Origin of the sequence: Exiguobacterium sp. S22-S28 (assembly GCF_043359615.1) — a bacterium.
Lineage (GTDB): Bacteria > Bacillota > Bacilli > Exiguobacteriales > Exiguobacteriaceae > Exiguobacterium_A.
The window spans coordinates 230,687-274,790 of sequence record NZ_JBHFFC010000014.1 but is presented as its reverse complement, the minus strand read 5'-3'; the positions used below and the strand labels follow the sequence as shown (position 1 = coordinate 274,790).

The following is a 44,104-nucleotide window of genomic DNA, read 5'->3' as shown; positions in this document are numbered from 1 at the left end:
GTGCTACTGGAAGCAAGTTGCTTTTTGTCTGGTATTAAGACGTTTGTTCGATTTTTTTGATCAGTCGGGATTGGCGGCGTTGCCAGATGACAGAACCAATCAAAGTCACAGCCAGGAACAAAAGTCCGAGCATGAACGGATAAAGAATGTTGACATCATATAACAGTCCGGCCAGTGTCGGACCGAGGACGTTTCCGATGCTCATGTAGGCGTTGTTCATCCCCATCGCAAATCCTTGTTCGTTTCCGGCGAGTTTTGAAATCATCGTGTTCAAAACAGGACGCAGGATCGACGTCGCAAGGAAGATGACGAGTGTGACGGCGAAGAAGCCGCCGTAACTTGCTGTCAGGAGTGACAATAAGAAGCCAAGCGTCGCGATCAACAGGAAGATGTTCAAGACCTTGCCTTCGCCGAGACTGCGGGACAGTTTATCGACGACGAAAATCTGAGCAATGACACTGATGATTCCGGTCGACGTCACCATGATGGCGATGTCTTTTGGAGAGGCGCCAAATTGATTGTCGACGAACAGACCAAGAACGGACTCATAGGCCATTAAACCAAAACTCATGACCAGTGTGATGACGAGCGGGACGAAGTACGGTTTATGGAACGACGCTCCGAGCTTGCTCCACATCGACCCTTCGTCGGATGCCATCGCCGTCGCGTCATGGACGTCACTTTCTTGAAGAAGGATGACACTGAATAAGACGGCCAGAAGCGAAACGAGTGCCGAAACAAGTAACGGCAACTTCAGATCAAACTCGGCGAGGAAGCCGCCGATCCCGGGACCGATGACGATTCCAAGTGACATGGCAGCCGAGACATAACTGTTTCCTTTTGCCCGTTGATCCATCGTCGTGATATCCGCGACGTAAGCAAAAATCGCCGGAATCAACAGTGCTGCACCAACACCGCCAATCGCCCGTGAAATGTAGAGGATGGTGACGGAATTTGAAAAATAAAAGACGAACATCGATAAGGTCAGTCCGATCAAACCGTAAATGATCATCTTGCGGCGACCATACTGATCCGCCCATTTTCCGGCAACCGGTGACATGACGAGCTGTGCTCCGGCAAAGATGGCGATCATCAAACCGGCAGCAGTACCGCCTTGACCGATCGAGGCTAGGTAAGCGGGCAGAATCGGAATGATGATCCCGAAGCTCCCGACGGCGATGAACATGTTAATCATCAGGACCGTTAATTTTTTACGTTGATCCGCTTGCAAGGGGACCCCTTCTTTCTGCACGCTGGTGTAAGCGTTTATTTGACATACCTTTACTATCTTAGTTTCAAGAGAAAGACCGTGTCAATTTTATCGATCGTTTCATTAAAAAAATATTCTTCCTGTACAAGATAACAAAAAAGAGTCTGCTTTTCGCCATTCCGTTTGGGGAGGGAATAGGAAAGCAGACTCTTATACGTCTATGGGGCTTGATTGGCGCGAGCAGGGGTAGCTCGCAAAATGCGCACCGGATTAGAAGTGCGTTAACTTGTCACGTGCAGCCGTTCGTTTTTTCAGCGGGGGAATCAGTGCAGGCCATCCGAACTGAATGACTCCTGCGACACGTTCATTGTCGGAAGCACCAATCATAGCGGCGTAACCATCCGTAAACCAATGTTTTCCGCTTTTCCAACAACATCCTAAGCCGAGTTCTGTCGCAAGGAGTTGCATGTTTTGAATCATGGCGGCGGTCGCGAGCAAATCTTCCATCTGCTGGTCGTCTGTGCCGTTCACTTCATACAAGACAGTCAGATAGACCGGAACATCAGCAAATTTTTGACGCATCATCTGTCGTTGTTCATCTGTTTTTTGATCCAGTTGTCCCCGTTCAGTCAGCAAAGTCATCAATTGGTCGACATACCGGACTTGGCTTTCTTCGTTTGCAAGGACAAATCGCCAAGGTTCACGCAGTTTATGTGTCGGAGCGTAAATGGCGGCTTCAAGAATTTCTTCGATCATCTCGTTTGGAATAGGCTGATCCGTATAGGCACGGACCGACCGGCGATCTAAAATCAGTTGTCGTGCGTTCATCGTGATCATCTCCTGACGTAAGTACTCTTAGAATATAATTGATAACGATTATCATTGTCAATGGGTAATTAAAAAACGCCGATTGGATTCAGCGTTTTTCAGGGGTGGACGATAACTTTTTCTTCAGTTGGTGAATCCGGAGCAAGGCAAACAAATAATGGGCAAAATAAAGTGTAAATCCGAAGAACAAAGCCATAACTGCACTGATTTGCACACCGGGAACGACCGTCAAATTGACATATAAGAGCAGAGCCATCGAACAAGAATAGAGCGCCGCCTCAAGTAACTGGGGCATCATTCGATTTTTTTTCAAGAAAAAGGAACGAACAACGGGTAAGATGACCAGACTGACGAGGCGGTCGAGCAATCCGATTACAAGAATACTGATAATGATGGACAAGGGACCTTCAAAATACAACAAGGTAGGGAATAGAACATACGAAACGAGCAGCAGTGGTCCAATCAGCAGGAAAATAGACACCGAAGCCCGGAAAAAGATAAACAGACTGTTGATACTGGTTAAAAAGGCTTGAGCGACTTTTTGTGACCAAGATGAGGGGCGTCCAATTTGCCAAGCAAAACAACAGGCAAAGATGAAGGCGTAAAACTGTAGAAAGGCAACCATAAAGCATCTCCTTTTGAATATGAAACTCAATGACCCTAGTGTAGCGATTTTATGAAAGAAGTGCAAAGCCGAATGACTAAAACCCCGTCGACGATGTGTCGTCAACGGGGTTTTAGGAAAGTCTTAATCCAGATTCGGTTCTTTTTTCCCGTGCAGGAAAAGTGACAAGAGCAAGGCGAGTGCAGATAAGACGGTCGCGACCCAAAAGGCATCTGTAATCCCTGTGATGGTCGCTTGTTTCGTCAATTGAGTCATCCAGCTGACAGAAGCAGCTTGTGGACTGCCTAATTGCTGACCGAGTTCATTCAAATGTTGTGAAAGCGTCGGATCGAGTGTCGTGAACTGATTCGCGTCATCGGCGAGATGAGCCGTCGTTTGACGTGTCATGACAGTGACGAGAATGGCTGTTCCGATCGAACCCGCAACTTGACGCAAGGTATTTTGTGTCGCATTTCCGTGTGGAATCATCTTCATCGGCAATGCGTTCATGCCGGCTGTCATAATCGGCATCATGATGAACGCCATACCAAATGACCGGAGCATATAAATACCCATGATGGAGTTATACGACGTATCCATATCCAGTTGAGTCAATTCCCACGTTCCGTATGTCATTAACGTTAATCCAAAAATGGCGAGTGGTCGAATACCGAATCGGTCAAACAATCGACCGGCAATCGGTCCTGTAATGCCCATGATGAGTGATCCGGGCAACAACAAGAGACCGGAATCAATCGGAGAGAACCCGCGAATGCTTTGCAGATAAATCGGGAGCAGGAGCATTCCGCCGAACAGAGCCATCGTAACAATGACGTTGATAAACAGAGTAAATGAAAATTCAGGAACTTTCAGAACACGAATGTTCAGCATCGGATCGTCCATTGACAGTTCGCGAAGTGCAAATGCCGCAATGCCTAAAATTCCGATCAAAATGGTACTAACGACAAGCGGACTGTCCCAGCCGTCGTTGCCGGCTTCACTGAATCCGTACAGCAGACTTCCGAAACCGATCGTACTGAAGACGACGCCGAGCGCATCGAATTTAGGCTTCGACAACGGTTGGACCAGTTTGAACCAGGCAAGACCAAGTAAAAGTGTTAATAATCCGAAGAAAGCCATGGCGTAAAACATGACATGCCAATCATAATTTTGAATGACGTATCCTGTAATCGTCGGACCGACTGCCGGAGCAAGAATCATTGCGATTCCGAGCATCCCCATCGCAGCTCCGCGTTTGTGAGGCGGAAACAGCGTCATGAAGACGTTTGATCCGAGCGGCATCAAAATACCGGCACCTGCAGCTTGGACGACTCGGCCGATCATCATGACCGGGAAGTTCATGGCCATCGAACAAATGACGGAGCCGAAAAAGAACAAGCTCATCGAGACGAGGAACAGCTGACGGAACGTATAACTCCGCATTAAAAAGGCGCTGATCGGAATCAAGATTCCGTTGACCAGCATAAAGCCGGTCGTCAACCATTGTGCCGTCGATGTCGAAACATTAAAATCGTTAATTAAGACCGGTAAAGCGACGTTAATCAACGTTTGATTTAAAATAGCAATGAACATCCCGATCAAGAGAACGGTCAGGACTTTTGGAATGCTGATATGTGCTGTTACGAGCGGTGCACGTTCTTGGACCGGTGGGCCCGCAGCCAAAACCGGTTCCGTGTCGTCAACCATGACGGCACCGGATGCATCTGGTGCAAGCGGTACCGGACGCGAACGGCGGACGATCAGATTGACACCGATGATTGTGACAACCATGAACGCGATATATCCAAACAGAAAGGTCGTAGACATAGATGTCCCTCCCTTAATCCTTATGAATGCGGACGGTCACATTCATACCAGGTCGAATGTCGAGTGATTTTTCTTGGGACAGAGAAACTTTGACAGGAATGACTTGAGCGACTTTCGTGTAGTTGGCATTCCCGTTTGAAGACGGCATCATCGAAAAAGTTCCAGCCGTCGTCATTCCGATTTGCTGAACTTCGCCGGATAATGTCGTATCCGGATAGCTGTCGACATAAACATCGACAGTTTGTCCGACCTTGACTTCGTCAATGTCTGTTTCTTCAATGTTGGCAGTCACCCACAGCTCATTTAAATTAAATCCGTAAGCAAGCGGCGTACCTGCACCAACAACACCGTTCTCTGTCGCCATCGACTGAACGACTGTCGCTTTTGCTGGCATCGAAATCGCTGTGCTGACCGGTTTTTGACCGGCTTGTGCCATCATGACATGACCGAGTGTCGCATCACTGTCGAGTGTTTGACCGGTCTTAGCTGTCCAGTCCGTCAATTTACCGGCACCCGGACTTGCGACCGTAATCATTTTACCGTCGATTTTGGCATTTTCTGTTTTGACGTAGCTTGTCGCTTGGTCGTAATAATAATAGCCGACTGCGCCTCCACCGATTAAGACAACCAACGTCAAAATATTAATCAATACTATTTTCTTCATGTTCATAATGTAACTTGCATCCTTTCTTTCTATAAAATTGGCATAAAAAAGACTCCTCTGGAGAGGAGTAATTAATATAGTTAATTATATGGAGGATGAATCAACAAACAACCGACAATTTCCGACAAAGTGTTGGAAAAGTCAATGAGAGCGGATACACTATGAAAAAAAGGGAGGATCAACTATGAATCCAGAACGAGACCCAAGACCAAAACGGTCACGTGACCGTATCACCAAAGAATTGTTTCGTTTACTTGATCATCATCCTTTTTCAGCGATTACGGTCAAAATGTTGACAGAAGGGGCAGCGGTCAATCGTTCGACCTTTTATGCCCACTTTACGGATAAGTACGACTTGATGGACAAAATCGTCGATGATCATATGGAAAAGTTGACGGAAGCGATCCGGATTCAAGGAATGGTCTCACCGGATTATCCTTCCGTTGAAAAGGTCAGCCGTTATTTTGAACGACTGTTTGTCCATATTGAACAAAATGAACATTTTTACCGGACGATGTTTTTACAAGGTCCCATTAAAACGTTTATTTCTCGCTTTTTAGATACGTTAAAAGAAAACTACCAACGGGTATTTGAAGCGCAACCGGCGAATGAGGCACGGGTAGTCGATCAAGACTTATTATTGAACTATGTGATCGGCGGACAATTGGGACTGTTGATTTCCTGGCTGCGGAACAATCGTCCGTACTCAGCCGCTTATATGGGCGATCAATTGAGCCGGATGATTGTTTTCGGAACTGTCGAAAGCATCGGTTTTCCGAATCGGCCACAAGATTTCGGCTGAAAAAACCGCCCGATCCTTATAAAAAGGATGGACGGTGGAATCAGGCTTGTTCGAGTTCGAGTGTTTTCGTATAGACAGTACTCCGATTCCGTCCTGATTTTTTGGAATAGTACAGCGCCTTATCGGCTTGCTGCAAGGCCTCTAGAGAAGTATAAGAATCGCTGGAATGGGCAATTCCGAGCGAAATCGTGATTTGAAGTTCAGGAACACTTGTGGTCGGGAACAGGTTTCGAGCAACTGTCATTCGAGCAAGTTCCGCTATTTTTTTCGTTTCTTCAGCTGAGGTATCCGGTAAGATGATTAAAAATTCTTCGCCGCCATATCTGCCGACTAAATCATCCGGTCGGACAAGCGAGGCGAGAGTCGTACCGAGCTGTCGTAAGACATCATCCCCGGCATCATGACCGTATGTATCATTTACGTGTTTGAAGAAGTCGATGTCAATCAAGATCAGTGAATAACCATCTTCAGCAGAACCGACAAGAGACAAGGAATCATCAAGACGACGGCGGTTGGCAAGACCAGTCAGTGCATCCGTCATCGCCAATTTTTGCTGGTATTGGATATTTTCGAAATGACGTCGAAGTTCCGCCAACAGCTGATAGGTCACATAACCTGCCAACAGATTAAAAAAGATATACGCGACCGATATTTTAAAGAACGTCGACCAACTATTCGTTAAAAGATAAATGGCCGGCAGAGAGTAAAAGATACCAATACCGATCATTAACTCGAAGTTCCAAAACGTCATGCGGACGTAACGCCGGACGATGCCGATCGTTCCGATGAACAATCCGATGACGACCGTCGAGACGATGACTCCTTCCAACTGATCGGCAGGCGTTAACAAAAAGCGGGTTCCGATGATCATCAGACCGGTGATGATAGCACTCGGCAATCCACCGAACATCATGGCGATAGCAACCGGAATAATCCGTAAGTCGATGCGGGCGACATCGATTTGAATGCTGTTGAACATGAGAAGGACTGAAATGAGTCCGGCTATGCCACCTAAAATCAAGCGAGTCTTCAAATGTGTTTTAGGGGTGATCCTTGGCTGATTCCGAAAAGGTAGGAATAAGAGAGTGATCGTTGTAAACAATAGACAAAAGTTAATGATGAAATTATTCATGATGGACAACAAATCCTCCCAGCTCCTCTTAGCAACGTTTCTAATATACGCTATGTAATCATATGCACTATGTAATCTACTCCTCTTAATAACGGCAAGAAATGGAAAAATGTTTAGCCTGTCGAAAAAGCAATAAAAAAAGGCGAAATTCACAGTCAAGTGAACTTTGCCAAAAAATAAATCCATTATTTTTTAAAAAGCTTTTTTTAGGAAGAAACTGTCTCTTCATCCATGGTTAAAAGAATCTTATCGAACACATGAACCATGATGTTCAGCTCTTCTTCCGTCAATGTACCGAATCGTTCTTGCAGATACTTCCGGCGAACGATTTCGAGTTCGCGGAAAGCGGTCTCGCCTTGATCCGTCAACGCTAAAACAATCGATCGTCGATCGTCTGTTGAACGGGTCCGGGTAACGAATCCTGCTTTGTATAAGCGATCGGTCAAAGCCGTCACCTGACTTGTCGCAAGCTCAAACTGTTCTGCGAGTAGAGTCGGACGCTGGGGGCCATTTTCGGACAGACTGCGTAAAATGAAAAACTCACTTCTTGTCGCGGTTCCTTCAAATAATCGGTTCAGTTCACGACGCAATGTCCGGAGAATGACACGCATTTGTTCCTCTAATCGGTAGGTCAGTTGATCACGTTCTTGTGGCATTCAAGCAACATCCTTTCTTTCAGTTAACTTCTATTGTTTAGTGTACTAAAAAATACGGAATTTTACTATGTATAGGGGCTATTTCAAAAAAAGAATTGACAATTTAAAGACGTTTTGTGTAACATGACGAGGTAATCAAGAAATTATAATCAATTTAATTAGTTCTCACTCAACCAGTGGGATGGAGGTTGCAGTTCTTATGAGTACAGTCACGGATGTCGTCAAGCGGCAGATGAGGTGATTGAAAAGGAAGAATTGCCGAAATCAGTCATCGCTTTGAAGATGATCGATTGGGATTAGATCGAACAGGTCTAATACTGTCACAAGTCGGGTATGACTTGTGGGGAGCTATCTTTCACGACGGTAGAATGGGGCGCATCCTTTTTACTATGTTGCGTTCTCATCTTCCTTCTGGAAGGTGAGGGCGCTTTTTGTTTTTTCAAAAAGTGTCCTCTCAAAAAATTTAAGAAGAGAGAAGCGAATGAGATGAATACTTTACAACCCAAAAGAAAACTGGATTCAACAGAAGAAGGATTAAAACGCGGCTTACAAGCCCGTCATATGTCAATGATTGCGATTGGTGGCGCCATCGGAACCGGTTTGTTTATTGCATCCGGTGCATCCGTTGCAGCTGCCGGTCCGGGCGGTGCCTTATTATCCTATGCCGTCGTCGGACTGATGGTGTACTTTTTAATGACGAGTCTTGGTGAGATGGCAGCCTATATGCCGGTCGCCGGTTCATTCTCGACGTACGGTGCGAAATTCGTTGATCCATCGTTTGGTTTTGCCTTAGGTTGGAACTACTGGTACAACTGGGCTGTCACGATTGCCGTCGAGCTTGTTGCAGCACAAATCGTCATGACGTACTGGTTCCCGGACGTACCTGGTTTCTATTTCAGTGCTATTTTCTTGTTGTTGATGATTGGTTTAAATTTCTTCTCCGTTAAAGGTTTCGGAGAAGCAGAATATTGGTTTGCGATGATCAAAGTCGTTACCGTCATCATTTTCTTGATTGTCGGTGTTGCAATGATTTTTGGTGTCTTCACATCGGAAGCACCGGTCGGCTTTAAAAACTTTGCGTTAGGTGATGCACCGTTCGTCGGTGGTATTCCGGCTGTGATCGGAATTATCCTCGTCGCCGGCTTCAGCTTCCAAGGAACCGAACTCGTCGGAATCGCGGCGGGAGAATCGGAAGATCCGAAAAAGAACGTTCCGAAAGCCGTCAAACAAGTTTTCTGGCGGATCCTGTTGTTTTACGTCTTCGCGATTTTTGTCATCGGGATGTTGATTCCGTATACGAGTCCGAACTTAGTGTCGAATGATATTACGGATGTAGCCGTCAGCCCGTTTACACTTGTCTTTGAAAAAGCCGGACTCGCGTTCTCAGCAGCATTAATGAACGCTGTCATCTTGACGTCCGTCTTATCAGCCGGAAACTCGGGGATGTATGCCTCGACACGGATGCTGTACACACTGGCACGTCAAGGCGACGCACCAAAAATGTTTGCCAAAGTCTCAAAAAACGGTGTACCACGTAATGCCTTGCTCGCAACCGGAGCCATCGGCGCACTCTGTTTCCTGACATCGATGTTCGGTGGTCAAGTGTATCTGTGGCTGTTGAATGCATCCGGTATGACCGGTTTCATTGCGTGGCTCGGTATCGCGATCAGCCATTACCGGTTCCGCAAAGGGTTCCTTGCGCAAGGCCATTCGTTGAGCGACTTGCCGTACGTTGCGCCAGCTTTCCCGTTTGGACCGCTCTTTGCCTTCGGACTTTGTTTCCTTGTCATCGTTGGTCAAAACTATGCTGCGTTCCTAGCGGATCAAATTGATTGGGTCGGAATCGCTGCAACGTATGTCGGTATTCCGTTGTTCCTTGCCTTCTGGTTAGGTCATAAATTTAAAAACCGGACATCGGTTGTTCCTTATTCAGAAATGGAGTTCCCGGAACATCCGCGTCCATAATCAACGGTCATCCTTTTTAAAGGGATGACTTTTTTTGTGCAAAAAAATCAATCTCCTTAAAATAATTCTGAAATATTGTTTTGAAGAAGTAATAAAAAGGAATCATATAAACAATTGTTTGGGTCAAAAAGGGGAGAAGGGGAGAAAACAATGAATACATATGATTTAATTTTGACGCTGGGATCGGCAGCCTTTTTTATGGCACTTGTCGCTTACGTCTCTTACCGGATGACGCGGGGAAAAACGGAAGGGATTGACGAATATTTTTTGGCGGGGCGCGGATTGAGCGGCGTATTCATTGCCGGCTCTTTGCTGTTGACGAATTTATCGGCAGAGCAGTTAATCGGCTTGAATGGACAGTCGTTCGTAGGCAACATGTCGAGTATGGCGTGGGAAGTGACGGCCGGCTTTGCAGCCATCATCATGGCGATTTATTTACTTCCGAAGTTTCTCGGGATGGGGATCTCGACGTTACCGGAATTTTTGAGTCAACGTTACGATGAGACCGTACGGCGTATGACGGTCTTGCTGTTTTTACTCGGCTATATGTGTGTCACGATTCCTTCGATGCTGTATTCCGGAGGGATTGCCGTCTTACAATTGTTTGACGTACCGGCTTTGTTTGGACTTGGGTACACGGAGTCGCTCTGGATTGTAATTTGGATTGTCGGCATCATCGGAGCCATTTACGCCATCTTCGGTGGATTACGGGCTGTCGCTGTATCGGATACATTAAACGGTATCGGATTAGTCATCATCGGATTTTTAGTGCCGATTCTTGGATTCTTTGCTTTAGGGGACGGCAATATGCTCGCAGGGATGAAACAAATTGCAACCGTCCATCCGGAAAAGTTAAATGCCATCGGCTCATCGGATGATGCGGTACCCTTTTTCTCCATTTTCACCGGAATTTTGTTCGCAAACTTATTTTATTGGTCGTTGAATCAATATGTCATTCAACGGGTGCTCGGTGCAAAGGATTTAAAAGAAGGACAAAAAGGCGTATTGATGACCGGCTTTTTAAAGTTGTTGGTGCCAGTGTTCATGTTAATTCCCGGGATTATCGCGTTTCACTTATACGGTGGCAGCTTAGCGAGCGGTGATTTGTCCTATCCGAAACTGATCACGGAACTCCTGCCGGTCTCCTTGATGGGCTTTTTCCTGGCAGTGTTGCTAGGTGCTGTGTTCAGTTCGTTTAATTCGTTGCTCAACAGCATTGCGACGTTATTCGTTCTCGATATTTATCAACCGGTATTTGCCAAAGACGCCTCGGAAAAACAGTTGATCCGGGTCAGTAAGATATTCGGAACCGTTGTGGCGTTGATTTCGTTCATCGTTGCGCCTTTCCTCATGTACGCACCGGATGGATTGTGGACGTTGATTCGTCAATTTACAGGGTTCTTTAACATTCCAATTCTAGTCATCGTTTTGATGGGCATGTTCATGCGGACAATCCCGCCGATTGCCGCTAAAATCGTCATCGTGTTTCACGTCATTGCCTATTACTTTTTTGTATTTGGCCTCAAACAGATTTTCGGATGGGATCACGGCATCAGCTACATTCACGGGTACGGCATTTTACTTGTCATCGAAGTCCTGTTTATGGTCGCAATGGGGAAATACCGTCCGACGACAGCGATCAAGAAAATGTACCGTCGTGGTAACGTCGAGTTGACGCCGTGGAAATACGCGATTCCGGTCTCGGTCCTGCTGACGTCATCCATCGTCTGGATGTATGTCTTATTTTCAAAAATCGGTGTCGCTTATCCGGATGGTATCGTATCGAATTGGTTCTGGCCGATTACGCTTCTGTTGGTCGTAACAACGATGATATTGTGGCGGTATGCCTTGAAAGCATGGAATACGCGTTATGCGGAATATCTCGAAGAATACAAACGTGCGCAATAATGTCACTACGGGGTCGGGAAATCAAGTAAGATAAAAGAAAAAACGGAGGCGACCCTAGTGAATTATTGGTATCACTTTAAACGAGCATTCATTCCAATTGCGATTCTGCTTGTGACGTTAGCAATTTATCAGATGCTTTACCGGATGAACAATATTTGGTATTCGCTCGGTGGATTAATTTTAGTGTTTGCCGCGATTTATTTTGTCATGCGGCGCTTAAAAGCGAATCCCGAAGATTGACTGAGCAAGATAGTAGGGTGGCAGACCAGAACGCGCTAAAATAGACCTATACAGAGGAGGGGAAGCTAGATGGCAAAAGCAATATTCGCAGGTGGCTGTTTTTGGTGCATGGTCAAGCCATTTCATAAATATGATGGTGTCGAACAAGTCATTTCCGGTTATACAGGTGGTCATACAGAAAACCCGACTTATAAAGAGGTCTGTTCTGAAACGACGGGACATTTAGAAGCCGTAGAAGTCACGTATGATCCATCAGTCATCACGTATGAAGAGTTACTTGAAATTTTTTGGCGCCAAATCGATCCGACGGACGGCGGCGGACAGTTTAACGACCGTGGTCAATCGTACGAACCGGCCATTTTTTATGTCGATGAAGAACAAAAACAAGCGGCAGAACGTTCGAAAGCGGCACTTGACGCATCCGGTCGTTTCGCACGACCAGTAGCAGTCGACATCCGTCCGGCAAAACCGTTTTGGCCGGCAGAAGAATACCATCAAGATTATTACAAAAAAAATCCGTTCCGCTACCAAATGTATAGTGTCGGATCGGGACGTGCCAAGTTTGTTAAAGAAGCTTGGAAGGATCAAGGCAAGGAACAGGAATTAAAACAACGTCTGACGCCGATCCAGTATAAAGTCACGCAGGAAAACGGAACCGAACCGGCTTTCCGCAATGAGTATTGGGATGAGGAGAGACCAGGTCTTTATGTCGATATCGTCGATGGAACACCACTCTTTACGTCAAAAGACAAATTTAATTCCAATTGTGGATGGCCGAGTTTCGCAAAACCGATTTCTGAGGATAAAATGGAAGTCGAACTGGATACGACGCACGGCATGACGCGGACAGAAGTGCGTTCTGCCAATGCAGACAGCCATCTTGGTCATATCTTTGACGATGGTCCGACGGAACTCGGAGGTCTCCGTTACTGCATTAATTCGGCAGCACTCCGGTTTATTCCGGTAGAAGAGCTTGATTCGGCAGGATATGGGGAATATAAAAAACACTTCGAATGAAGGTAACAGGCAGACAGCAAAGCGGATTCGTTTTGCTGTCTTTTTTCTAGAAAAGGAGGTATTTTATGTTCACACGGGTCTATGAAGAAATTCGACAGTTAACGATTGCAAAGGTGCTCGATTTTTACGATCACGAAATTCGGGGACTGGATGAAACAGCACGACAAGTGAAGTATCAAAAGATGAGCACCAGCCCGTTTCTTTTTTTCCGTGGCAGCTCCCATTTGTTTTATTATGATTTGACACGGATTCCGCTCGGGTTTGATACGCCGGCTGAGACACCAACCTGGATTCAAGGTGATCTCCACTTCGAAAATTTTGGGGTCCACGGCAATGCCAAGGGCGAAATCATATATGATGTCAATGACTTTGATGAAGGATATCTCGGTTCTTATCTGTATGATCTCATCCGGATGGCGGTCTCCGTTCAATTGTTCGCGAAAGAAGCAGGGTATGACGCAGAGCCGGCCATTGCAGCTTATATTCAACACTACTTAGATGACTTACGCCAATATGCTAAAGGAAAAAATCCAAGCAAGGTCTGTTTTACGATTGATAATACAAAAGGACCAATCCGTAAACTGATCAAAAAAGCAGAGAAAAAGAAAGCCGAATTACTGGGAGAGCGGACGACTGTCGTCGACGGACAACGCCAGTTTGTCGACTTACCGGATATGAAGCGACTTGATGCCTCGACTTATGCAGCGATTGAAGCCGTTTGGCCGGAGTACATCGCATCGATTGACCCCGAAGATCGACAAGAGGATGGGTTCTACGATATTAAGGATATCGTTTCCAAACTCGACAGCGGGACAGCTTCGATCGGTCTTGAGCGTTACTACATTTTGGTCGAAGGAAAAGGCGGGGAGCATGAAGACTTGATTCTCGAGATGAAGCAGGCCCAATCTTCTGTCCCGTCCCTGTTTGTACCCGTCTATTTGCAGGAGGTGGAGACGGTTCACCAAGGTCGTCGCATCATCACCTCGCAAAAGGCGATGCAGGCACATGAAGATCCGTATCTCGGTTACGTGACGATGCAAGGAAAAGAATATTATGTACGGGAACGTTCGCCATACAAAAAGAAATTGAAAGCAAAGCACATCAAAAGCCAAGATGACCTCGAAAACGTCCTTTCGATTCAAGGTCAAATTACCGCCAAAATCCATGCACGGGCCGACATGGATGCAGGAATTGATATGAATGTCTTAAACCATCATGCGGACGTCGTCATCATTGAATCGATTGGTGTATCAGATGCGGAATTCACCCGACAAATTCAACGGTGGTCAAGTGCCTATGCAGCCCGGACAACGCTTGATTTTCAAGTGTTTTTAAGTTGGTTAGCAACTCGTTAAATACTATTTTCGAAGATCTTTTTTTAGACAAAGATTCCCGCTGAATACCAGTTCATACTGGTTGGAGAGGGAATTTTTTTTAGCTTTTCAAATTATGTAAGCGAAACGCAATTTATAAATAGGTCTAATGACCTATATCAATTTATCTGAAAAATTCGTAAATTTTGTGTTAAGTAATTGCAAAACATTTTTTGTAATTCGAACTAAACACACAACAGGGGGAGTATCATCATGAGTTTGACGCGGAAAAAAGATGTTTCCGCTATGATTGCTGCGAGTCAGCGCAACAGCGGACTTGCTCGAAATCTTGGCGCAATGGATTTAACGTTTTTAGGAATTGGCGCCATCATTGGTACGGGGATTTTCGTCCTAACCGGAACAGGAGCATTGACAGCAGGACCTGGTCTTATCGTTTCATTCATTTTATCTGCCATTGCTTGTGGGTTAGCAGCTCTCGCTTATGCGGAGTTCGCCTCAACGATTCCGGTCAGTGGTTCCGTCTACACGTACACATATGCAACGATGGGTGAAATCTTTGCCTGGATCATCGGTTGGAACTTGATTTTGGAATACGGACTGGCCTCGAGTGCCGTTGCGGCAGGGTGGTCCGGTTACTTCCAGTCCTTACTCGGTGGATTCGGTATTCATATCCCGACAGCACTCTCAGCAGCTCCCGGCGCGGTAGAAGGCGCCAAAACATTCTTCAACTTACCGGCCTTCCTGATTTTACTTGCGATCACAGGCTTGTTATCGATGGGAATCAAGGAAACAAAACGTGTCAATAACATCATGGTTGTTATTAAACTCGCCGTCGTTGTTCTCTTCATCGTCGTTGGTGTCGGCTATGTTGAACCGACGAACTGGGCACCGTTTACACCATTCGGTTGGGGTGGCGTCTTCTCAGGAGCAGCCATCGTCTTCTTCGCTTACATCGGCTTTGATGCCGTCACATCAGCGGCAGAGGAAGTACGTGACCCGCAGAAGAACTTACCACGCGGAATCATCGGTTCGTTGGCAGTATGTACAGTACTTTACGTCATCGTTGCAGCAATCATGACAGGGATCGTTCCTTACCAACAGTTTGCTGGTGTCGATCATCCGGTGTCACTCGCTATTCAAATGGCAGGTCAAAACTGGGTTGCCGGCTTCATCGATTTAGGTGCAATCCTCGGTATCACAACCGTCATCATCGTTATGACATACGGGATGGTTCGCTTGGCATTCGCTATCTCACGTGACGGAATGTTCCCGAAAGTGTTCTCAGAAGTACACCCGAAATACCAAACACCGTTCAAAGCAACATGGATGATTGGTCTTGGCAGCGCGACAGTTGCTGGATTCGTTCCACTTGATGTCATCGCAAACCTCGTGAACATGGGAACTCTTGCAGCGTTCGTCTTAATCTCAGTCGCTGTTTTGATCCTTCGCAAAACACAACCGGATCTCCCACGGGCATTCAAATGTCCAGGTATGCCGTATGTGCCGATTGCAGCGATCGCTTCTTGTCTCTTCTTGATGTTCAACTTGAAACTCGAGACGTGGATTGCATTCCTCATCTGGCTTGCGATTGGACTTGTCCTGTACTTCGCGTTTGCTCGAAAGAATTCAAAATTGTCTCCAGAAAATATGCCGGCAGCTGAATTTGCAGCTTCGGACGATAAATAAAAAAATGCGATCCCGAGAGGGGTCGCATTTTTTCTGTGATGACTTCAACTAAAGAAGAATTCCGTCAATGATGCATTAGAGTACTGGAATCGAGCTTTTAATTCGAACAGCATCAAATTCCCGCTTGATACTTTCGTTGGCTTTAGCTTCTTCTTCCGCTGACCACCCAAGTTCACTCCGCATCAAGGCGAGTACACCGTCAGCATGCTTTTCAGCATTCGGGAAATCAAAGAAGACGGCAGAAGCGCGGCGGTTCAAGAAGTCGCCCGGTTGCATGACGAGTTCCGCTTCGAGTCCGTACAAGAGTCCACCAAACCAGTGCAACGGCAATTGATAGCGTTCAGCTTCGCTTCCGCGCGAACGAATCAATTCAAAGACGCGTTCGACGTCCGTGCCGTAACGTTGAATCAACCAAGTCGCTTCTTTCGGCGACAGTCCAAGTGCTTCGCCTTTTGGTTGCTGTTCTTTTAAATAACGGGCAAATCCTTTACTGCCGTCGGGATGTCCGCCACCGAGTAAGATGTCATGGGTCCGCGAGGCCAGATAAATGCGATTTTCTTCATCTTTGAACTGATCCGCGACCATGTCGATGATCCGCTCGGCCATTTTCCGATACCCCGTCAATTTACCGCCAGCGATAGACATCAAGCCGGATTTTGAGACGAAGATTTCGTCTTTCCGTGATAATTCGCTCGGGTCTTTGCCGTCTTCGTGAATCAGAGGCCGTAATCCGGACCACGTCGATTCCACATGTTCCGCCCGAAGTTCGACATTAAACATTTGATTCGTCGCATCCAAAATATAGTCCCGGTCTTCTTCCGTGACACCCGGCTCAAGGATATCCCCTTTATAGTTCGTATCCGTCGTACCAACATACGTCTTGCCTTCACGTGGAATGGCGAAGATCATCCGTCCGTCTGCTACGTCAAAATAGACCGCTTGTTGCAACGGGAAGTGGGCTTGATCGATGACGAGGTGAATCCCTTTTGTCAGGTGAAGTGATTTCCCGGCTTTTGAACCGTCTTTTTCACGCAACTCGTCGACCCATGGACCGGTCGCATTGATGATTTTTTTCGCACGGATCGTGTACGTCTTCCCGCTTAAGACGTCCTGGACTTCGACCCCGACGACTTTGCCGTTATGGTAGACAAGCGACTCCGCTTTCGTGTAGTTGACGGCACGTCCGCCGTATCCGACCGCTGCTTTTAAGACCTCGACCGTCAGTCGGGCATCATCCGTTTTGTATTCGACATAACGACCGCCCCCGACGAGATGTTCTGATCGTAAAAGCGGTTCATACCGAAGCGTTTCTTCTTTAGATAACATCGTCCGTCGTTCATGGCGTCGGACGCCTGCCAATTGATCATAGACTCGTAAACCGATTGACGTTGAAAAACTGCCGAACGTGCCGCCTTCGACAAGTGGCAACATCATCCACTCGGGTGTCGTGACGTGCGGGGCGTTTTCATACACGATCGCCCGTTCTTTTCCGACCTCTGCGACCAACTTGATTTCAAATTGTTTCAGGTAACGTAAGCCACCATGGACGAGTTTCGTCGAACGGCTTGATGTCCCTTCTGCGAAATCCTGCATCTCAATCAACCCGGTCCGCATGCCCCGGCTTTGAGCGTCCAGTAAAATCCCGGCCCCGGTGATTCCACCGCCAATGACTAACACATCAAGCAGTTCCTGTCCCATCTCTTCTAGCCATGCTGTTCGTTCCGTACTTGAAAACATGCATATTTCCCCCTGTTCATCTGAAATGGATTATTTTAATCTACTTCTATCCATGTACCCTCTTTTACACTTTTTTGAGCACAATCGATAATTTTCATGACGAGCAGAGCTTGTTCTGTCGTAACAGCCAGCGGTGCCTCGTTTCGGAGTGCTGTTGCGAGATCAAGATAATAGTTTTTGAAGCCGGATTCAAGGAAAGGACGTGCTTCGAGCGGTTGTTCCGGTCTGCCCCACGTGTATGTCTCTTGTTTCGTATCGACGTGATCGACGAAATAACTGGCTTTTGTTCCATGAACGGCAAGCGAAGGACCAGGAGCCGGCACAAGCGATCCGATGTGCAGGATGGCACGACGTGTTCCGAAGGTCAGGATCAGATGCGTGTAATCTTCCACCGGACCATCCGGACGTTGAATCGTCTGGTCACAAAAGACGCGGTCGGGTTGCTCGCCAAACAGCATCAAAGCTTGGTCGATTAAATGTGAGCCTAAATCGTAAAGCAGACCGGCACCCGGGACATTCTGTTCCCGCCAACGTGCCCGGACGGTCGGACGATACCGGTCATAGTGTGCTTCGAATGTCTGGACACGTCCGAGTTCACCGTCTTCGACCAGTTGGAGTAAGGTCCGGAAGTCTTTTGTATAACGGCGGTTATGGTAAACTGTCAGTAATCGATTTTGCTGACGCGCAAGATCCGCCAACTGTTCGGCTTCAGTCAGAGTGACGGTAAATGGCTTTTCGACCAAGACGTGACACCCTGCCAAGAGTGCCGTGTTGGCGAGGGGATAATGTTCGGCGTTTGGTGTGGCGATGACGACAAGATCAATCGTTTCTGACGCCAATAAGTCTTCGAGTGAAGAATAGACCGACACATCCGGATAACTTCCGGCAACGGCTTCCGGACGACTTGATTGGACGGCAACGAGCTGATAATCAGGAGCAGTGATGTACGGAGCATGCAGATGTTCGCCTGCAAGTCCAAAACCAATTAAAGCAGTACGAATCATGGAGGACACTTCCTTTTCGGTTAATACATTCAATCTATCATATGAGGTGAGCAAGATGATTACAGAACAACAAGTCATTGAAAAAATGCGACAGACGATGTCAAAAATTGAACAAACGACCGGCAAGATACAGAACGAGCACATTGCAGCCATGAAAGCGTATTGTGAGCTGCTGCTCGATCAACCAATGGTAGAATCGGCGACCCGTTCAGTTATAACTCCGGTAACGGAGAAAAAAACGCCGGAAGTTGATCCGATGCTTGCCCGATTCATGGGAGTTGCTCAGGAAAAAGAAGAAAAAGGACCATCTTTACTCGATTTCTGAGTAAATCAAATCGATTTTGGGAATAGAGTAGAAGGAAAAAAACAAGGGGGAACAAATCATGAAAACAGTTATCGTCATCGGAGCCGGGCCGGGAAATGGGGCCGAAATCAGCAAACGATTCGGAAAAGAAGGATTCCAGGTCGTCTGTGCCGCACGGACACAGGAAACACTGGCAGCCGTCATCACAGAACTGAAAGAACAAGGGATTGAAGCCGTTGGCGTTGAATGTGATGCGTCACGCCGCGCAGATCTCGAATCGCTTGTCGAATGGACAAAAGAACAATACGGACAAATTGATGTCCTTGTCTATAATGCGTCAATCCTGCATCAAGCGTCTGTACTTGAGGTATCGGCGGATCAGATTACGAAAGAATTTGAAATTGATGTCCTCGGAGCGTTGCATGCTGCCCAAATCGTTGCACCGGATATGGTGGCACGAAAAGACGGCGCTATTTTGATTACGGGTGGAGGAGCAGCATTGAATGCCATCAAATCCTTACCGGGTCTCTCAATCGGAAAAGCCGGTGTGCGTCAATTGACGCATATGCTGCATGATACGTTGAAAGACGACAATGTCTACGTCGGGACAGTGACGATTGCCGGTGAAGTCAAACGCGGAACGGCATTGGATCCGAAAAATGTTGCGGAAGCCTTCTATACGCTATATACGAATCGCACGGATGTCGAAAAGGTGCTCGAAGCAAAGTAACCGGGAATCAGCACAAGTAACATGAGATACGATTTAGACTGGAAAGCGTCGACGCGTCTGATGTCGGCGCCTTTTTGAATCCAATGAGAGGGGAAAACCTATGAGACGGGTGTTATCTCAACTGTTTTTAGTAATGACTATCCTATTTTTGAGCGGATGCGCACTGGATTCAGAACCGGGTGATCAACAGACAGGCATCACACAACCGGATAAAGAAAAGGTGACGGAAGCCACCGTTGAACGTGTCATTGACGGGGATACGGTGAAAGTCCGGCTACAAAACGGTCAAACGGAAGATGTCCGTTTTTTATTGGTCGATACACCGGAGACCGTAAATCCGGAAAAGCCGGTTCAACCGTATGGTCCGGAAGCCTCCCGTTTTACGAAAGAGGCATTACCGACAGGGAGCGACATCCTGCTTGAACGGGATCAGTCAAGGACAGACCGCTATGGGCGATGGCTTGCTTATGTCTGGTCAGACGGAAAGATGATTAATCAAGAGCTGTTGCGAAAGGGCTTGGCACGAGTCGCCTACATCTATGAGCCGGATACTCGGTATGTCGAGACATTTCAAGAAATTGAAGATGAAGCAAAAGGGAAACAGTTAGGAATCTGGCAGACGAAAGGATACGCGACCGATCGTGGATTCGATACTTCGGTCATAAATGGAATATCTGAGGAGTCAAGCGACTGTGCCAACATAAAAGGGAACATTAACCGCCAAGGGAAAAAAATCTATCACATTGAAGGCGGACGTTCGTACGACGAAGTGAACCCGGAAGAGATGTTTTGCAGTGAACAGGAAGCGAAAGAAGCCGGATTCGTCCGAGCGGCTAAGTAACAGAACATCAAACAGGTACCCCGATATCAAATCGAAGGTACCTGTTTGTGAATTCTTTAAATGATCATGGTTGTGTCGGTGGTTGGTAATGTTGAATTTTATCATCTTCATCAAATGAAATCGTAACATCGGTGATACCTTTTAAAATTCGGATTTGCAGTTCAAGCCGATCCTTGATATCGTCTGCCTGTGCAATCGTCAGGTCTGGATCCACTTCAATCTCAATTTCGACGTGGAAGTGGTCTCCTTCTTTGATGACTTCGAGTTTTTCGATATCACGGACTTCCGGATCGCGCATCAGGATTTCGCCGATTTTCGCCGTCAAGACTTCATCAATCTCACCAAGCGCACCGGCCGCGTTTTGGATGAAGACGTTGTACACGACATAAAACATCATTAATCCGATCAAAATTGAAGCGATTCCTTCTGCTTGATAAAACGACGTGTAATGCGAAATTAAGACTGCGATGATAGCGATGATACCACCGAGCGTCGCTACTAAATCTTCCATAAAGACGAGGCGTGTCGCAGGTTTTGCCTGCGACAAGTTCGCAAAACTTTGACCGACCAGCGTCAGACCCCGGGATTTTAAACCGGTCTCGTGGGCGATCTCAATCATCGCTTTATAGAAGACGCCGATTTCAAGGACCACACCGATCCCGAGAGCAGTCAAAATGATCCAAAGACCACTTGTCTTGTCGCCTGGAGCATGAAGGATATGCAAGATACCTTCACGAATCGTTTCGTAGGCAAGGATCGCGACGACGAGAATCGCTGCGAGCAGGACAAGGTTGACGAGGCGGCCGAAGCCGTTCGGAAACCGTTTGGTCGGTGCTTTTTTACTTAAAGCTGATCCGACGTACACGAAAAATTGGTTGGCTGCGTCACCAATCGTATGCATCATTTCCGCAAACATAGCGATGTTCCCGGTCAAGATGTAAGCAACGAATTTTATGATGGCAATAATGGTGTTAACGATGGCAGCAGCGAGAGCGGATTTATTTCCGCGCCTTAACAGCGTAAAAAAATTCGACATGAGGGTTCCTCCCTTTAGAGAGCAGAAACGCGGGGGTCACCCGCGTCCAGCTTGGAATGATGGATAAAGTGTCATGCCGCCGTCAGCAAACAAGGTAATACCTGTGACGTAACTTGATTCGTCTGAAGCAAGCCACGCGGCGACCGCTGAAATTTCTTCCGGTTTGCCGATGTTGCCCATTGGAATCATGCTTTCGACATCTGCCCGTTGTTTTGGATCCTCAAACTTCTCGGCGTTGATCGGTGTATTGATGGCACCGGGACCAATCGCATTGATACGGATGCCTTTTGGAGCGTATTCCATTGCGAGCGTCTGGGTCATCAGTTTGACGCCACCTTTACTTGCTGCATAGTGTACAAATGTCGGCCATGGAATGATTTCGTGAACACTCGACATGTTGATGATGTTTCCTTTGACGTTGTGTTCAACAAAGTATTTCAGTGCTTCACGGGCACCGAGGAAGGCACCGGTCAAGTTGACATCGATGACTTTCTGCCAGTCTTCGAGTGACATCTCATGCGATGGTGCCGGCATTTCGACACCGGCATTGTTGACGAAGACGTCCAGTTGTCCGAAATGCTCGACTGTTTCTTTGACGAGGTTGATCATATCGTCTTCTTTTGACACATCACCTTGAACGGTAATGGCTTCACCACCGGCTTGCTTGATGGCGTCTGCGATTTTAGTCGCTTCTTCCGGGTGGCTCCGGTAATTGATGACGACACGCATGCCCTCTTCCGCGTAACGGCGAATGATCGCTTCACCGATTCCCATCGAGCCACCTGTAACGATGGCGACTTTTCCTTTTAGACTGTTATACATAAAATCAATTCCTCCTTATTATTGTTTCGTGAATCCAATCATGATGCCACCAACGACGACTAAGATACAGCCGATGATAACAAACGTCATTTCTTTTTTTGTTTTTGCTTCTTTTAAAAGTACAACACCACCGATCGTCGAGATGACGACCCCGGTTTGTGATAATGAGAAGCTGGTCGCAACACCGACTTTAGCTGTTGCAAACAATAAGGCGATGTTCCCGACGGCCCACATCAGACCACCAATCGTATTGCCGGCTGTTTTCTTCGTGAACAGGTTGCCTTTACGAAGTGACAGCAGAAGGGCACTGATGACCATCCCGATTGCTTGCGGTAACACCGCTTCCCAACCGTTGATGTTGAACCAACGGGCGATGACGACATACCCGACATATCCGACCGTCGAGATCAACAGCAGGAGTAACCCTTTTCCGATGTTTTCATCCTGTTTGCTCTTATCTTCTTTATAGGAAGTAAAAGCAGCTCCGGCAACAATCAGGACGAGTGCACTGATACCGAGGATCAAAGCGGTCCGATTCGACCATTCACCGAAAGCGAGAACACCAAACAAAGAAGTTCCGACAAGTTGCATTCCGGTTGAGATTGGCATCGTCTTTGAGACACCCATCTGTTTGAAGGCTGCGAACTGATTCATTTGTCCGAGCGCCCAAAAAGCACCGGAGAAGAATCCAGCGATCCAAGCCGTTGTCGACAACTCAGGACTGACAAAAAAGAAGGTGATGATGGCGAAAATCAATGCACCAAGTGTCGTTCCGATAATTTGTTGCTCCGTCGAACCACCGATTTTAGAGACGACTAACGGAAGTGTCCCCCACATCAAGGCGGGTACGAGCGCAATTAAGATATCAATCAAGTGTTTCACCTCTTCTGGTTTTGTATCTATCTATTTGAAGATGTACCCGCAGAGCAGGCTTAAAAAACATATTGGATGGAAAGAATGTTATTTGAATATAAAAAAACGTCCTGTTGAAAGGACGTTGTGGCGGTTATTTAAACGGTTCATCGGCAATCCGGACAATCTGACGTCCGATGCGCCGGGCATTCCATAAAGCAATAATAGCAATGGTGAGCGATGCGCCCATTAAATCATAGTGGGCCAAGAAGTAACCGGTATAACTGACCGGTAAACTGACAATCCCGACGAGAGAGCTGGTCCACTGACGAATTTTCAATGATTCCATATTGGCAACCCGAGAAAACTTCTGTTGCTCAAACAGCCGCCATCTTGTTGGTTCACTTAAGGCATCATTGACGAGACGCGGAAAGGCGAGTAATCGTGCCCCGTAGGAGCCGGCAATCTGTAAGTAACGGTTTTGATTTTTTCCTTCGTCGTCGAGCCATCTCCGGACCATCGGTTTTGCAAGCTCCAGTAAATTGATTTTCGGTGATAAGATTTGCAGGATCCCAAGAATCGTTGAAGCGGCACGACCGAAAAACGCAAACTCGGCCGGCAGTTGAATCGGTTCGTTTCGAACTAATAATTCAATATCGGATAATACTTTTTCAATCAACTTCGTATCGACGTTCTCCATGTCACTTTCAAGATAGAAGGTGACCGCTTTTTCAATCGCTTGTCGAATGTTTTGTTTATTGGCATTTGGCAATAAAAAGCGTAAATCTTCGAGTCCGTCGACGATCGCATCATAATCGAGCGTAACAAACGACTGGAGAATGCGTTGAATGGCCCGCATATCATCAGCGGTCGTCGCCCCGATCATTCCGAAATCCAGCAAAACGATTCGACCGTCACTTTGAACGAGCACGTTGCCGGGATGAGGATCGGCATGGAATTTTCCGCCAAACAACAATTGTTCTCCGGCATTTAAAAACAAGTTACGGGCCAGTTCATCCCGATCGATGTTGTGCTTCGCCAAGAAATCGAGATCCGTGATCCGTGTCCCTTCAATCCATTCCATGACGAGGACACGATTGGTACAGTGCTCTTCAAAATAATCCGGGATATAGATGACAGGATTCGTCTCGTACATTTTCTTGAAGTACAGACCGTTTTTTAACTCTGTCCGGTAATTCAATTCATCTCCGATGACGAACACCATCTGACGGTACAGACTCTGTAAATCGGTTGATTTATTGAGGGACGTCCGGCGGAGCATCGCAATGACGAGGCGCATTGCCCGGAAATCGGTTTTGATGATTTGTTCGATATTCGGCCGTTGGACTTTAATGGCCACTTTGCGACCGTTTGATTTGAGGGTCGCACTGTAGACCTCACCAATCGAGGCAGAGGCAATCGGTCGGGGGGAAATATCATCGACGATGTCTTCGATCGTCGTTCCCCAGTCCTCTTCGATGATTTTACGGGATTCGCCGAGTTTGCTTGATGGGACCTTATCCACGAGCTCCGTCAGTTCCATTAAGACAGACGGAGGAAACAGGTCGGCCCGAATCGAGAGAAACTGTCCGAGTTTAATGAGAAGACCTTCGAGACGAAGGGCTTTTTTCTTATAGTCACGCGCAATCGTAATCATAATGCGCTCAAATTCTTCATTATTCGTACCGGGTCGGTTCTTCCGGGTGAATCGATAAATCGTCCAAATGTAACGAGCGAACATCGTTACAATGATGAAAATCCGATAAAGCGCCCAACGTTTCATACCTTCACCTAGCTTCCTCTACAGTTTGTTTCAGTATAGGTTACTTTACCTAAAAACGACACTTACAAACGGTCGAATCGGTGACAGAAAAAATAAGCTTGCCGGAATTGAAAAAGAGCGTATAGTAAGTATTGGAATTTCTATTGAGAAAGGTGAAATGTGCGTATGTCCTGGGACTTATTAAATATCATTGGAACGGTAGCATTTGCGATGAGTGGCGCAATTGTCGCGATGGAAGAAAAGTATGATTTGTTTGGCGTTTGGCTGCTCGCGTTAATCACGGCCTTTGGTGGCGGTGCCATCCGTAATCTCTTGATCGGAGTCCCGGTTTCTGCGCTTTGGTCGCAAGGCGGACTGTTTTTAATTGCGATTTTAGTCGCTTTGTTGATTTTCATTTTACCGCAGTTATTTTTACCACATTGGACACGATGGGGCGTTCTTGCTGATGCACTCGGTTTATCGGCATTTGCGATTCAAGGTGCGTTGATGGCTTCCGCCAAAGGATTGCCGTTATCGGCAACGATTTCTGCAGCCGTCTTGACGGGAGTCGGCGGTGGGGTCATCCGCGACTTACTCGCAGGACGTAAGCCGCTTGTTTTGCATAAAGAAATCTATGCGATGTGGGCCGTCATGGCGGCACTCGTCATCGACCGGTTTGAATTGACGAATCCGCTTCATTTGTTCACATTACTGGGACTGATTACGATTTTACGTATGCTATCCTATTATTATGAATGGAATTTACCAGCACGACGTTTAGGGGGAGAAAAAGAATGAAAATCTTAATCATGATTGGTGCGCTGTCGATGATGATGGCAGTGGCACTCGGGGCGTTTGGCGCTCACGCGTTAAAAGATATGTTGTCCGAGCGGATGCTCGCGAACTGGCAAACCGGTGTCCTTTATCAGATGGTTCACTCGCTTGGCATTTTGGCACTGGGCGGGATGTTATTAAAAGTGTCGATTTCACAATTTTCACTGGCCGGCTGGTTGATGCTCGCCGGGATCGTCTTCTTCTCCGGCAGCCTGTACGTGATGGCGTTGACAGGAGTGACGAAGCTGGGGGCGATTACACCAATTGGTGGTGTCCTGTTCATCGCGGCTTGGATTTTTGTCGCCATCGGGGCGTATAAAGGATTGTAACAGTAAGGATCTACTCGCTTCACGTGACTCGAACAGAGAAACGGATGAAGCGGATAGATCCTTTTTTGATAAACGCAAAAAAACCGGCAAACAGAACATCGTCTGTTCACCGGTACGATATAGAGCGATGGAAGCAAGTGCTTCAGCGCTTTGCAGGTTGTGTTTTATTTAGCTTCGATAATGCTTGCTCATAGCGATCCAGCACACGTTCCGCGACTGGTTTTAGCTCTTTTGAAAGCACAGCGAATTGCAATTCACGCGATCGGGTTGATCGGTTCATAGCATTCCCCATGGTAATTCCTCCTTCAGGTACAAATCTAACAGTTTTTGTGGCCGCAAAGAGTATATTCCCGTAGGGTTTTCCTATGAAACGTGATTTAGCAGATTAAAGTGCGAAATGTGCTTCGAGATCTGCTGACTCCAGACGGTTCCCGATGAAGAACTCACCGAATTCGCCATATTTCGCGCTGACTTCGTCAAACCGCATTTCATAGACGATTTTCTTGAACTGGAGAATATCGTTGGCGAAGAGCGTGACGCCCCATTCCCAATCGTCAAATCCGGTTGATCCGCCGATGATTTGTTGAATCTTGCCGGCATAGCTTCGACCGATCATCCCATGACGATACATCAGCTCTTTCCGTTTCTCCATCGAAAGCGTATACCAGTTATCGCCGTCGCGGCGTGATTTGCTCATCGGATAGAAACAGATATGCTTCGATTTTGGCAGGATCGGATAGAGACGGTCGCGGACATACGGATTTTCGTAGGGATTGCCTTCTCCTGAACCGCGGTACGTTCCAAGTTCGACAACGGACACATACGAATAAGTTGGAATCAAATAGTCGTATAAATCAAGTTTCTGCATTTTGACTTCGACGTCTTGAATGTCTTCCATCGTCGGACGAAGCACCATCAAGACGAGATCCGCTTTTTGACCGATGATTGTATAGAGGGCATGACTGCCTTCTTTTTGTTCTTCGACTTGTGCGAGTTCTCCCAAGAAAGCCTGAAATTCTTGCACCATCTTGCTCCGGACAGAAGCGTCGACTTGTTTCAAACGCGCCCAGTCAATTCGGCGGAAATCATGGAATGTATACCAGCCGTCGAGTGTTTCGGCAGCTTGTTGCGTAACGGTTGGTTCGGATGATTGATGTTGCATAAAAAAACCTCCTGAATCTGTAATAGTAAACGTGTTAATCCATGTTCAATCTTACCATATCTTTTTGTCTTCCCCGTAAGAAAACGGGTTCTATTTTAAGCCGGGACCGACATACAAAAATGGAAAGCGGGGTATGAGTTAAAAGGGTGTGATGAACCGGTTCGCTTTTTGTCTGTACTATATTGAAAAAAATACTGTAATAGTATTCAAAAAGTCAGTCGTAAGAATGAAAAACACACTTTTTTGCAAATTGTTTTAACAACGAAACAGAACTGTGTATAATGAACAATGGAATGGAATAACAACAGAAACCGACACTTATTCGCCACAAAAGGAGCTAATACCATGCAATTATTCGAAATGCTTGAGACAAAAGTCAAAGCCCATCAACCAACGATCGTTTTCCCTGAAGGAATCGATGCCCGTGTTCTTGGTGCAGCTGTACGTTTGAAAAAAGACGGTTTGGTCACACCAATCGTCATCGGACCACGTGCTCAAATCGAAGAGACAGCAGCAACGAATAACATCGACGTTGCGGATCTCGAAACGATTGATCCGGCTTCATATGAAGGAATCGAAGAATTGGTTGCCTCATTCGTCGAGCGTCGTAAAGGAAAAGCAACAGCCGAGCAAGCACGCGCGCTCATTCTTAAAGACGTCAACACGTTCGGTACGATGCTCGTTCATACGGGAAAAGCAGAAGGTCTTGTTTCAGGCGCGATGCACGCAACAGGTGATACGGTTCGTCCAGCACTTCAAATCATCAAAATGCAAGAGGGTTATAAAAAGACATCAGGTGTCTTTATTATGGTACGTGACGACGAGCAATATGTGTTCGCTGACTGTGCGATCAACATTGCACCGGACGCAAACGATTTAGCAGAAAACGCGATCGCTTCTGCGAAAACAGCAAAAACATTCGGTATTGATCCGAAAGTTGCTTTGCTCAGCTTCTCGACAAAAGGTTCAGCAAAATCACCGGAAACAGAACGTGTCGTCGAAGCGACACGTCTTGCAAAAGAACGGGCGCCAGAACTCGCAATCGACGGAGAATTACAATTTGATGCAGCATTCGTCCCGAGTGTCGCGAAATCAAAAGCACCGGAGTCGGATGTTGCCGGTCAAGCGAACGTCTTCATCTTCCCAAGCCTTGAGTCTGGAAACATCGGCTACAAAATCGCACAACGTCTCGGTGGTTTTGAAGCCATCGGACCAATCCTCCAAGGACTTAACAAACCGGTTAACGATCTCTCGCGCGGATGTAACGAAGAAGACGTCTACAAATTGGCAATCATTACGGCAGCACAAGCTGTTGAAGAACGCCAAGCATAAGCCATTTTCGAAAAAGACTTTACTTTTTCAGCGAACTCCGTAAAATGGAACACATCACGCATCAACGAATAAACGTATAGCAACGCTCGTATAATAGTGGGGATTGGCCCACGAGTCTCTACCGGATCGCCGTAACGATCCGACTACGGGTGGTGAGTTACTGCTCTCTTTTTAGCGTACAGTGGCTGCCCCCGGGTAGCGGCTGTGCGTTTTTTTTCGTTCAAAAAGGAGAAATCAGTTATGAAACGTTTGGAAGAAATGATTACACAAGAAGGATTAGTCTTATCGGATCAAGTTTTGAAAGTCGATTCCTTTTTAAACCACCAGGTCGATCCGACTTTAATGTGGGAAATTGCGTATGAGTTCATGGACCGGTTCAAAGATGCCGGAATTACACGGATTTTGACGATTGAAGCAGGCGGAATCGCACCCGCGATGATGACAGCTCTACGCCTTGGTGTCCCGATGGTCTATGCCCGGAAAACGAAGTCGTTGACCTTAAATGAAGGGACGATTTCAGCGGAAGTCTACTCCTTTACGAAACAACAGACGAGTACGATTACGGTCGCGGAAAAGTATTTGCAGGCGGGAGAACGTGTCTTGATTATCGATGATTTTCTGGCGAACGGCGAAGCGGCATTCGGTCTCGCGAAACTTGTCGAACAGGCAGGCGCGGAAGTGGCGGGCTTCGGAATCGTCATTGAAAAATCATTTCAACCGGGTCGTCAAAAGTTACTGGATGCCGGTTTCCGGGTCGAATCGTTGGCACGGATCAAAAAACTGGAAGCCGGACAAGCGACATTTGTTGATCAGGTGACGGTATGAAGACGTTATCGAACGTTAAGGCGGCGAGTCTGGGTTTGCAACACGTGTTGGCGATGTATACCGGAGCGGCGATCGTTCCGTTGATTGTCGGCAACGCGATTGGTTTGTCCGGAGAAGAATTGGCCTATTTGGTTGCGATTGATTTATTTATGTGTGGCGTAGCGACACTGTTGCAGGTTTTTGTGACGAAATATACCGGTGTTGGTTTACCGGTCGTCCTCGGTTGTACGTTCACTGCGGTCGGACCGATGATAGCGATTGGGAGTCTGCAGGGCATTACAGCGATTTACGGTGCTTTGATTGCCAGCGGATTGATTATTTTAGTGATTTCCGGTATCTTCAGTCGGATTGCTGTCTTGTTCCCGCCGGTCGTCCTCGGATCAGTCGTCACGATTATCGGGATCTCGTTGATTCCAGCTGCGATCAATGATATTGGTGGTGGACAAGGAGCAAAAGACTTTGGGGACATACGTTATTTAGGACTCGCCGCGTTAACGATTGTCCTGATTTTGATCTTCAACCGTTATGGAACAGTTTTTTCGAAAGCGGCTGCTGTTTTGATTGCCGTCTTGATCAGCACGTTGATTGCATTCGGTATGGGCATGATTGATTTTAGTCCGGTTGCTGAGGCATCATGGTTCCAGATGGTGACACCGTTTTACTTTGGTGTACCGACGTTCAATGTGACGGCTATCTTGACGATGACGTTGGTCGGGCTTGTTTCAATGGTCGAGTCGACGGGTGTTTTCTTGACGCTTGGGGAAATTACCGATAAGAAGTTGACGGATAAAGATTTGGCACGGGGTTACCGCGCGGAAGGGGCAGCGACGATCATCGGTGGGATTTTCAATAGTTTCCCGTATACGACGTACAGTCAAAACGTTGGTCTCGTTCAATTGACGGGTGTCAAAACACGAAAAGTCATCGTCTTTGCCGGTCTGTTTTTAATTGTGCTTGGCTTCTTACCAAAAGTTGCGACGTTCACGACATTGATTCCGAAACCGGTTCTTGGCGGAGCGATGCTCGTCATGTTCGGAACGGTCGCGGCGAGCGGCATTCGGATTTTATCCCGCGTTGATTTTTCTAAAAATGATCATGTAATCACCGTTGCCTTAGCGCTTGGCGTTGGGCTCGGCATCAGCATGAATCCTGCCATTGTCGCGTCATTACCGGAACAGGTACGGGTTTTAACCGACAGCCCGATTGTCGCCGGATCGTTAACAGCATTGTTATTAAACGGGCTATTCCGTCTGACGAACAAAAAGACGTATACGGAAAAATCGCGTCTCGCCAAAGTTGAATAAGATTTGTAACTTCTAAGAGGGGAGCAGTCCGCTATACTATTTCGTATAGACGGTTGCTCCTTTCATGTTACGTTACATAAATCAGAATATTTCGAGTATCTGTGTTTGAACAAAAATATCACGTGAAAACGTTTACAAAACGGACACAATTTCATTATACTGACAACGTAGCGGTTAGGGGAACTGCTAGGAAACAAACAGAGACGGGAAGGACGTCGTACAGATGAAACAACAGACAGAACTGAATCGGGGATTGGAAGAACGTCACATTACATTGATGTCGCTGGGGGCGGCAATTGGTGTCGGGTTGTTCTTGGGATCGGCCAAGGCGATTCAATTGGCAGGTCCGGGAATACTGATCGGCTACTTAATCGGTGGTCTTATTATCTTCATCATCATGCGAGCACTTGGGGAGCTTGCAGTCCGGGAACCGGTATCCGGCAGTTTTGCCGAGTACGCCCGGAAATATGTCAGTCCGTTAGCCGGATTCCTGACAGGATGGAATTATTGGTTGCTCTGGATTTTTACATGTATGGCGGAAATTACGGCAGTCGGGATTTATATGCAAGAATGGTTCCCGAACTCGCCGACCTGGATGTGGGCACTTGGTGCGCTCATCTTAATGACGAGCATCAATTTCATTGCCGTTAAATTTTATGGGGAATTTGAATTTTGGTTTGCGTTGATTAAAATCGTCGCCATCGTCGCAATGATCATTCTTGGTATGCTAACTATTATCATCGGCTTCGGGAACGACGGTACACCGGTCGGGATTTCAAACCTCTGGTCGAATGGTGGATTCTTACCAAACGGCTTTGGTGGTGTCTTGCTTGCGATGCAAATGGTCATGTTTGCGTTCTTAGGAATTGAAGTGATTGGGGTCACAGCAGGGGAAGCAAAAAATCCGAAGAAAACGATTCGTAAGGCGGTCAACAACGTCTTCTTGCGGATTCTCGTGTTCTATATCGGAGCATTGTTCGTCATTCTGTCGATTTATCCATGGAATCAAGTCGGTCAGAATAACAGTAGTCCGTTTGTATTATTGTTTGAATCACTTGGTATTCCGGCAGCGGCCGGTATCATCAACTTTGTCGTTTTAACGGCAGCACTATCGTCATGTAACTCCGGGATTTTCTCGACGGCCCGGATGATGATGAACTTGTCGCAAAACCAGGAAGCGCCGAAACGCTTCGCAAAAATTTCGAAAAATGGTGTACCGGCACTGGCGACGATTCTTTCGGGCGTCGCGTTGTTAGTCGGCGTGGCCTTGAACTACTTCTTGCCGGAAGATGTGTTTGCGATCGTCACGAGTATCGCGACATTCGGAGCCGTCTGGACATGGGCGATGATCTTGATTGCTCAAATGCGGGCACGAAAAGTGCATGGTACGGCTGAATTCGCTGTTCCGTTTTTCCCGATTGCGAATTATATTGCATTGGCCGCTCTCGCAGGTGTCATCGTCTTGATGGCGTTTGATGCGGGTACGCGGATCGCACTTATCGTTGGACCACTCTGGTACGTGATTTTGATTGCCGTCTATTATGCACGGGGAATGCATAAACAAAAGCGTCAACCACTCGATCAAGCGTCTGGGGAATAATAAAAGGAGAGATCAGCCGCGGCTGGTCTCTTTTGTTCTGTTTCAGCGTCAGTTTTGCTACACTGAATGAAGATGAAATTAGAGGAGGAACTACTATGAAAACGATCCATGTCGATGAGTTACAAGAAAAGCTTGAAGCTGGTGAGGCTTTACACGTTGTGGATGTCCGGGAACAAGACGAATACGATGCTGGTCATATTCCGAATGTCCGCTTTCTGCCGATGTCTGAGATGGGAGAACGATATACAGAGCTGCAGGAAGGTGAAACATATTACCTGATTTGTAAAGCGGGTGGACGAAGCGAGAATGTCGGACGATTCCTTGAACAGTATGGGTATGACGTCGTCAATGTCGAAGGCGGCATGATGAACTGGCAAGGTGATCAAGAAGCGTAAAAGCTTTGATTGCAATGAAGTAAAAGTGAAATTTATTCAAAAGGCCTTTATTTTTGGTGTGTGTTGTTGCCGAAAGATAAAGGCTTTTCGCATTATTTTTAGAAAAAATGGATTTTAATTTATTCTAAAAACATATTTTCAATGAAATTTCAATTATAATAACGTAATATAAAAGTAAATAATATCCAAAAATAGGGTAATTGAATAAGATACATATAAGCTTAATCAGCAGATGATATATGAAAATCTCAATTTTAAAAATAAGGAGAATCTAATGAGGAAAACATTGTATCTTGTACTTATATCCATACTCACAGTAATTGGCGGAGGTATCCTGTATTACGTATACGAGTATCTGAAACCTGTACCGTACAGCATTTCTCAAGACAGTATTGAAAACCCGGACTTTATGAAAAAACAAAAAGCTGCTTTATATTTTTCGACGACATCGGATCAAGATGTAGGAGGGGATGGCCTCGGATTAACAGTCTTTATAGACCGTAACAATCAGGCGAAATCATTTACTTCTAAAGGATTGGAACTAAATAATTTAGCGGTTTCTCCACAAAAGGATCTTTTGCTTGTCGATTCAGAAAAAATGAGGTTAATCGGTTCTTCCTACAAGGAATTTAATTTAAAAAAGTCACAATACATGGGAGAACAGGCAGGCTACATTCGAAAAGACAAGTTATTTTTCTCTCTGTTCAACACGGGTTTCAATGAGGATGACAAGTACAGCTATACCATAAATTTTGGTGATAAGGCTGGATTTAAAGAAAAAAGTATCCCGTTTTATATCAACGCAACAGGGATTGAGCAGGACCGCCTGCTGTTGTTGTCCACCAAAAACATTCAAGAAGAAAATTCACCGATGATGATTCAAGAAGTGACGTTTCCTTCGGGAAAAATGAAGCTGAACACTAAGACAAAGCTTGAAGTTGAAGGTAAAAATGAAATAGAAGCATTCTCGTCTATTATGAGCGATGCAGACTACTATTATGTCATTTTAAAAGTTACTGAGTTGGATCATGAAGAGAAAAGCAAACTGGTCATGCAACGCATCGACAAGAACTCGTTTGAGCAAAAAACATTTTTGATGTACGCCTATCAAAAGGAAGAAGACCTGACAGCCTTGATTCCGTACAACATAAAACATTCCTCCCATCTGTACAAAGGGATAGTGTATTACATTGATGGACGTGGAAGCGTCATGACGTTTAATACGAAAACGACTGACATCAAAACAAGTTTCCAATTAGAAGAAGCTAACCCGAAAGGAAAGCGACACCATAAAGAGAACTTTTTTGATGGTAACTTTTTATACACGCTGCAGTATGATCAAAAAAGTAAGGATAAATATTTGATTGAAACATATGCTTTATCGAGCGGTAAGAAGACCGAAGAAAGTAAAATAAAAGGATTGTCCGAGATACTGGAATCCAATCAGGCACGTCATGTCTTTTCATATGATTTCCTCATGTTTGATTGAGAGAGGGCAATTCAACGCCTATTCAAATGTTTAACTTACATTGAATAATTTAAAATAAACGTACGATTGATAAGTCCACTGAAGAAAGCGCCTTCTAAAAAAGGAATTTTCTTCTCTTTTTATTTCCTGTGAAAAAACCTACATTTTAGCCGATATAAAGGATAGAACAACGAGTACGTACTCGGGAACAGGAGATCGCTATGAAAGAAAAGAAAAAACGCACGTTAAGCATCAAACAGAAATTGATTATCACTTCTATGCTCTTATTATTGATTCCTTCTCTATTGATTGGCTTTGTTTCTTACAACCAATCAAAACAAAAAATTACAAATGAAATCTTGAAGTCCGCTCACGCGGGTGTCGACCGGATGAATGATGAAGTCATGAATATCGTCGATCCGATGCGACGCGATGTCGCCTTTTTTGCGGACCGGATTGACGGAACACTTTATCAATCAGGGAAACAGAACCTCGACTTAAAAGAAAAAATGACTGAATACTTAGATACCCATCCACAAGCCGCAAACATTTATTATGCGACAGCGAAGGGAGAAATGACGATTTATCCGGAGCAGTCGATGCCGGAAGACTATGATCCACGGGAACGTCCGTGGTACCAGGCAGCAGAAGACGCAGGTGGAAAAGTAGTCATCACAGACCCGTATGTGGATGCAGCATCAGGCAAAATGATGGTGACGTTATCGCAGACGGGCGGAAACGGACGAGGTGTCGTCGCAGTTGACGTCGATGTCGACCGGATCGCGGAGATTGCGAAAAAGATCAAAATCGGAAAAGAAGGATATGTGACAATTTTAGACCGGAATAAAAATTTCGTAACCCATCCGACGCTGAAAGCAGGTGAAACCGCTTCAGGAAACTGGGTGAAACCACTTTTCTCAGGAAAAGAAGGACGTTTCTCTTATATGTTTGAGGATGAAAATAAACAAATGGACTTTATGACCAATAGCTTGACCGGTTGGAAAGTCGCCGGGACATTGTACGATCATGAAATTACGGATGAGACGGCAAGTATTTTGTGGACAACACTCGGTGTCATTGCCGCAACATGCGTGTTGGCAGCGATTCTCTTGTTCTTCATTTTACGTTCCATCATCAGTCCGTTGAGCCGTTTGACAAAGAGTGCTGAACGGATTCAAGAAGGTGATTTGACGGAAGAGGTTGTTGTCGAGTCAAATGATGAAATTGGGAAAGTGGCTGAAAGCTTTAACACCATGATTCTGTCATTACGCGGTATCATCTCAAATCTCGATCAATCAATCGGGCAAGTCGCCGCCTCTTCAGAAGAATTAATGGCAAATGCTGCACAAACAACGGCAGCATCTGAACAAATTGCCGGTTCGATTCAAGAGATGGCAGCAGGCGCCGGTCAATCGAAACGTCAATTGGATGGCAATGCCGTATCGCTTCAAGCCATCACGTCAGGTGTCATGCGGATTGCCGAGAGCTCAACGAATGTCTCGGAACTCTCTCGTGCGACTGCTTCAGAGGCAGAAGACGGCACCGCAGCTGTTACTAAAAATGTTGAGCAGATGAAAGCAATCGATGCATCAGTCGAGAATTTTGGTGGAGTGATCCAGTCTCTTGCGCATCGTTCAAATGAAATTGGGAAGATTGTTGATGTCATCAATGGCATTGCCACACAGACGAATTTACTCGCGTTAAATGCAGCGATCGAAGCGGCGCGAGCAGGTGAAAACGGAAAAGGATTTGCGGTCGTTGCCAGTGAGGTGCGTAAGCTTGCTGAACAATCGCAGGAATCGACGAAACAAATCTCGCATTTGATTCAAAATATCAAACAGGAAACGGAACGTTCCGTCACTTTGATGAAAGAAGTATCACATCATACGAAGGCGGGACTCGAAACAACGGAGGACTCGGCTGTCCGATTTAAACAAATTATGTTGCGGACACAAGAAATGACACCGCGAATCGAGGATGTCACAGCGACAGTTGAAGAAATCGCGGCCAACGTACAAGAGGTTTCAGCGTCAGCAACAGAAATCGCTCATATTGCAGATGAAAATTCTGCTGCATCAGAGCGTGTCGCAGCGACAACGGAAGAACAACTTGTTTCAATGGAAGATATCTCGCAATCGGCCAAGACTTTATCGGATATGGCAGAAGAGTTACACGTTCTGGTTTCACGTTTTAAAGTCTGATTCATTAACGACCGTCACGCTGCGTGACGGTCGTTTTTGTGTCTGAAGTGCTATGAAACCGGACTGTGATTTCATCGATTTTTGCTTGAATCGGAAGGTAATCGGGAAAATATAAACATAGACCAGTATTCCTCATCAGGAGGTGTTGATGATGGCACGACAGACGAAGTTAACAGAGTGGCAACAAGCGGGTTTGATTGATGCAGAGACGGTTGAGCGAATCAAAGACTATGAGGGCCACCGTCAAAAAAAGAAACGCGTTCCGTTATTGTTGATTGTCGGTCTGACATTTGTTGGACTGGCCTTACTCAGCTTTTTGGCTGCCAACTGGCAGGCGATTCCGGTCCTCATTAAAATAGGCTTAGTCTTAGTCATCATGGTCGGTTGCTATGTCTTGGCTGATGTATCAGAACGACGCACGATTTGGAATCCCGTCGCTTTTCGGATTCTTGGAATCATCGCCTTTGCCGGAGCGCTCATCGTCACCGTTCAAAGCTTCCATATGTCCATGCAAGGTTCCTTCATCGGTTGGGCAGTCTTTCTCGCTGCACTTGCCCACTTCTTTACGTGGCGCCATCCGGCCTATGCTATTCTCGCCTTCCTCTCAGGGTTGAATATCTTTACCGGAGTGGGCGGATTCGGAAGTGAGCACGCCACGTTTCTCGACTGGACATCGATTGTTTTCGTCGTGATGGTTTCGCTGGCATGGTTCTATTTCAGTCAGTCTTTCCCGTCACTCATTCTCAGTTGGCTGTTCCTCTATCTAGCAGGACTTGAATTATTTGCCTTGATTTCTTACGACGGTGTTTTGTGGCCGATTTGGACTCTATTCGCCCTTGTACCGCTGTTGCTCGTCGTCAAACAGGATCAGGACCGTCACTTTTTATACCGTCTTTATTTGATTGTCGGCGCCATCAATTCCCTGATTTATTTAACAGTTCGTGCGGAAATAACAGATTCTGTCATTCCTTTAGGAGAAGCAGTCGCATTGGCTGTTTTTGGTCTTGCGATCGGTTATTTGATGTATCACAAATTTCGCCCGCTTCTTTGGATTTTGCCGCTCTGTTTGTTCGGATTCCTTTGGTTTGACGAACAAGCCATCTTGATTGCTGCGCTCGTCGAGATCATTGCCTTTGTCTATTTGATTGAGCAAGAGCGCCAAGGTCGTCGCCTTACGATTCCATTCATCTATTTCATTGCGGTTCAACTGACAATCTATTTCATCTATGCCTGGGATCGCCTAGATATGTCGTTATTCTTCCTTGTCGGTGCACTGCTCGTCTTCTTGATTGCCGGTGTCTTGTGGTGGATTCGAAAACGTCGTGAAGGAGGGATTCCGTCATGAAGCGATATCTGTTTCCAGTTCTGCAAATCATTGTTGTCCTCGGTGTGATCCTCAGTTTTTATTCCATTTCCTGGTTCGGTGACAGCTATCGTTTTCGGGCAGAACCGTATGACCCGTTCAGCCCGGTTTACGGCGAATATGTCATGTTGCAGTATCCTGACTTGAAGCCGGCGGATTCCGTCAAAAAAGGAGTGGTCTACGTTACATTTACTGAGGATTCTGATGGTTATGCCAAGATCGACCGCATCTCGAATGAACGCTTTTTCGGGTCTGTTACGGGAGATTATTACGATCAGTACGTGACGATTCCCCAGCTGACCCAGTACTATGTCGAACAAGGCACCGGTAAAGGATATGAGGATGCAAAAAAACTGGAAGTCAAAGCCGATGTTTCGCCTTGGGGAACAGTCCGGGCGACTGAATTGTTGGTTCGAAAGTAGTTGAATGAACTCAGAAAAACAACAAAAACCGTTTGGAACCATCACCTTTAAACGTGATGATCCAAGCGGTTTTATGATTACGCCGATTTTTTAACTTTTTCCCAACGCGGTGAATGGAGCAACTCAATCCATTTCCGGACAGCAGAGATTGTGATGACAATCGCGAGTATCCCCATCGTGACGGAAAGAACCGTATTGAGGATGCTGAAGCCGGCAGATGCCGGATTGGCATAGACGTTTGCCACCATCCAGATGTCGGCGAACGTCACCGTCACGAGCAAGTAGACGAGCGGAATGAATGTCGTTAAGGCATACACCTTTTTGTCGGCAATCTTCAGGATAATCGTCGTTCCGATGATTAAGCCGATCGAAGCCATCAATTGATTCGAGACACCGAACAATGCCCAAATCGAACCGATATCTCCGGAAAACAGCAGATACCCCCAGAAGAACGTTCCAAGGGCGCTTGCAAAAATCGCACCGGGAATCCAGTCCACCCGTTTCAACGGTTTGTAGAATTCACCGAAGAAGTCTTGAATCAAGTAACGGGCAACCCGTGTTCCGGCATCAATCGCCGTTAAGATGAAGACGGCTTCGAACAGAATCACGAATTGGAAGAAGAAGCCGGCAATTTCCCGGAACCATGGAATCGCTCGGAAGATGAACGTCATCCCGACGGCGAGTGAAACAGCGCCACCGGTCCGTCCGGCAAGATCAAGGCCGATTTCCCGCGACAATTCATCAAGGTAGACCGTACTCATACCAAGTGTCGCGAACACTTCAGGTGTCGAGTTGATGGCGAAGTAATCACCGACTTCGAGCGACGTCGCGGCAATCAACGCCATGACGGCGACAAGACACTCGACGAGCATGGCGCCAAAGGCAACCGGTTTGATATCGCTCCAACGATTGATCATCTTAGGTGTCGTACCGGAACCGACAAAGGCATGGAATCCTGAAATCGCACCACACGCGATCGTGATCGAGATGAACGGCCAGACGGGACCGGCGATGATTGGACCACCACCATCCACGAATTTCGTGAAAGCCGGGAAGCGGATATCCGGGTTGATGATAAAGACCCCGATGATCAAAGCAAGGAAAACCCCGATCTTCATGAAACTCGATAAGTAATCCCGTGGAGCGAGCAACAGCCAAACCGGCAAAGCAGCAGCAAAGAAAGCATAGATCGGTAAAGCGATTGCCAGTTGGCGGGAAGATAAATCAAACCAATTGCCGATGAACGTATCTGTCAGTTGCGGACCAAAACCGATTGCCGCAAGAATCAGTAAAAAGCCAACGATTGATGCGAAAACGAGATTCCCGCCTTTACGTAAGTAGATTCCGACACCCATTGCAATCGGAATAGTGGAGAAGACAGCGAACGTTCCCCATGGGTTATGCTCAAGGGCATGCAGGACCACCATGGATAGTCCGGCCATTGTAATCGTGATGATGAAGAGCATCGCAAGGCCAGCGCAAAAACCGGCGACCGGTCCCAGTTCTTTTTTAGCGACTTCCGATAACGATTGACCGTCTTGACGCATCGAAGCGAACAGGACGACCATATCGTGAACGGCACCACCGATGACGGCTCCAATCAAGAGCCAAAGCAAACCAGGTAAGTAGCCGAACTGAGCAGCGAGGACAGGACCGACGAGCGGACCGGCCGCTGCAATCGCTGCGAAATGGTGACCAAACGATACCCATTTATTCGTCGGTACATAATCTTTTCCATCCGCAAATTTATGGGCCGGCGTTTCCCGGTCCTCTTTGATTTTTAGGACCTTAACGGCCATGAACGTGCCGTAAAGACGATAGACGATTAATAAAATACAAATGACGGCAATAACAATCGGGGTAGCACTCATTCGTTAGACCTCCTCGTAAATTGGTATAAGGAAAGTGTATGCTAAATGAAAACGCTTTCTTTTGTTTTGAGGACAAGTGGTTGTTTTTGAAGGATGACACGTTGGAAAGGGGCGATGAACGGAAAAAAAGGAAGCACTCAGATCCCGAGTGCTTCCTTTAAGATTTTGACATACGTCCGACTGACCGGAACATCAATTTGTTGGATTTTAATCGTATAGGCACCGTTGAACCAAGGTTCGATTGCTTCGATAGCAGCCAGATTGACGAGGTAGGAACGGTGGACCCGAAGGAAACGGTGATCAGATAATTTTCGCTCCAGTTCCTGTAACGTATCGTTCGAAGGATAGGATTCGGAACGGGTCACAATTTTCGTTTTACCGTTTTCCGCTACGATGTAATCGACCTCTCGCGGGGAGAGCAGTTTTAACTGATCCCCGGATTCGACGGCCAATCGTTCAATCCGCGGTGTTTTAAGCACCGGTTTCCGCATAATTTTTTCAATGGCCCGGACAATCCGTGACGGATCATACGGTTTTAAGATGTAATCATACGCATTCAGTTCGAAGGCTTCGAGTGCGTGGGCATCATAAGCCGTAACGAATAAAATCGCAGGCGGATGCGGCATCGATTGTAATCGTTTCGCGACGTCCAGACCACTTCCGTCAGTCAGTTCGACATCTAAAAAAACGAGATCCGGCTGTAATGTCCGAACGAATTGCTCGGCTTCACCGACGTGTCCGGTCTCGGCGATGACTTCGAGTCCAGCTCGGACGACATGATAACGCAGTTCGTCGCGGGCGAGCGGTTCATCTTCAATTAAGATTGTGCGCATGCGGCGCCTCCTTTCCCGTTTCAATCGGCAGATGGATGGTAATGCTTGTACCTTCTCCAGGTTGACTGGTCAATCGGAAAGAACCATTTTCGGCATACAGGCTTTTAATTCGTTCCGCTGTATTGAAAAGAGCGGTTCCGGTACCACTGGATTCAATGACTTCCCGGCCGAGGCGTGCGAGCCGCTCCTCTTCAATCCCCTGTCCATTATCGACGACTTCCAACACCAATTGATCCGCGGTCAACCAGACCGTGACGCCGACGTATCCGGTCTGCCCGGGACGGAACGCATGCTGGAAGGCATTTTCGATTAACGGTTGGAGAACAAAGGGGGGAACGAGTAGTTGTTCCGTGCCTTCCTCTAAATCAATATCAACGAACGGGCGGCTGGGGAACCGGGCAGCTTCAAGCGAGATATAAGCTTCGATATGTTCCAGTTCCTTTTGCAACGGAATTTTCGTCGACCGGGCGCCCTGCAGATTACTGCGGAAGAAGGTCGACAGTTCCAGTAACAAGCTCCGTGCCTGTTCGACATCCGTCCGGCAGGAAGCATAAATTGTATTGATGGCATTAAACAAGAAGTGTGGGTGGATTTGTGCTTCAAGGGCGCGGATTTCCGCATCCTTCAGCAACCCTGCCTGTCGCTCCGCATTACCGAGTGCGAGTTGCGTCGAAAATAATTTCGCTAACCCTTCAATCAGTTCGACTTCGACCGCGTCCAGTACATCAGGGTGCGGATAATAGACTTTCAGTGTTCCGACGGTTGTTCCGCCGATTGTCAACGGAGCAATGATCCCGGCTTGAAGCGGACAATCTGATTTCGGACAGCCGATGTCATCGCGGTCAGTGACAAGCCGGAGTTGTCCGTCCATCAAGACATGTTCGGTTGGACGTGTCGTCCATTGACCACCCGCTTGATGATGGTCGCTGCCGACGCCAAGATGCGCCAGAATGACGGATTGATCGGTCAAGGAGACCGCGTCGGCACGCGTTTGTTGCAACAGGATGTCCGCGACGGCTTCGGCCGTTTGGATATTCAAGCCGCGTGTTAAGTACGGTAACGTCAAGTCGGCGATATGCAGCGAGCGCTCCGCTTCCCGTGCCCGGACATGTTCTTCCTCCCGCGCCGCCAATCGAATGATCGACAGGAACAGCCAGACACCAAGCACATTGACAATCGTCATCGGGATGAAGATGAACTGGACGAGTTCGATCGCAACCGGAAAGGGATTAGACAACAAAAGAATCAGTGACATTTCAAAGATCATTAAAAATCCGGTTAAACAAATCGGGAGCAGCGCACGGCTCCCCAAGCGATCACGCCAATAAGCGCGTAAGCACCCGCTGACACCACCCGCGATTACGGTCGCGAGGGCACAGGCGAAGGCGGTGAAACCACCGAGTGTATACCGGTGGATTCCGACGAGCAGTCCCGTAATCGTGCCGCCGACGGGACCGGCAAGCAAGCCGCTGATGACGACAATCATCGTCCGTGTATTTGCGATGGCAGACGTTCCGTTTACTTCATCAAGCCAGGTATGCGGTAAAAACTTGGCCAAATCGACTTTGACACCGGTGTAGTTGCTGAGTATGCCGTATGTAGCGAAAAATAAAATCAGTAAGCCGAATTGCCAACCGGCTTCCGGTTGTTTCAGCACACGACGTGTTGGTCCCCACTGGGCGAGAATAAACGCTAAAATGATCATGATTCCGAGTCGTTCCAGTAAAAAGGGTATGAGTTCAAACATGACATCCCTCCATTCGTCCTAAGTGTAAACGTTACCGAAAAGGAGAACAACGAAAAAAAACTCCAGCCGACCCGAAGATCGTTTGGAGTTCCATTGCCGTATTATTGAGCGTCTTTATCAAACGTAATGCGAGCAATCGCATCATGTTGGTGAATCGTTTCCTCATTGCGGCATTCGACGAAGAATGAAGCAATTGGATCCATCTCGTAAAGGTCGGCAGCGATTAAACGCACCATGTCTTCGACGAAACGTGGGTTTTCGTACGCCATTTCTGTGACGCGTTTTTCATCCGGACGTTTGAGGACCGGGTGAAGTGGTGCTGAAGCATTTGATTCTGCGGCGTCGAGGAGTTCTTGTTTCCAGTTGAAGTCATCCGCTTCGTCGCGTAAAGAAGCTTCCATCGTGACGTAACCGCGTTGGTTATGGGCACTGTATTCACTGATTTCTTTTGAACACGGGCAGAGTGTCGTGACATTGATTGTCAATCCAACGGATAATGTCGCTTCGTTTGTTTCCGTGTTCACGCTGACGGTCTGCCAGACTTCAGCATTCATCAAACCACTGAGCCCCGTTGCCGGCGCTTTACGTGTGAAGAACCACGGGTAACGGATTGTTAATTGTCCTTCTGTTTGCTCCATGCGCTCAGCAAGATCACGAGCGAATTGAATGAGTGACTCATTTGTGACGACCCAGCCTTCGTTATGGTACTGGTCGAGTTGTTCTGTCAAACGACTCATATTGATTCCTTTACGGTCTTGTACGAGCGAAGTCGACAGTTCAAACGTCGCGATGGTTGCTTGTGTCGTCTCGCCATCTTGAATGACAACCGGATGTTTGACGTTTGAGATCCCTACTGCATCAAGCGCGAATAAGAAATTCTTTGGTGTATTTTGCAGATCGATCATTTTATCTTTTTCAGTCGGTTTTGTTCCTTTAATAGGGGGAACAGAACCAAAAAGCTTGTGACGCTCTTCTTTGGTTGGCAGTGTAATCGGGTAGGTAGACATTCAGATCGGCCCCTTTGTCCTTTTGTAGTAGTGCAAGTAGTAATAACATGACAGGAATGCTAGAGACGAGCAAGTCTGATGATTCCGTGAATGTGCTTCGCGACATATTGTTGCTATGAATTTTATCATGAACTTCTATAAAAACAAAACTGACAAGACTCGGAAGAAACAGTTTGCTTATTCACAAGCATAACTTTCTTGCAATCGGGTATATTATCGTATACTATATGTTCATGTGAACGTGTAAAAGTCGTGTCATTAGAAAGCATATCTCCGTTTGAATTGAAATCAGGAAGGAATGAAGTAGATGGATTGGCAGTTAGTACTTCAGTATGCCTGGGTTGTCCTTGTCTTAATCGCATTAGAAGGACTCCTTTCGGCAGACAACGCGCTCGTGTTAGCGGTAATGGTTAAACATTTGCCGGGCGAGCAACAGAAAAAAGCTTTATT

At 46.7% G+C, this 44,104-nt stretch carries 41 protein-coding genes and 2 riboswitches (1 of these 43 only partly in view); of the genes, 22 read left to right on the top strand and 19 right to left on the bottom strand.

Translation table 11 applies throughout. The features are described 5' to 3' along the window. Positions 1-34: 34 nt before the first annotated feature. The 5 genes from ACHA8N_RS04595 to ACHA8N_RS04575 all read right to left on the bottom strand — a co-directional run bounded on the left by ACHA8N_RS04595 (position 35) and on the right by ACHA8N_RS04575 (position 5,139). Positions 35-1,231: an MFS transporter gene (locus ACHA8N_RS04595; protein ID WP_393964889.1), complete on the bottom strand. Its 1,197-nt coding sequence runs from the start codon at positions 1,229-1,231 to the stop codon at positions 35-37. A gap of 249 nt (positions 1,232-1,480) precedes the next feature. Further along, positions 1,481-2,038 carry a nitroreductase family protein gene (locus ACHA8N_RS04590; protein WP_393964888.1) on the bottom strand — a complete coding sequence of 186 codons (558 nt, stop codon included), beginning with the start codon at positions 2,036-2,038 and terminating at the stop codon, positions 1,481-1,483. Between the two features lie 88 nt (positions 2,039-2,126). Further along, the gene (locus ACHA8N_RS04585; protein ID WP_147511548.1) at positions 2,127-2,663 is read right to left on the bottom strand and encodes a hypothetical protein; all 537 of its coding nucleotides are present in this window, start codon (positions 2,661-2,663) and stop codon (positions 2,127-2,129) included. A 123-nt stretch (positions 2,664-2,786) separates the two neighbouring features. Next, a complete protein-coding gene (locus ACHA8N_RS04580; protein ID WP_393964887.1) occupies positions 2,787-4,469 on the bottom strand; it encodes a DHA2 family efflux MFS transporter permease subunit in 1,683 nt (560 codons plus the stop codon). 13 nt (positions 4,470-4,482) lie between these two features. Beyond that, entirely contained in the window at positions 4,483-5,139 is a 657-nt protein-coding gene (locus ACHA8N_RS04575; protein WP_147511550.1) for an HlyD family secretion protein, read from the bottom strand. 178 nt (positions 5,140-5,317) lie between these two features. On the opposite strand from ACHA8N_RS04575, the gene ACHA8N_RS04570 reads away from it, so the two are divergent. Then, positions 5,318-5,935 carry a TetR/AcrR family transcriptional regulator gene (locus tag ACHA8N_RS04570; RefSeq protein ID WP_393964886.1) on the top strand — a complete coding sequence of 206 codons (618 nt, stop codon included), beginning with the start codon at positions 5,318-5,320 and terminating at the stop codon, positions 5,933-5,935. A gap of 40 nt (positions 5,936-5,975) precedes the next feature. Here ACHA8N_RS04570 and ACHA8N_RS04565 read toward each other — a convergent pair whose 3' ends face one another. Together ACHA8N_RS04565 and ACHA8N_RS04560 are read right to left on the bottom strand one after the other, a co-directional pair. Next, positions 5,976-7,067: a diguanylate cyclase gene (locus tag ACHA8N_RS04565; RefSeq protein ID WP_393964885.1), complete on the bottom strand. Its 1,092-nt coding sequence runs from the start codon at positions 7,065-7,067 to the stop codon at positions 5,976-5,978. A 206-nt stretch (positions 7,068-7,273) separates the two neighbouring features. Continuing rightward, the gene (locus ACHA8N_RS04560; protein WP_393964884.1) at positions 7,274-7,723 is read right to left on the bottom strand and encodes a MarR family winged helix-turn-helix transcriptional regulator; all 450 of its coding nucleotides are present in this window, start codon (positions 7,721-7,723) and stop codon (positions 7,274-7,276) included. A gap of 174 nt (positions 7,724-7,897) precedes the next feature. Then, a riboswitch (Lysine riboswitch) is annotated at positions 7,898-8,082 on the top strand. Between the two features lie 127 nt (positions 8,083-8,209). Here ACHA8N_RS04560 and ACHA8N_RS04555 point away from each other — a divergent pair. From ACHA8N_RS04555 to bcaP, 6 genes are all read left to right on the top strand, one after another. Then, the gene (locus tag ACHA8N_RS04555) at positions 8,210-9,688 is read left to right on the top strand and encodes an amino acid permease (protein WP_147511553.1); all 1,479 of its coding nucleotides are present in this window, start codon (positions 8,210-8,212) and stop codon (positions 9,686-9,688) included. Between the two features lie 150 nt (positions 9,689-9,838). Next, positions 9,839-11,596, top strand: a complete 1,758-nt coding sequence (locus tag ACHA8N_RS04550) for a solute:sodium symporter family transporter (RefSeq protein ID WP_393964883.1) — start codon at positions 9,839-9,841, stop codon at positions 11,594-11,596. Positions 11,597-11,653: 57 nt separating this feature from the next. After that, a complete protein-coding gene (locus tag ACHA8N_RS04545; protein WP_014969226.1) occupies positions 11,654-11,836 on the top strand; it encodes a hypothetical protein in 183 nt (60 codons plus the stop codon). A gap of 69 nt (positions 11,837-11,905) precedes the next feature. After that, the gene (msrA, locus tag ACHA8N_RS04540) at positions 11,906-12,853 is read left to right on the top strand and encodes a peptide-methionine (S)-S-oxide reductase MsrA (protein WP_147511554.1); all 948 of its coding nucleotides are present in this window, start codon (positions 11,906-11,908) and stop codon (positions 12,851-12,853) included. Between the two features lie 65 nt (positions 12,854-12,918). Further along, the gene (locus ACHA8N_RS04535; protein WP_393964882.1) at positions 12,919-14,208 is read left to right on the top strand and encodes a DUF2252 domain-containing protein; all 1,290 of its coding nucleotides are present in this window, start codon (positions 12,919-12,921) and stop codon (positions 14,206-14,208) included. Positions 14,209-14,439: 231 nt separating this feature from the next. Continuing rightward, positions 14,440-15,873 (top strand): branched-chain amino acid transporter BcaP, encoded by a 1,434-nt coding sequence (bcaP, locus tag ACHA8N_RS04530; RefSeq protein ID WP_147511556.1) that lies wholly within the window; start codon positions 14,440-14,442, stop codon positions 15,871-15,873. A 75-nt stretch (positions 15,874-15,948) separates the two neighbouring features. Here the strand turns inward: bcaP and ACHA8N_RS04525 are convergent, their stop codons facing one another. Together ACHA8N_RS04525 and ACHA8N_RS04520 are read right to left on the bottom strand one after the other, a co-directional pair. Further along, positions 15,949-17,610 carry a glycerol-3-phosphate dehydrogenase/oxidase gene (locus tag ACHA8N_RS04525; RefSeq protein WP_393964881.1) on the bottom strand — a complete coding sequence of 554 codons (1,662 nt, stop codon included), beginning with the start codon at positions 17,608-17,610 and terminating at the stop codon, positions 15,949-15,951. Positions 17,611-17,645: 35 nt separating this feature from the next. Then, entirely contained in the window at positions 17,646-18,614 is a 969-nt protein-coding gene (locus ACHA8N_RS04520; RefSeq protein WP_393964880.1) for a Gfo/Idh/MocA family oxidoreductase, read from the bottom strand. A gap of 55 nt (positions 18,615-18,669) precedes the next feature. On the opposite strand from ACHA8N_RS04520, the gene ACHA8N_RS04515 reads away from it, so the two are divergent. From ACHA8N_RS04515 to ACHA8N_RS04505, 3 genes are all read left to right on the top strand, one after another. Further along, a complete protein-coding gene (locus ACHA8N_RS04515) occupies positions 18,670-18,939 on the top strand; it encodes a DUF5327 family protein (RefSeq protein ID WP_393964879.1) in 270 nt (89 codons plus the stop codon). 58 nt (positions 18,940-18,997) lie between these two features. Beyond that, on the top strand, positions 18,998-19,648 hold the full coding sequence (locus tag ACHA8N_RS04510; RefSeq protein WP_393964878.1) for an SDR family NAD(P)-dependent oxidoreductase: 651 nt from the start codon (positions 18,998-19,000) through the stop codon (positions 19,646-19,648). Positions 19,649-19,748: 100 nt separating this feature from the next. Continuing rightward, on the top strand, positions 19,749-20,489 hold the full coding sequence (locus tag ACHA8N_RS04505) for a thermonuclease family protein (RefSeq protein WP_393964877.1): 741 nt from the start codon (positions 19,749-19,751) through the stop codon (positions 20,487-20,489). A gap of 64 nt (positions 20,490-20,553) precedes the next feature. Here the strand turns inward: ACHA8N_RS04505 and ACHA8N_RS04500 are convergent, their stop codons facing one another. From ACHA8N_RS04500 to ACHA8N_RS04485, 4 genes are all read right to left on the bottom strand, one after another. Beyond that, on the bottom strand, positions 20,554-21,525 hold the full coding sequence (locus ACHA8N_RS04500; protein WP_393964876.1) for a cation diffusion facilitator family transporter: 972 nt from the start codon (positions 21,523-21,525) through the stop codon (positions 20,554-20,556). A gap of 36 nt (positions 21,526-21,561) precedes the next feature. Next, on the bottom strand, positions 21,562-22,347 hold the full coding sequence (locus tag ACHA8N_RS04495; RefSeq protein WP_147511563.1) for a glucose 1-dehydrogenase: 786 nt from the start codon (positions 22,345-22,347) through the stop codon (positions 21,562-21,564). Between the two features lie 18 nt (positions 22,348-22,365). Further along, positions 22,366-23,217, bottom strand: a complete 852-nt coding sequence (locus tag ACHA8N_RS04490) for a GRP family sugar transporter (RefSeq protein WP_393964891.1) — start codon at positions 23,215-23,217, stop codon at positions 22,366-22,368. Between the two features lie 136 nt (positions 23,218-23,353). Further along, complete coding sequence (locus ACHA8N_RS04485) at positions 23,354-24,982, bottom strand: ABC1 kinase family protein (protein WP_393964875.1); 1,629 nt, start codon at positions 24,980-24,982, stop codon at positions 23,354-23,356. Between the two features lie 165 nt (positions 24,983-25,147). Here ACHA8N_RS04485 and ACHA8N_RS04480 point away from each other — a divergent pair, with 165 nt between their 5' ends. Both ACHA8N_RS04480 and ACHA8N_RS04475 read left to right on the top strand, forming a co-directional pair. Next, a complete protein-coding gene (locus tag ACHA8N_RS04480) occupies positions 25,148-25,759 on the top strand; it encodes a trimeric intracellular cation channel family protein (protein WP_114597173.1) in 612 nt (203 codons plus the stop codon). Next, positions 25,756-26,124 (top strand): DUF423 domain-containing protein, encoded by a 369-nt coding sequence (locus ACHA8N_RS04475; RefSeq protein ID WP_026830583.1) that lies wholly within the window; start codon positions 25,756-25,758, stop codon positions 26,122-26,124. The genes ACHA8N_RS04480 and ACHA8N_RS04475 overlap by 4 nt, the downstream gene beginning before the upstream one ends. Before the next feature lie 142 nt (positions 26,125-26,266). Here the strand turns inward: ACHA8N_RS04475 and ACHA8N_RS04470 are convergent, their stop codons facing one another. Together ACHA8N_RS04470 and hemQ are read right to left on the bottom strand one after the other, a co-directional pair. Beyond that, the gene (locus tag ACHA8N_RS04470) at positions 26,267-26,416 is read right to left on the bottom strand and encodes a hypothetical protein (RefSeq protein ID WP_012369127.1); all 150 of its coding nucleotides are present in this window, start codon (positions 26,414-26,416) and stop codon (positions 26,267-26,269) included. Positions 26,417-26,509: 93 nt separating this feature from the next. Beyond that, a complete protein-coding gene (hemQ, locus tag ACHA8N_RS04465) occupies positions 26,510-27,286 on the bottom strand; it encodes a hydrogen peroxide-dependent heme synthase (protein WP_393964874.1) in 777 nt (258 codons plus the stop codon). Between the two features lie 345 nt (positions 27,287-27,631). On the opposite strand from hemQ, the gene pta reads away from it, so the two are divergent. The 9 genes from pta to ACHA8N_RS04420 all read left to right on the top strand — a co-directional run bounded on the left by pta (position 27,632) and on the right by ACHA8N_RS04420 (position 38,196). Then, positions 27,632-28,618: a phosphate acetyltransferase gene (pta, locus tag ACHA8N_RS04460; RefSeq protein WP_147511567.1), complete on the top strand. Its 987-nt coding sequence runs from the start codon at positions 27,632-27,634 to the stop codon at positions 28,616-28,618. Between the two features lie 66 nt (positions 28,619-28,684). After that, a riboswitch (purine riboswitch) is annotated at positions 28,685-28,784 on the top strand. A 74-nt stretch (positions 28,785-28,858) separates the two neighbouring features. Next, the gene (locus ACHA8N_RS04455) at positions 28,859-29,443 is read left to right on the top strand and encodes a xanthine phosphoribosyltransferase (protein ID WP_147511568.1); all 585 of its coding nucleotides are present in this window, start codon (positions 28,859-28,861) and stop codon (positions 29,441-29,443) included. Next, on the top strand, positions 29,440-30,747 hold the full coding sequence (locus ACHA8N_RS04450) for a nucleobase:cation symporter-2 family protein (protein ID WP_147511569.1): 1,308 nt from the start codon (positions 29,440-29,442) through the stop codon (positions 30,745-30,747). Before ACHA8N_RS04455 ends, ACHA8N_RS04450 begins: the two co-directional genes overlap by 4 nt. 223 nt (positions 30,748-30,970) lie before the next feature. Next, on the top strand, positions 30,971-32,347 hold the full coding sequence (locus tag ACHA8N_RS04445; protein ID WP_393964873.1) for an amino acid permease: 1,377 nt from the start codon (positions 30,971-30,973) through the stop codon (positions 32,345-32,347). Between the two features lie 95 nt (positions 32,348-32,442). Beyond that, positions 32,443-32,742 (top strand): rhodanese-like domain-containing protein, encoded by a 300-nt coding sequence (locus tag ACHA8N_RS04440; RefSeq protein ID WP_393964872.1) that lies wholly within the window; start codon positions 32,443-32,445, stop codon positions 32,740-32,742. Between the two features lie 286 nt (positions 32,743-33,028). Next, complete coding sequence (locus tag ACHA8N_RS04435) at positions 33,029-34,231, top strand: hypothetical protein (RefSeq protein ID WP_393964871.1); 1,203 nt, start codon at positions 33,029-33,031, stop codon at positions 34,229-34,231. A 200-nt stretch (positions 34,232-34,431) separates the two neighbouring features. Then, positions 34,432-36,411 carry a methyl-accepting chemotaxis protein gene (locus ACHA8N_RS04430; protein WP_147511573.1) on the top strand — a complete coding sequence of 660 codons (1,980 nt, stop codon included), beginning with the start codon at positions 34,432-34,434 and terminating at the stop codon, positions 36,409-36,411. A gap of 151 nt (positions 36,412-36,562) precedes the next feature. Continuing rightward, a complete protein-coding gene (locus ACHA8N_RS04425) occupies positions 36,563-37,756 on the top strand; it encodes a DUF2157 domain-containing protein (RefSeq protein WP_393964870.1) in 1,194 nt (397 codons plus the stop codon). Beyond that, positions 37,753-38,196, top strand: a complete 444-nt coding sequence (locus ACHA8N_RS04420; protein WP_393964869.1) for a GDYXXLXY domain-containing protein — start codon at positions 37,753-37,755, stop codon at positions 38,194-38,196. The genes ACHA8N_RS04425 and ACHA8N_RS04420 overlap by 4 nt, the downstream gene beginning before the upstream one ends. A gap of 77 nt (positions 38,197-38,273) precedes the next feature. On the opposite strand, the gene ACHA8N_RS04415 is transcribed toward ACHA8N_RS04420, so the two are convergent. The 4 genes from ACHA8N_RS04415 to folE2 form a co-directional block, all read right to left on the bottom strand. Then, the gene (locus ACHA8N_RS04415; RefSeq protein ID WP_393964868.1) at positions 38,274-40,067 is read right to left on the bottom strand and encodes a carbon starvation CstA family protein; all 1,794 of its coding nucleotides are present in this window, start codon (positions 40,065-40,067) and stop codon (positions 38,274-38,276) included. Between the two features lie 137 nt (positions 40,068-40,204). Beyond that, complete coding sequence (locus ACHA8N_RS04410) at positions 40,205-40,900, bottom strand: LytR/AlgR family response regulator transcription factor (protein WP_393964867.1); 696 nt, start codon at positions 40,898-40,900, stop codon at positions 40,205-40,207. Next, positions 40,881-42,647, bottom strand: coding sequence for a LytS/YhcK type 5TM receptor domain-containing protein (locus tag ACHA8N_RS04405; protein ID WP_393964866.1), 1,767 nt, complete (start codon positions 42,645-42,647; stop codon positions 40,881-40,883). Before ACHA8N_RS04405 ends, ACHA8N_RS04410 begins: the two co-directional genes overlap by 20 nt. Before the next feature lie 101 nt (positions 42,648-42,748). Further along, on the bottom strand, positions 42,749-43,654 hold the full coding sequence (gene folE2 / locus ACHA8N_RS04400) for a GTP cyclohydrolase FolE2 (protein ID WP_393964865.1): 906 nt from the start codon (positions 43,652-43,654) through the stop codon (positions 42,749-42,751). A gap of 307 nt (positions 43,655-43,961) precedes the next feature. Here folE2 and ACHA8N_RS04395 point away from each other — a divergent pair, with 307 nt between their 5' ends. Next, a protein-coding gene (locus ACHA8N_RS04395; RefSeq protein WP_393964864.1) for a TerC family protein crosses the window boundary here: on the top strand, positions 43,962-44,104 show its beginning. The gene runs 715 nt beyond the window's last position; the window shows 143 of its 858 coding nt (coding positions 1-143); its start codon is at positions 43,962-43,964; its stop codon lies off the right edge, out of view.

What these genes read in the sequence shown, in the direction of transcription:
- ACHA8N_RS04590 (WP_393964888.1), bottom strand. Translation starts at nt 2,038, where the DNA reads ATGAACGCACGACAACTGATTTTAGATCGCCGGTCGGTCCGTGCCTAT.
- ACHA8N_RS04585 (WP_147511548.1), bottom strand. Translation starts at nt 2,663, where the DNA reads ATGGTTGCCTTTCTACAGTTTTACGCCTTCATCTTTGCCTGTTGTTTT.
- ACHA8N_RS04580 (WP_393964887.1), bottom strand. Translation starts at nt 4,469, where the DNA reads ATGTCTACGACCTTTCTGTTTGGATATATCGCGTTCATGGTTGTCACA.
- ACHA8N_RS04575 (WP_147511550.1), bottom strand. Translation starts at nt 5,139, where the DNA reads ATGAACATGAAGAAAATAGTATTGATTAATATTTTGACGTTGGTTGTC.
- ACHA8N_RS04570 (WP_393964886.1), top strand. Translation starts at nt 5,318, where the DNA reads ATGAATCCAGAACGAGACCCAAGACCAAAACGGTCACGTGACCGTATC.
- ACHA8N_RS04565 (WP_393964885.1), bottom strand. Translation starts at nt 7,067, where the DNA reads ATGAATAATTTCATCATTAACTTTTGTCTATTGTTTACAACGATCACT.
- ACHA8N_RS04560 (WP_393964884.1), bottom strand. Translation starts at nt 7,723, where the DNA reads ATGCCACAAGAACGTGATCAACTGACCTACCGATTAGAGGAACAAATG.
- ACHA8N_RS04555 (WP_147511553.1), top strand. Translation starts at nt 8,210, where the DNA reads ATGAATACTTTACAACCCAAAAGAAAACTGGATTCAACAGAAGAAGGA.
- ACHA8N_RS04550 (WP_393964883.1), top strand. Translation starts at nt 9,839, where the DNA reads ATGAATACATATGATTTAATTTTGACGCTGGGATCGGCAGCCTTTTTT.
- msrA (WP_147511554.1), top strand. Translation starts at nt 11,906, where the DNA reads ATGGCAAAAGCAATATTCGCAGGTGGCTGTTTTTGGTGCATGGTCAAG.
- ACHA8N_RS04535 (WP_393964882.1), top strand. Translation starts at nt 12,919, where the DNA reads ATGTTCACACGGGTCTATGAAGAAATTCGACAGTTAACGATTGCAAAG.
- bcaP (WP_147511556.1), top strand. Translation starts at nt 14,440, where the DNA reads ATGAGTTTGACGCGGAAAAAAGATGTTTCCGCTATGATTGCTGCGAGT.
- ACHA8N_RS04525 (WP_393964881.1), bottom strand. Translation starts at nt 17,610, where the DNA reads ATGTTTTCAAGTACGGAACGAACAGCATGGCTAGAAGAGATGGGACAG.
- ACHA8N_RS04520 (WP_393964880.1), bottom strand. Translation starts at nt 18,614, where the DNA reads ATGATTCGTACTGCTTTAATTGGTTTTGGACTTGCAGGCGAACATCTG.
- ACHA8N_RS04515 (WP_393964879.1), top strand. Translation starts at nt 18,670, where the DNA reads ATGATTACAGAACAACAAGTCATTGAAAAAATGCGACAGACGATGTCA.
- ACHA8N_RS04510 (WP_393964878.1), top strand. Translation starts at nt 18,998, where the DNA reads ATGAAAACAGTTATCGTCATCGGAGCCGGGCCGGGAAATGGGGCCGAA.
- ACHA8N_RS04505 (WP_393964877.1), top strand. Translation starts at nt 19,749, where the DNA reads ATGAGACGGGTGTTATCTCAACTGTTTTTAGTAATGACTATCCTATTT.
- ACHA8N_RS04500 (WP_393964876.1), bottom strand. Translation starts at nt 21,525, where the DNA reads ATGTCGAATTTTTTTACGCTGTTAAGGCGCGGAAATAAATCCGCTCTC.
- ACHA8N_RS04495 (WP_147511563.1), bottom strand. Translation starts at nt 22,347, where the DNA reads ATGTATAACAGTCTAAAAGGAAAAGTCGCCATCGTTACAGGTGGCTCG.
- ACHA8N_RS04485 (WP_393964875.1), bottom strand. Translation starts at nt 24,982, where the DNA reads ATGAAACGTTGGGCGCTTTATCGGATTTTCATCATTGTAACGATGTTC.
- ACHA8N_RS04480 (WP_114597173.1), top strand. Translation starts at nt 25,148, where the DNA reads ATGTCCTGGGACTTATTAAATATCATTGGAACGGTAGCATTTGCGATG.
- ACHA8N_RS04475 (WP_026830583.1), top strand. Translation starts at nt 25,756, where the DNA reads ATGAAAATCTTAATCATGATTGGTGCGCTGTCGATGATGATGGCAGTG.
- ACHA8N_RS04470 (WP_012369127.1), bottom strand. Translation starts at nt 26,416, where the DNA reads ATGGGGAATGCTATGAACCGATCAACCCGATCGCGTGAATTGCAATTC.
- hemQ (WP_393964874.1), bottom strand. Translation starts at nt 27,286, where the DNA reads ATGCAACATCAATCATCCGAACCAACCGTTACGCAACAAGCTGCCGAA.
- pta (WP_147511567.1), top strand. Translation starts at nt 27,632, where the DNA reads ATGCAATTATTCGAAATGCTTGAGACAAAAGTCAAAGCCCATCAACCA.
- ACHA8N_RS04455 (WP_147511568.1), top strand. Translation starts at nt 28,859, where the DNA reads ATGAAACGTTTGGAAGAAATGATTACACAAGAAGGATTAGTCTTATCG.
- ACHA8N_RS04450 (WP_147511569.1), top strand. Translation starts at nt 29,440, where the DNA reads ATGAAGACGTTATCGAACGTTAAGGCGGCGAGTCTGGGTTTGCAACAC.
- ACHA8N_RS04445 (WP_393964873.1), top strand. Translation starts at nt 30,971, where the DNA reads ATGAAACAACAGACAGAACTGAATCGGGGATTGGAAGAACGTCACATT.
- ACHA8N_RS04440 (WP_393964872.1), top strand. Translation starts at nt 32,443, where the DNA reads ATGAAAACGATCCATGTCGATGAGTTACAAGAAAAGCTTGAAGCTGGT.
- ACHA8N_RS04430 (WP_147511573.1), top strand. Translation starts at nt 34,432, where the DNA reads ATGAAAGAAAAGAAAAAACGCACGTTAAGCATCAAACAGAAATTGATT.
- ACHA8N_RS04425 (WP_393964870.1), top strand. Translation starts at nt 36,563, where the DNA reads ATGGCACGACAGACGAAGTTAACAGAGTGGCAACAAGCGGGTTTGATT.
- ACHA8N_RS04420 (WP_393964869.1), top strand. Translation starts at nt 37,753, where the DNA reads ATGAAGCGATATCTGTTTCCAGTTCTGCAAATCATTGTTGTCCTCGGT.
- ACHA8N_RS04415 (WP_393964868.1), bottom strand. Translation starts at nt 40,067, where the DNA reads ATGAGTGCTACCCCGATTGTTATTGCCGTCATTTGTATTTTATTAATC.
- ACHA8N_RS04410 (WP_393964867.1), bottom strand. Translation starts at nt 40,900, where the DNA reads ATGCGCACAATCTTAATTGAAGATGAACCGCTCGCCCGCGACGAACTG.
- ACHA8N_RS04405 (WP_393964866.1), bottom strand. Translation starts at nt 42,647, where the DNA reads ATGTTTGAACTCATACCCTTTTTACTGGAACGACTCGGAATCATGATC.
- folE2 (WP_393964865.1), bottom strand. Translation starts at nt 43,654, where the DNA reads ATGTCTACCTACCCGATTACACTGCCAACCAAAGAAGAGCGTCACAAG.